We start from the raw sequence: 54522 nt of genomic DNA on the forward strand, positions 1-54522 counted from the left end.
GCTGATGACCGCGCTGATCTCACTCGTCTGGGTCGCGGCGGCGGTCTGGCTCAAGGTACGCAATCCGGTGCTGACGCTCGCCGTGGCAGGTATCGCGTATGCCGTGTTCGCCATCCTGCTGAACTGGTCGCTGCAGCCCTTCCTCGCCTCCGCCGAGACCATTCCGCTGCCGGGTCACCTGGCGATGCTGCTGTTCAACGCCGCCCAAGGCGCGATCCTGGGCCTGATCGCGCTCGGTATTCAGCGCCTCATCGCCCGGCGCAGGCGGGCCGTCCGGTGAGAACGCTCGGCGCGCTCGTCGCGGGCATGTTTGCGGGGCTGGTGGTGGGGGTGCTGCTGGCCGAGCCGGTGGTCCGGCTGGCCGGGCCCCCCACGGCTGACGTGTCGGTTCTGCTCGGATTTGCCCCTGCGGTGCTCGCGATCGCCGGGGCCGCGGCCGGGGTGCTGATCGAGCGCCGCACCCGGTGAAGCGGCTTACCCTGCTGGCATGAGACGCGATCGGCTCGTCGACGTTACGCTGGGCGCGGTCACGGCAGCTGTCGTGGCGGTCGCCGTGACCGCCAACCTGCGCGGCGGCGCCGTCCCGGCGACCGGTTACCTGTTCGCGGTGGGGTTCGGCGCGCTGATGCTGGTACGGCGGCCGTACCCGGTGTTGGCCCTCGTCGCCACAGGTGTCGGCTTGCTCGGCTATTACGCTCTCGCGTTCCCCCCGGTGGGGCTGGCGCTGCCGATCGGGGCGGCGCTCTACTCGGCCGGTGAGGCTGGTCGGCTGCGTGAGGCGATCGGGACGGCCGCCGTACTGCTCGCCGTCTCGTCGGCTGCCCGGTCGCTCGGCGGCGAGGACGCTCGCTACCTGTACGCGTTCGAGCTGCCCACCACGGTCGCGGTCATGGCTGCGGCGATTGTTCTCGGCGACGGGGTGCGGGCCCGCCGGCTGTGGCGCGCCGAGGTGGCGCAACGGTTGACCCGGGAAGCCGAGCGCCGGGTGGAGGCGGAGCGTGTCCACCTCGCCCGCGACCTGCACGATGTTCTCGCGCACACGGTGTCGGTGGTGTCGCTGCACGCCGACGTCGCCGACGAGGCACTGGCCGACGGGGACACCACGGCCGCTCGTACCGCCGTGACCCGGATCCGGTCGGCGAGCGGCACGGCGGCCCGCGAGCTTCGTGGCACGTTGACCGCGCTCCGCGGGTCGCCGGGTGTGGGGCTGGCGCGCCTCGGCGAGCTGACTGACGGCGTGTCCGTGCTGATCGAGGGCACGGCACGGCAGCTGCCCGCGGTGGCCGACGCGACCGCGTACCGGATCATTCAGGAGGCGTTGACCAACGCCCGCCGCCACGCGCCCCACGCGCCCGTGACCCTCGTCCTCAGCTACCGGCCCGCGGAACTGGTCGTGCGCGTGGCCAATCCGGCGTCGTCCACGGGCGCCGATGGTGGGGGGCACGGGCTGCGGGGGATGCGGGAGCGGGCGGCGCTGCTCGGCGGGCGGCTCACCGCCGGACGTGCGGAGGGCTCCTTCGTCGTCGAGGCGTTTCTGCCGGCGGAGGCTCAGCCATGAGGGCCGCGGTGCGGGTGCTGCTCGTCGATGACCAGGAGCTGGTCAGGGCCGGACTGCGCGCACTGCTCGAGCGCGACCCGGAGCTGACCGTGGTCGGCGAGGCCGCCGACGGCGATACGGCGGTCGCGGTCGCCGCCGCCGAGCGCCCGGACGTCGTGCTGATGGACCTGCACATGCCCGGCACCAGCGGAGTCGACGCGATCCGCAGGATCACCGCCGACCCGGACATGGCCGCCGTCCGCGTGGTCGCCCTCACCACCTACGGCACCGATGAGCACCTGTTCGCGGCCATCCGCGCGGGCGCGGCCGGCTTCCTGCTCAAGGACAGCCGCCCGGAAGAGCTACGCAGCGCTGTCCGTCTGGTCGCGGCGGGTGACGCCCTGCTGTCGCCCGCTGTCACCCGGCGCGTCATGGATGCAGCCGTCGGCGCGGCGCACCGCGGCGTGGACACGACCCGCCTGGCGGTCCTCAGTGACCGCGAACGCGACGTACTGGCCGAGATCGCCGTCGGCCTGGCCAACCTTGAGATCGCCGCGAAGCTGCACCTCAGCCACGCCACCGTACGCACGTACGTCAGTCGCCTGCTGACCAAGCTGGATGCCCGGGACCGCGCTCAACTCGTCGTCCTCGCGTACGAGACCGGCCTCGTCCGCCCGGGCCGGTAGCAGCAGGCGTCCCATGCCCGGTTGTTGCTCGCTGCGGCCGCCGAAAGCGGAGGGCCGCCGAAAGCGGAGGGACCGCCGCGAGCGCAGCGCAGCCTCACCGGGCCGACGCCCCCGGTCACTGCTCCAGCGCGGCCCTCACCAGGGCCAGCGCCTGGTCCGCCGGGACGCCCAGCGCCCGGGTCTGCGCCGCATACGCGGCGGCGGCCTGCTGGGCCAGGTGTGATGTGCCGGCCGCGCGGGAGGTGATCACGGTGCCGGCGCGGCCGCGGGTCTCCACGAGGCCGGCCTGTTCGAGTTCGCGATAGGCGCGGGCGACCGTGTTCGCGGCCAGGCCGAGGTCGGTGGCGAGCTGGCGCACGGGTGGCAGTTTCGTGCCGGCCGCCAGCTCCCCGGTCGCCGCGAGGTGCGCGATCCGCAGGCGGACCTGTTCGTACGGTGGGACCGGGGAGTCCGGGTCGATCGTGATGGTCATCAGAGCAGTTTGGGGGGTGTGTTGCCGACGGCGGTGATGGCCCGCCGCAGCGGGACGAGGGCGAGCAGCACGCCGCCGATCACGAAGAAGACCATGAGGGAGATGATGCCGGCACGGTAACTGCTGGTGAGTTGGAAGATCAGGCCGAAGAAGAGCGGGCCGAGCCAGCTGGTGCCCTTGTCACTGATCTCGTAGAAGCCGTAGTACTCGCCTTCCCGCCCGGCCGGGATGAGCTGCGAGAACAGGCTTCGTGACAGCGCCTGGCTGCCGCCCATGACCAGGCCGATGCCGGCGCCGAGCAGCATGAACGGCAGCGGTTCGCCCTCCGGCAGCCAGTAGGCGGCGGTCACCACGACCAGCCACAGCGCGAGGCTGATCAGGATCGTCTTGCGGGCGCCGATCCGGTTGGCCAGGGCGCCGAGGAGCAGCGCGCCGCCGAACGCGAGGAACTGCACGATGAGGATCGTGATGATCAGGACGGATTGTTCGAGTTTGAGTTCCTCGGTGCCGAACTGGCTGGCCAGGGCGATGACGGTCTGGATGCCGTCGTTGTAGATCAGGTAGGCGCCGAGGAAGAACAGCGTCAGCGGGTAGGCACGCATCGCCTTGATCGTGTGGCCGAGCTGTTTGAAACCGTCGGTGAGCACGTTCCCCTTCGCCGAGGACGCGCCCACGCCGGGGTGTTCCTTCAACCACAGCAGCGGTACGAGGGTGAACGCCGCCCACCAGATGCCCGCCGACACGATCGACCAGCGGGCGATGTCCAGGGTCCGCTGCGGGTTGCCCTCCTCGGACAGCATCGTGACGGCGACCAGGTTGAGCGCCAGCAGCACGCCGCCGCCGAGGTACCCGATCGCCCAGCCCCGGCTGGAGATCCGGTCGCGGTCGTCGGGGCCGGCCAGCTGTGGCAGGAACGAGTTGTAGACGACGATCGCGGCGCCGAACGCGATGTTGGCGATCAGGAACAGCAGGCCGCCGAGAAGGTATCGGTCGCCGGTCACGAACGCCATCGCGATGGTGGCGGCCGCGCCGGTGAACGCGGCCCCGGCGAGCAGCGGCTTCTTGCGCGGCGCGCGGTCGGCGATCGCCCCCATGACCGGCAGCACGAAGACGGTGAGAAGAACGGAGAGCGAGACCAGGTACGCGAAGTAGGAGCCCGCCGCGACCGGGATGCCCAGCGGGTGCACCGTGCCGTTGCACTCGTCGGCGTCGATGGCGCAGCCGGCCGCGAGTTCGGTGACGGTGGTCAGGAACGGTCCGAGGAAGACGGTGATGACCGTGGTGGAGAACGCCGAGTTGGCCCAGTCGTAGATGTACCACCCGGTGCGTTCCCGCCTACCCGCGGGAATGGCAGGGGTCTGTGTGCCGGTCACGTGCGCTCCCAGATGTTGATTTTGTGCGCGCACATGATGTCACCCGCGGACCGTTAACGGGAGACATGGATCACTGTTCATCTAGCGTCCACCAGCGGGCCAGGGCGCTGGTGGCCGGGTCGTCGCTGTCGGCCAGGGCGGCCCAGTCGGCGGGGCCGCTGGTGTGGGCGTAGGCGGCGAGCTCGTCCGGGGTGACCGGGTCGAGCGCCGGGGCGAAGCCGGTGTCGTCCGGCGTGCCCAGGGTGGCGGTGTCGATCCAGGGGAAGCCGTCGACGGGTTCGGGCAGCTCACCGACCTGCAGCGCGGGCGGGAAGAGGTCGTCGCCCAGGGGAAGCGGGTCGTCGGAGGTAATCGAGCCGAGAGCCGGGTCCCCGGCCCCGTCGAAGCCGGGAGCATCATGCAAAGAAGGATCATGCGGGGAAAGGTCGTGCAGGGACGGGTCATGCAGGCCGTGATCGGCGAGCGGCAGCGCCGCATCCGCATCGTGGAGATCGGCGTGCGGATCGTCGGGCGTCTCGTGCGGCAGGTCGTGGTGGTCGAAGTCGAAGTCGCCCCAGTGATCGGTCATCGTCTCGTCTCCCGGTCGTCGTCGATCGGTGCTGGTGTCAGTGCCCGTGCCCGCAGCAGCGCCTCGTCGGCCTGCCGTAACCGGGTCGCCGCCGCGTCGCGTTCCTGCTGCGCGGCGGCGCGTCGTCTCGCCCGCCCGGCCGCGTCCTCGGCCGCCGCGGCGTCGATCTCGGCGATCTGCGCGTCGATCTCGCGCAGCCGCCGTTCGATGGTGTCGTCGAGGGCCACCGACAGCGAGTACTGCAGGTCGGTGAACCGCTGGCTGATCTCGTCGGTGAGCGCGGCGCGCGCCTCGGCGAGCACGTCGCGCAGCCAGGTCTGCGCCTGGCGGCGGTCGTTGTGGACCTTGCGCCGGTACAGCACGTACCCACCGGCGGCCAGGCCCAGACCGATCCCGGCGAACGGCAGCAGCAGGCCGCCGGCGCCGCCGAGCGCCGCGATGCCCAGGGCCGCGCCCCGGCCGGCGACCAGGGCGATCCCGCCGGCCGAGAGGGCGATCAGCACGTTGTCGCCGGCCGCGCCGCGCGGCGGGACGGTGGTGACGGCGTGCCGCAGGCTGACCGTGGACAGGTCGGTGTCGACGAGGATCTGCTCGGCGATCCGCCGCGACGTGTCCTCCAGTCGCTCGGACACGTCGGCCGCGATCGCCTGCAACCGGGTGTCCACGTCGTCGGGCAGTCCGCCCGTACCCGATGTGTCGATCTTTTCGGAGAGTTCGTGCTGGATCTCGCCGATCCGGGTGCGCAAGTGCCCGACGGTGGCGACCCGGGCCCGCTGGATCTCGGTGGCCAGCCGCAGCGTGGCCTGCCGGGACTCGGTGCGTTTGCGGGCGGCCAGGGCGCCGCGTTCGGCGCGGGCCTCGGCCTGCCCGCCCGCGTCGGCGGTGGCGGCACGGACCCGGGCCTCGGCGTTGTCCTGCAGCCGGGCCAGGTCGCCGCGGGCGGCGCGCAGCACGTTGGCCAGCCGCAGCTGGTGGCCGCGCCCGGCGAGCTCGACGAGCGCGTGCTGCAGCGGCGTGATCCGCGATTCCTCGACCAGCTCCGGCAGGTCGTCCAGGGCCAGTTCGGCGAGCCGGGCGGAGACCGGGAACCAGGGCGCCGCGGCGAACCGGGGCGCGTGCGCCTGCAGCAGCTCCCGGTTGTCGGCGGCGATCGTGCGCCACTGCGGATACGCGTCGATCTTGGTGAGGGCGAAGACGACGGCGTCGACGCGTTCGGTGGCGGCGGCCAGGAAGTCCAGTTCGGGTTTCGACAGCGGCGCGGACGCGTCGGCGACGAACAGCAGCGCGGTGGCCCGCCGGACCGCGGCCAGGGCGATCGTGGCGTGCGCCGGGTCGAGGCCACCGGCGCCCGGGGTGTCGAGCAGGCTCAGGTAGCGCAGCAGCGGCGCCGGGTGGGTGACCTCGATGCGCCGGGCCCGGCGCTTGCCGGTGGCCCACTCGTTCAGGTCGTCGACCGGCACCTCGGCGCCGTCGGGCAGCCAGGCCCGCGCGGCGAACGTGTCACCGGGCACGAAGTCCAGGTACGCCGCGGTGGTGACGGCGGCGTCGACCGGGGACAGGCCGGGCACCCCGAGCAGCGCGTTGATCAGCGAGCTCTTGCCGCGTTTGGTCTCCCCGACGACGACCACGCTGGGCCGCACCAGGTGGGCGCGGCGCAGCTCGGCCAGGTCGGCGGCGGCGTCCGGGTCGGCGGTGCGCAGGTACGCGAGGGTGTCGCGGACCGCGGTGTCGAGCACGACGGTCAGGTCCTGCACGGCCGCACCTCACCGGTGACGCCCCGGGACGCGACGGCGCTCTGGGAGAGAAGGTGGAAGCCGCGGGAGGCGACGTGCGCCAGCCGGGCCTGGGCGGGCCCGGCGCCGTCGACCGCGTAGGCCCGCCAGCGCCCGGCGGCGGCGATCGCCGCGGTGGTCAGCTCCGCGTCGCCGGCGTCCGGCAGCCCGAGGACGAACCGCGGGTCGTCGGAGGTGGCGAGCCGGATCAGCTCCTGCTCCCAGGGCGCGGGCAGCGGCACGGCGCCGGTGGCGGCGCGCTGGGCGGCGTCGAGCAGCCGCAGCCGGTGGTAGGAGGGGTCGCGCAGCGCCGCTTCCAGGCCGTCGCGCAGGGCGGCCCGGTCGCGCGGGTCGGGGGTGAACCCGGCGAGCCGCTGCATCCGGGTCAGCGCCCAGCCGGCTTTGATCGCGTCGCAGCGCCACCGGAACGTCCGGTCCACGGTCTCCTGCAGCCGCGGGAACCCGGACGCGGCGAGCAGCCGGCGCACCAGCTCGCCGGTGCCCAGCCGCGGGTCGCCGGCCAGCTGCGCGCAGGCGAAGCCGATCCCGTACAGGTCGAGCCGGGTCAGCAGCCGTTCGCGCTGTTCGGCGCCGATCGGGGCGGGCCGGCCGCGGAACAGGTCGGCGGAGGTGAGCAGCACCCGCAGCGACGCGGGCGGCAGGGCGGCGAGCGCGGCGAGCGCGTCGCGGTCGGCGGCGGTCAGCCGGCCGGCCTCGGCGGTCTCGGCGAGCAGGGCGGCCACCGGCACCACATCAGAGACGGTACGGGCCAGCAGTCCCGCCTGCTGATCGGCGAGGGGCCCGGCAGTCGGCCACGGGTCGCCGGCGCCGCCGGTCAGGGTGTCGACCTTGCCGAGCACCCCGATCGCGTTGATCGGGCTGGTCGCCAGGCGCGCCGACGCGGCGTGGAAGGACTCCAGGGCCCGCCGGTCGTCGGCGCGGACCGCCTGGGTGAAGACGTAGACGACGGCCTCGGCGGCGGCGACCTCGCCGGCCGAGTCGGGGTCGATGCCGACCGCCTCCTCGGCGCGCTCGCTGCTGGCCACGTCGGTGGAGGACAGGCCGGGGGTGTCGACGACGGTCAGGTCGCGCAGCCGGTCGCTGGTCAGCGTGACGTCGACGTGCGCGACGCGGGCGGCGGGCACGCCGAGCCGCGACGGGACCATGCCGTCCTCGTCGAGCGGCAGGCTGTGCCGGGCGCCGTCGCGGGTGACCACGTCGATGCGGTCGGCCGGCCCGTACCGGAACCGGGTGACCACGCGGGTGCACTCGCCGGCGGCCGTGGGGGCGACGCGACGGCCGATCAGGGCGTTGACTAGTGTCGACTTTCCGGCTTTCAGGCGACCCGCGATGGCGACCCGTAACGGATCGTTAAGACGGTTTCCGATCTGTTGTAGCTGGCCACCAGCGCCGGAAGACATTTTCGTGACGATCTCGTTACAGAGAGTCGCGATGCCGGTGGTGAGGGGTCCGTTCACCACGACTCGTCAGCCGGCCGCACCGTCGGCGACAATGGGCCGAACGGGGTTGTCGTCGTCACGAAAGGGCCTTCCCGGTAGCTCGGCAGTACCAACAGCCTACGGACCCGCCCGGCCAGCCCGGGATCCCGAGTTCGTGCCAGTGATTTCGTGACAGTGATCTCGTGTCAGTGATGATGTGAAGCCGTTCAGCGATGTCGGCGTGGAGGGGAGCGCAGGTGGCGGACGAGCCCGAGATGGCCGCCCGTACCGTTCTGCGCCAGGGTCCGGCCCTGGTCGTGCTCACCGGCCCGCCCGGCTGCGGCCGCAGCACCCTGCTGCGCAGGATCGCCGCGGCGGTGCCCGGTCCGGCCCATGTCGGCGGCGGCCTTGCCATGCTCTCCACGGTCCCGGCGCTGGCCCTGTCCCGCGCGGTCCGCGCCCGCCTTCCCGGCGACGACGTGCACCTGCTCGCCGAAGCGGTTCGATCCCGCGTACGCGGCGGGCTGCTGGTCCTCGACGACGTGCACCACGCCGACGAGGCGACCCTGGCCGCCCTGCCGCATCTGGCCCGCACCTGCCGGGTCCTGGTGGCCCTGCGCACCCCGCACCGGGTGGCCGATTCCGCCCTGCGCGAGGCCGCGACCGCCTGGCTGCCGGTGCCACCGCTGGACCCCGGCGCCGCGCTCGCCCTGGCCCGCTCCACCGCCGGCGGCCTCGACGAGACCGCCCTGTCCGACGTGCTCGCCCGCGCCGGCGGCAACCCCCTGGCGATCATCGCGCTGGCCCGGCAGGCCGCCGCCGGTCGCGCGCCCGTCGGCGAGGACATCGACCAGGTAGCGTACGCGTTGGCGACCGCCCTCGCCGATCTGCCCCGTCCCGCCCGCACCTCCCTGGCCGCGCTCGGCCTGCTCGGCCGCCCGGCCCGCGCCGAACTGCTCGGCACCGGCGCCGCCGACCTGCTGGCCGCCGGCCTGGTCACCGCCGAGCCGGGCGGCTCGCTGACCCCGGTCTCGGCCTACGTGGCGGAGACCGCGGCCGGTCTGCTCGACGCCCCGGCCCGCGCCGACCTGCACGCCCGGCTCGCCGAGCTCACCCCACCGGCGGAGGCGGCCCGGCACCTGGCGGCGGCCGGTGACCCCGCCGGGGCGTACCGCACGGCGCTGGCCGCGGCAGACCGCGCCGCCGGCGGCGAACGCGCGTCGCTGCTGCTGTTCGCCTGCGGCCTGGACGTCCCCGCCGACCCGAGGGTGCGTCTCGCCGCCGCCGACGCGGCCCTGGCCGGCGGCCGCCCGCTGGACGCCGCCGAGGTGCTGCGCCCGCTCGCCCTGACCCCGCCGACGGCCACCACCCTCGCCCTGGAGGCGGCGGTGCTGCGCGGCGAGGCCCTGCTGCAGGCCGGCGACCCGGCGGCCGCCCGCGACGCGGTCCGCCCCGTCCCGGACACCGCGGCCGCCCCGGTCGTCGCCGCCCGCGACCGGGTGCTGCTGCTGGCCGGCCTGGCGCTGGAGCCGATGGCCGCCCTGGACCTGGCGGACAAGATAGCCGTGCGTCATCCGGCCCCCCTGCCGGGCGTCGCGGCGGCGCTGGCAGCCGTCCAGGCCACCCACCGCCTGCCCGGCTGGGAGCAGGCCCTGTCCGAGGCCGCGTTCGCCGAGGGCCCCCCTGCCGGACCGTCACCCGCGGGGACCACGTCCCGCTCTCCTCGCGGCCCGGCGCCGGCCGGTCCGGCCGGCGCCGGGGATCCGCTGATCACCCGCTGGAGCGCCTGGCTGCTCGTCGAGCACCTCGCCGCCGACGGCCGGCTGCTGGACTCCGCGAACGCCGCCACCCGGGCCGCCGCGTCAGCGGGGGAGGCGCTCGCCTACGGCTGGCAGACCCGCTTCCTCGCCGCCGCCGACTGGGCCCTCGCCCTGCACGGCCACCACCTGGCCCTTCCACCGGCCACACCGGCCGGCCTGGACAAACCGGACGCCGACGCGGCCGGCCCGCACTTCGGCGCCCTCCTGGCGACCGCCCCCGCAGCCGAGCCCACCGCCGCAGCCGCCATCGATCCCGCCGACGTCGACGCCCCGGAGCCCGCCGACGTCGACTGGGACGGCGCCGAAGGAGTGCTGCGCCGCGCCGCCAACCTCACCGACCGCGCCGTCCCCGCCGAAGCCCTCGGCTACGCCACCGCGGCCACCGCCCTGATCGAAGCCGACACCGGCCTGCTCGCCGCCGCCCGCGCCCGCCTCGACCGCGCCGGGTCCGGCCGTCCCGGCCTGCACCCCGCAGCCGCCTGGGTGGCGCGCGAGGCAGCCTGGCTGGACGGCCAGCCGGACCGAGCGGTCCACCTCCCCGGCACCCCTGCCGCGTCCGGCCTGCTCGCCGGCCTGCACGCGATCACCGGCCAGTGGGCGTCACTGGACCTGGGCGTCCCCGGTTCCACCGAGATCCCGGTCAACCTGCCGGCCCCGGCCCGCCGCACCCTCACCGCCTGGGCCCTGCGCAGCGGCTTCGACACCGCCGCCGACGGCTGGCGCCCGATCTCGCTGCGCGAGCAGATCCGCTGCCTGCTCGCCGCCGGCCTGACCGAACCCGGCCGCGACCGTGCCGTGGCCGCCCTGCTCGACGCCGAGCGGCTCGCCGACGGCGCCGGGCTGACCGTGCTCGCCGGCCGGGCCCGCCGCGGCCTGCGCCGTCACCAGGTCCACCGGGACACCCGCAGCCCGCGCTCGCACGGCCGGCTCACCCAGCGCGAGAGCGACGTGCTGCGCCTGGTGGCCGCGGGTGAGCCGACCCGCCGGATCGCCGGGCAGCTGGGCATCTCCGCCGAGACCGTCGACACCCACATCCGCGCGAGCATGCGCAAGCTCGGCGCCCGTACCCGCACCGAGGCCGCCGCCCTGGCCTTCGCCGCGCCGGCGGCGCGGACCGAACCCTTCGATACCAGCGAGGATGGCCGGTGACCGTGACCACACAGCCCGACGCTCCACGCCACGTAGTCGCCACCTCGGGGGAGGCCGACACGGTTCTGCGCCGCCTGGCCCGTGAGGGGTGGCAGGTCCGGTCCGGTTTCGCCCTGCCCGGCGCGTCCTGGGAGGTGGGCAGCAGCACCCAGCAGCTGGTCCTGCACGGCCGGATCGCCGACGACGACCTGGAGTCGGTGCGCCTCGCCGTGCTGGCGGCCGCCCACGGCGCCGGGGTGGTCGCGGTCGTCGACGCCGGTTCCGCGGCCGGCCGCGCCCTGGTCGACGACCTGACCCGGCTGGGCCCGGTCAACCGGGACACCGCCGTCACCGACGGCGCCGACGTGATCGCCAACCTCATCCCGGAGCAGCGGGCCCTGCTGGATCGCCTGGCGTCCGGTGACACGATCGCCGCCGCGGCGGCCGCCGAGTTCCTGTCGCTGCGCACCGCCAACCGGCGCATCGCCGAGGCCCGCCAGCTGTTCGGGGTGCGCACCACCCGGGAGGCGGTGCTCGCCTACCTGCGGCAGCGGCAGCGCCAGCCCGAGTAGGCCGGGCCTTTTACTTCACGCGGCCGAACAGGAAATACGCCACCGGGATGATCCCCGCCGAGTTCACCAGCGTCGCGGTGGCCCACACCCATTTCGGCCCGCGGATCTGCTCCGGCGGACGCCGTTTCAGGTCGACCGCCATCGCGACTTTCAGCGCGGTCTCGACCACCCCGACCACGACGATCGTGCGCCGCTGCGAGCTGCTCAGATCACTCCACCGCTGTGCCATGGCATCCTCCTCGCGCGTGTCCCCTCGAACCTACCCGCCGGGGCGCGCGGCCCCGGGCCCCAGCGGCGGACTCAAGCCCCGCCCGCCGCGGCGACTCGCCCGACAACCACCCGGCGTTCGAGAAGAAAACGACCTTTAAACAGTAATATGTCCGGATGCGCCGGAGCCTGATCCTCACCCTGCTCACCGCTCTCGCCGCCGGCTGCAGCAGCACCGGCGACACCACACCCACCCCCGCCACCCCGATCGCCCGCAGCTCCGCGCCCACCCCCGCACCGACCCTCGACAACGCCGGAACCGGCCCCGGCGGCGCCAACACCACCGCAGTCGCCGCCGCCGTCACCGCGTTCCTCGCCACGCTCGGCGTCACCCAGCGCGCCGCGATCGTCCACGACCTGCACGACGAGGGCCGCCGCGTCTGGTCCGACCACCCCGCCGGCGAGGCGCCCCGCCCCGGCATCGCGTTCACCGACCTCAGCGGCGCCCAGCGCGCCTGCGTCATGGTCGTGCTCGCCGAGGCGCTCAGCGACGCCGGCTACGCGAAGACCCTCACCGCCCTCACCGACGCGTCCGTCGCCGTCTACGGCACACCGTCACCGCACGACCCGTTCGCCGTCCAGGTCGGCGGCGCCCACCTGGCCCGCAACCTCACCTACCACGGCGACCAGGTCAGCATGACCCCGAGCCTGACCGGCAACGACCGCGGCACCGCCACCAAGGCCCAGGCCGTCCTCGCCGCCCTCACCGACCAGGAGAAGACCGCCGCCCAGCTCACCGCCGGCGTCCCCGACGACCTGGTGATGGGCCCCGGCCAGGACAGCGCCGGCTTCCCGCAGCCCGAAGGCCTGCTCGTCGCCGAACTCGGCGACACCGCCCGCACCGCCGTCACCGCCCTGATCAGCTCCTGGACCGGCGACCTCGACGAGACCGCCGGCCGCAAACTGCTCGCCGCCTACCAGGCCGAATACGACCGGACCCGCCTCAGCTGGACCGGCACCTACCTGCGCGTCGACGGCCCGCACGTCTGGATCGAGACACGCAACGACCTCACCCTGTTCCGCGACAAGACCAACGACTACGGCAGCAGCTGACGCCGGCTACGGCCGCGGCCGCACCCGCGACGTGTCCCGCGGCCGGCTCGTGTCCACCACCCGCGGCGTGCGCATCTCGTCCGCCCGCAACGGCGCCAGCGTCTCGTCGATCCCCGCCATGATCAGCCGGGTGGCGCGCATCGCCCGCGCGCCCGGCGTCCCGGTCACCGCCGACAGGTCGACCGGCGCGCCGAACCGCACGTGCACCACCGGCCGCCGCCACAGCGCCCGCAGCACCCCCCGGCCGAGACGCTTCGGCGCCTCGTACGGGATCACCGCATGCGTGCCCCACTGCGCCACCGGCAGCACCGCCGCCCCCGCGGCCTCCGCCATCCGCGCCACCCCGGTCTTGCCCCGCTCCGGCCACATCCACGGATCCAGGCCGATCCGCCCCTCCGGATAGACCAGCACCACCGACCCCTCACCGAGCGCCTTCGCCGCGTCGGTCAGCGCCTCCGCCGCCCGCGCCGTGCCCCGATCCACCCGGATGTGCCCGCACCGGCGCATCACCGCACCGACCAGCGGCGCCCGGAACACCCCGCCGGTCGCCATGATCCGCGGCGACAGACCGGCCCGGTGGCACGCCGCGACCAGCACCGCCGGGTCGAACGGGCTCACATGATTGGCGGCCAGGATCAGCGGCCCGCGCCGCAGCTGCTCCGGCACCTCGCCGGAGACCCGCAGCCGGCACAGCGGCGCCACCACGACGGGGGAGAGGGCCAGCAGGAACCGCCAGATCCGCGGCGCCCGCCAGGTTTCGTTCGCGTCCATGAGGCCGACATGATGACACGCCCCGTCCCCGGGTTGGCTATCCTGGTACCCGACGCCGCGAGACCGTGGCGATCCCGGACGAGTTGCGTGTCGTACCCGGCCTGACAAGACGACCGCCTCCGAGGTGATCCGTCATGGCCTGGCTCGTTCTGATCATTTCCGGTGTGCTGGAGACCGTCTGGGCGATCGCCCTGGAACGCTCCGCCGGATTCTCCAAACTCGTGCCCACCGCCGTCTTCGGCGTCGCCGCCGTGCTCAGCATGCTCGGCCTCGGTTACGCCCTGCGCACCATCCCGGTCGGCACCGGTTACGCCGTCTGGGTCGGCATCGGCGCCGTCGGCACCGCCCTGGTCGGCATGGTGGCGCTGGGGGAGCCGGCCAACCTCCCGCGGATCCTCTGCCTGGTCCTCGTGGTCGCGGGCGTGGCCGGGCTCAAATACTTCCACTAGGACGGCCCCGCCTCGCTCAGGTCAATTCGGCCAGCCGGGCCTCCACCTCGGCCAGCTCGGCGCGCAACCGCTCCGCCTGCGCCTGCGCCTCCGCCCGCTCCGCCGCCATGATCTGCTCGACGGCCTCCTGCACCCCCGGCACGTCGACCAGCGACACGATCTTCAACGCCTCCGCCGGGCGGATCACATAGGGACGGGCCAGCGCCTTCGCGCCCTGCTGGGCAGCCACGGTCCACTCGCCCTCCCCGTACGCCAACGTGACCGTGAGCGACGGACCCGGCTTGGCCTTCGCCGGTTTCGCCGCCGCCTTGCGCGGCGCCGGAGCCGGCGACTCGGCCTTGGCCGGAGCCTCCACCGGCGTCCGCGGCGCCGGCGCCGGCTTGTCGATCATGAACTCCGGACCCGGCGGCACCACCGGCGCCGGCTCCGGCGCCTTCTTCACCGGCGCCGTCGCACCCCGCGGCGCGATCCGCAGATCACTGGGGGAGAAGGGCAACTCGTCGCGCCCGAACTTCACCACCACGAACTCGTCCGACGCGGCCCGATCGGTCAGCGCCACCACCTGCCCGATCTGCCCGGCGATCTGCCCCGCCGCCTCGGTGAACTGCACCTTCGGTTTACGCCCGGCCGCCAGGGCAGTCTCGATGCCCGTCAGATCCTCCGCGCTCAGCGCCGCCATCCCCAACCACCTTCGTACGCCTGTATGAGAGCGGTCCCTTTCTACCAGCACCCACCGACAATCCCCGGCAACCACACCGCAGAGATCATTTAAAAGGGGAGCGGGCCGTCACGCAGTACTCCCGGCCCGCCGGATCCCGCAACGTCGTCCAATCCTCCGGCACCCGCCGCACCACCGACGCCCCCAGCGCCACATGCCGCGCCACCTCGGCGTCCACATCGTCACACGCCAGATCCACATGCACCCCCGCCACCGCGCCACCGGTCCGCTGCACCAGCAACCGCACCGGCATCCGCGCCGGCGGCTGCAGAAACGTGAACTCCGGCAGACTCGACGACCGCCGCTCCCACCCCGTCACCTGCGACCAGAACACCAGCTCCCGCGCATAGAACGCCGCCGGCACATCCAGACACAACTGATCCACCAGACTCGACTGCGGACCGTCCCACCGCCGCGGCAACGTCAGCTCCCGCTCGTACTCCCACGCCACCAGACAGAACGAGATCCCCGACGGCGACCGCATCACCACCAGACCCGGCTCCGCGAACACCTCCGCGGCCCCCAGCGCCACCAACTCCGCCGCCGACCGGACCGGATCATCCACATGCAGATCCAGATGCGCCCGCGCCGGCTCCTCACCCACCACCTGCAACCGCAGATACGCGTCACCCTTCTCCGGCACCAGCGTCACGAACGCCCCCCGCCGCGGCGACAACCCCATCCCCGTCACCGCCATCCAGAACCGCTCCGCCACCCCGGCCGTCTCCAGCGGCGTGTCCAGGAAACCCGTCACCCAGCGCACCATCATCACGCCACCCGCCCGGTCCGCACCGCGAACGCCACATCCGCACGCCCGCGATCCACCGTCACATCGACGCCGTCACCCTCGATCGCCGCCAGCACCGCCTCCAAGGCGAACAGATTCCCATGAACATCGGAGATCACCGCGATACGCATCCGATCATTCTGGTCAATCCGCACGACCAAAACCACGATCAAAACCACCAGGTCGCAGCGGGGCGGTGGGTACAGACCGCCGCTCCCGCCGAGGGCGCGGCGTTGCCCGCCGGCCGCTGGCGCGTCCGACCCGCGGGCCACACACCGCGCGACCTGCGTCAGTGGTCGCGCCCCTCTCCTCTCAGTCCCGCCCCGGCACGCCGCACACCGTCACCGCACCGCCCGATGCCGGAACACCCACCGCTGCTGATCCGAGCCGTTGCAGTCCCACAGCTGAACCTTCGCCCCGTTCTCCCAGATCCGCGTCCGATCCGCGTCCAGGCACTTGTTGTTGAACCCGTTGCGCAGCATCGCATTGTCCTGCCGCCACTGCTGATGAGCCGGCCCCCAGCAGTCCCACAGCTGAACCTTCGCCCCGTTCTCCCAGATCCGCGTCCGATCCGCATCCAGGCACTTCCCGTTGTACGCCGTCACCAGACTGCTGCCCGACCAGTACCACAACTGCTGCGCCGACCCGTTACAGTCCCACAACTGGACAATCGCACCATTGTTCTGAATATTGCCGAGATCAGCGTCCAAGCACTTGTTGTTGAATCCCACATGCACCGAATAAAACACCGGAGCCGCCTGCGCAGGCGGTCCCACCAGCATCGAACCCGCAGCAAAAAGACCGACAATCAACATCCGAAACACAGCTTCCCTCGATTCTTCCCATTCCGGCAGAGTCGACAAAAAGCGTAGATAGCCATTCCGGGCCGCGCTTTCTTATAGACACACGTCCCGCACCGCCGAGGGGGAGTGGCACCCCAGCCGAACCGCCCGCACCGTCGTTCACGCGCCACCCGCGCCATCTGCGCCGCCAGTGTCATCTGCGCCGCCAGCGCCGGCCGGCGGCAATGGCCGCCACCTACTAGCGGTTCGCCGGCCGCGCCGAATCTCGCCGCGTGAGCGGGGAGTCGATCGCGGCGCGAATAGGCAGCGGCAGCGAGCTCACGCACGTAAGCACGAGCCGCCGAGATCTAGGCAGTCGACGGTCGCCAGGCCGGGCACGAGTAACGCCTGCGCCGTGGAGTGACGAGCCCGCCCTCGCACCCATAATTTTCGGGTCGATAATCTACATTATGTCAACTTAGCCCCGGGAGCGGCCTCCTGAGTGGGCCTCCCCGCGCCCGTCAAACACGCAAAACCTTGCAATCGCATCTAGCTGCCCGGCGTACCCCCCGGCCGGATTGATCGCACCTCCGTAACCCGTCGCACGGTTCAGGACCTTCGCCGACGAAGCCAGGTGAAGCGGCCAGCGAGCGGACAAGCCTGCGGGCGGACAGGCCAGCGGGCGCCGACCGGTGTGTCCCGGACAGGCGGAGCCCGGGATGGAGCGCGGGCCATAGGCCATGGGGCGCGGGCCACAGGCTCATGAACCGCGCTCTCCTGAGCCGAGCCGCCTCACCCGCGCGCGATCGAGGCCGGCAGCAATGACCGCCCCCACCAGTGGTCCATTGGCGCCTGGCGGGACCCCTTTCCCGGTGGCAGTGCGGCGTAGAACCGCTGCGGGAGCGCTCACGGTTCGCGTCGGCACGTTCAGTTCTTTCACCCGCAGCACACCGGCCGAACTGCGCAAACAGGCATAAATCATGCATAATGGTCCTTATGCATGACACTGGAATCGGGACGTACATAGACGAATTCCTGGCGGCCCGAGCCACCCGGAAGCCCTCGGTGCACACGCTCAACGCGTACCGGCGGGATCTGATGCTGGTGTTGCAGCTGGCGGAGCCCGCCCCGCTCACCGTGAGTGACCTCTCCCCTCGCGTCCTGCGTTCCGCGTTCGCGCGCTTCGCCGCGGACCGCGCCCCCGCGTCGGTCTCCCGGGCCTGGTCGTCGTGGAACGCTTTCTTCACGTTCCTGGTGACCGAGGGCGTGGTGGCGGGCAATCCGATGTCGGCGGTGGACAAGCCGCGGACGGTGCCCCTCTCCCCCAAGCCGCTGCGCGGTGAGGACACGCCGGAGCTGTTGTTACGGACGGTGAGCACCGCGGATGAGCGTCAGCGGGATCCCTGGCCGGAGCGGGATGTTCTGGTGCTGGCGCTGGCGTTGTGTGCGGGTCTGCGGTTGTCGGAGATGCTGGCGCTGCGGGTGGGTTCGGTGAGCGGGCGTGACGGTGAGCGACGGCTTGAGGTGTCGGGCAAGAGTGGGCGGCCGCGGTCGGTGCCGATCGATTCCGGTCTGGACGCGGCGGTGGGGCGGTATCTGGAGGCGCGGCGGGCGCGGTTCGGGCGGGCGCAGCCGACGGCGCCGTTGCTGGTGGATCGGCGGGGTGTGGCGTTGCAGCGCGGTGGTCTGCAGTACCTGGTGCGGTCGTGTTACCGGCGGGCCGGTGTCGGGGATCGTGTGCCGCGGGGTGCGCAGTTGCACGCGTTGCGGCACACGTTCGCGACGCGGCTGGCGGAGGACGGCGCGAACGCGTCGGAGATCATGCGGTTGATGGGTCATGCGTCGCTGGCGACGTCGCAGAGTTACATCGAGGTGACGGCGGATCAGCAGCGGGCGGCGGTGCGTGCCAATCGGACGAACCGTGTGCTGCGGGAGTTGGCCTGACTTCGGTCTACGGCGAGAATGCGGGGCATGGAGGAACCTGAGGAGCGGTTGCTGCTGGGCCGAAGGTCGCTGTTCATGGGGGGTGCGGTTGTCGGTCTGCTGACGTTGACCGGGTGCCCCGGCGGGGACGGTGGCGATGATGACGACGACGATGACGGCGGGGAGGACGACGACTAAGGACAGTCGGGTCTATACCTAGGTAGCTGACGGCGCCACGGTTCGCGGGGGCACGCTGTGTCCCATGCGGATCGTGGCGTTGTTCGTGCTGGCGGCGTGGTGTGCCGAGTGTGCGTGGGGTGGGTTCACGGTGGTGGACTATCCGGTGGTTCTGCTGTTTCTGGGGCCGCTCTACGGTGGCGCGGCGCTGCTGATCCGGGAGGTGGCGCGGCGGCGGGGCGCGGGGTGGCTGCGGATCGTGCTGCTGGCGGCGGCGTTCGGGTTGTTCCAGGCGGCGCTGGTGGATCAGTCGTTGCTGGACCGGGCGGCGCTGGCGGGCACGCAGTTCGCGGAGTGGAACCGGGCGGCGGGCGCGACGGTGGTGTTCGGGGTCAGTGCCGAGCAGCTGCTGGATTTCGTGGGTGGTCATGTATGGCTGAGCATCGGTGCGCCGATCGCGCTGGTGGAGGCGTTCGTGGCGCCGGAGGTGCGGCATCGGCCGTGGCTGGGCCGGCGGGGTCTGGTGGTGGCCGGGGTGCTGTATGCCGCGGGTAGTGCGGTGATCTGGTCGGATTCGGGGCGGGTCGCGTCGGGTGCGCAGGCGGCGGTGGTTCTGGCCGTGTGCGGGCTGCTGGTGGTTGCCGCTCTCCCCCGCTGGCCGGTGCGAGACTCGCAGCTTGCTTCGCAGGGCCCTCGGCTCGCGGCGCGCAGCGCGCAGCCCGGGATGACGCCGGACCGGCACGCCGCCGCGGTGGCGCGGGGATGGCGGTCTGCGGTGTTCAGTCCGCTGGCGTTGGGTGCGGTGGTGCTGGGGGCGCATGTGGCGGGCTGGTTCTTCGGGTCGCAGTGGCTGGGTGTGGGATTGCGGTGGCTGATGCTGCTGGCGGTGGGGTCGCTGGTGTGGTGGCAGGCGCGCTCGCAGCGGCATGTCGTGGCGGTGCTGGGTGCGGGTGTGCTGGTGGCGGCGGGCGCGGCGTGGTTGGCGCCGCCGTATGAGGCGGCGGCGCCGTGGCTGATGGTGGTCAGTGACGTGGTGGTGTCGCTGACAGCGGTGACGCTGGTGACGGCGGCGTTCCGGCGCACCGATCCGGCTCCGCGTCGTGGCCGGGTGGCGGCCGGGGTCGCGCCATGAGTGACGCCGATCGGCGGTGTGGGCCCGCCCTGGTCGATCGCGCATTCGCCGGCTTGTCTGCCTGCTGCGGCCGTCGTCGATGGTTCCCCGAGTTTGTCGGCCGGAGGTGCCAGGGGCGGCGCGTAGGGTTTGAGGGTGAGGGGCTGCCCCCGCTCCTCGTGTGCGGTCGCGCAACGAGGCGAGGGGCGTCGTATGGCTGGTCGGTTTCGGGAGAAGGCGTCGGTGCCCGAGGCGCGGGTCGTGCGGTGGCGTTTTCCCTGCTTCGCGTTCTCGGCGGGTGTTCTGTCGCTGTGCGCCGGGGGTCTTCTCGGCGGTGTGCTGGCTTTCGGGGTGGCGGCTGCGATCGCGTGGAGGACGGGCAGGCGCGGTGCGCTGCGGTGGGCGTTGACGGCTCTCGCCGTGTTGTGCCTGGTCGGGCTGGCGGTTGTGGGCCTGGATGCCGGGTTCGGTGTGGGCACGCTGATCAGCGGTCTTCCCGCGCGCCGATCAGCGGTCTTCGGCACGCTGATCGGCGGTCTTCCGGCCCGGGATGGTTCGCAGCTGATGCCGGCCGGTCGTCGGGGGCGGGGCGGGCGCCGGCTGGGAAGGTGATCGTGCCGGAGGCGGCCCGGCTGTGGCGGGCGGGGCGCTCTCCCGGGTCGGCGCGGTGTCGTTTTCCGGTTATCTGGAAAGTGACATATTTAATGATCTCCATCGATGGTACTTTGACTCGAAACGGGGATAGCGCGCCTATGTCGACAGGCATTGGCGTGCGAAAGGATCTCCATTCGCGGCTCGACATTGATCGAATCGAGAAAGGAGCACCATGAACAACAAACTCAGCAGGCTCGTGGCTGTCGCCGGCGCGGCGCTCGTCGCGGCGCTGACCGTCCTGACGCCGGCGGCCGCCTCGGCGGACACGGCCTCGACGCTGGCCGCGGGATGCCGGGCGGCGCCGTACTCGGCGACGTTCAGTCCGTACTTCGAGACCGAGGCCTACGCTGACCTGGGCGTCTACCGGACGACGTCGCAGTGCACCGACATCAACATCAGGTCGACGAACAGTACCGGGTACAACGTCTGCGTGATCTTCACGCGGTACAACAGGTGCAACTACACGACCTATGTGCCGGCCGGCGGCCAGTGGGTGAACGCGGCGACGGACGTTCTCGACGGCACCACCTTCTACCTCCGGGTGTACAAAGGCGGCGCCAACTACGTCGTTCATGCCGGCGTGATGGATTTCTGATCGGCGGCTGATTTTCCCGTCGCATTGATTGTCCACGGAATACCATTCCTGCCGCGATCGTGAACGCATCATCCGACCGGCGCGTCCGTGCCCGGAATTCCCGGGGCCGGGCGCGCCGGCACGCCTGTCCGGTCAGCGGCTGGTGGCTTGGATCCGCACGTGGTTGCCGGCGGAGAGGGGATGGCGCGTGCGGGACAGCTCCGAGCGGCGTCCAGCCGGGTCGGCGAGCGCTGCCGGTCAGAGCCGGGATCGGCGTCAAGCGCGGGTCCGGTATCGGCCGGGGGCGGCGCCGAACTCGCGTTTGAAGGCGGTGGCGAACGCGAACTCCGAGGTGTATCCGACCTTGGCGGCGATCGCGTGCAGGGGGGCGCCGGACTCGCGCAGCAGCCGGGCCGCGGTGCTCATGCGCCACCACGTCAGGTAGCTCAGCGGCGGCTGTCCGATCAGGGCGGTGAAGCGTCGGGCGAACGGGGCCCGGGACAGTCCGCCCTCCGCGGCGAGCGCGGCGACGGTCCAGGGGTGGGCGGGGTCGCGGTGCATGGCGTGCAGGGCGGCGAGGGTGGCGGGGTCGTGGAGGGCGGCGATCCAGCCTGTCGTTCCCGCGGGGGGCTGTTCGTCGAACCAGGCGCGCAGCGCGTACAGCAGCATCACGTCGAGCAGGGCCGGCAGGGCGGCGTCCCCGCCGAGCCGGGGTCGTTGCAGTTCCGCGCCGAGCAGGTCGACGACGGCCCGCAGGTCGGCGTGGCGGCCCAGGTGAGCGGGCAGGTGGGCCAGGGCGGGCAGTTCGGCGAGCAGGGGGTGGGTGCGCGCGGGGTCCAGCTCGTAGGCGCCGCAGAGGGTGACGGCGCTCTCGCCGCCGGAGCCGGCCCCGTGGTTGATGTACGGGTCCATCGTGGTGATGTCCTCGGGTCCGCAGGCGGGACCGGTCGGCGGGCTCGTCGGGCTGTCCGCCAGGGCGTAGCCGGGTCCGCCGTGGCTGATCAGCACGTCCCCCGCGGCCAGTGGCGTGGGCTCGGCGCCGGTGGTGATCAGCCAGCAGGGCCCGCGCAGGACGACCTGCACGCCGACGGCGCCGGGCACCGGGGCGAACCGTTGATGCCACGGCGCCGGCCAGGCGACGCGCGCGGATCGCGGCCGGCCGGTGCGAAGGGCGGTGACGATGGCGCTGAGCACATCCACGGGGCCAGTCTTGCATCGAAGACGATGGCGTATGGGGGCGAGCCGCTGACGCATGGATCGTCCGCCCGGCCGCGTTTACGTTGCTGGTGTGAGAGCTGCACGCATTCATGAGTACGGCGATGCTTCCGTCATCCGTGTCGACGAGGTCGCGTGTCCCGCGCCGGGGCCGGGTCAGGTGCTGATCCGGGTGGCGGCGACGTCGTTCAACCCGTCCGAGGTGGGACTGCGGTCCGGGTTGCTGCGGTCGGCGCTTCCGGTCGATCTTCCGTACACGCTGGGCTGGGATGTCGCCGGCACGGTCGTGGCGGCCGGGGCGCACGCCGGCGTCCTCTCCCCCGGTGACCGGGTCGTCGGCCGGCTCGACGCGGGCGGGGCGGCCGCCGAGTTCGCCGTGGCCGACGTGGACTGCCTGGTCCGGGCGCCGTCCGCCGTCCCTCTGGCGCACGCCGGGGCGCTGCCGGTCGCGGGTCTGACGGCGTGGCAGGCGGTGGTCGAGCATGCCCGGGTCAGGCCGGGGCAGCGGGTTCTGGTCAACGGCGCCGGCGGGGGTGTCGGGGGCTTCGCCGTGCAGCTGGCCGCGCACGCGGGGGCGTCCGTGGTCGCCACGGCGAGTCCGCGTAGCGCCGGCGCGGTTCGCCGGCTGGGCGCGGACCGGGTCGTCGACTACACGGTGTCCGCGGTCGGCGAGGTGCTGGGCGAGCCCGTCGACGTGATCCTCAATCTCGTCCCGCTGAGCCCGGGGGCGTCCGCGGGTCTGCTGTCCGCGCTGCGGCCGGGCGGAACCGTCGTGTCGATCACGAATCCGGTCGAGCCGCCTGCCGGGGCACGGGTCTGGGCCATGACGTTCGTCGCGCGTAACGACGTCGGTCAGCTCCGGGCGCTGGTGGATCTGGTCGACGGGGGCGCTGTGCGGATCGACGTCGCCGGCTCGCGGCCGCTGGCCGACATCGCGTCGGTGCATCGCGACGCGGAGGCCGGCCGCACCCGCGGCAAGATCATCCTGGTCCCGTGAGGGGTCCCGTGACGGCGTGGGAGCGTCTCAGGCGAAGCGCTCGGTGGTGATCGGTAGCAGTCCGGTGCGGCGGGCGGCGCCGGTGAGCCGGTCCAGGGTGGCGGCGATCGCGGCGCCGGACTGCGCTGTCGGGTCCACGGTCACGTCGAGGGCCCAGGCCGGGCCGGGGCCGACGGGACGCAGGCTCCACCCGTACCCGGGGGAAGGAAGCCGGCGCGGGCCGGGCGGCGTGCCCACCGGGGCGAACAGGACGCGGTAGTGGCGTCGTCGCGGGTCGGGCGGGCCGAGCCGCAGGGGTGGGGAGGACGGCAGCGGGAGGTGGTCGCCGAACGCGGCGCGCAGGGTGTCGTCGTCGTAGCGGTAGTAGTCCAGCACGCAGCGAGGGTACGGGCATCACCCGTACCCTCGCTGTTTTCGCTCAGGCGAGGTTGAGCGCGACCTCGACGTTGCCGCGGGTGGCGTTGGAGTACGGGCAGACCTGGTGGGCGGCGTCGAGGATGCCGCGGGCGGTGGTCTCGTCGAGGCCGGGCAGCTCGGCCTCGATGGTGACGGTGAGGCCGAAGCCGCCGCTGGGTAGCGGGCCGATGCCGACGTCGACGGTGATCGCGGTGTCGGTGAGGGTGATCTTCTGCTTGCCGGCGACCATCTTGAGGGCGCTGTGGAAGCAGGCGGCGTAGCCGGCGGCGAAGAGCTGCTCGGGGTTGGTCAGGGCGCCGCCGGCGCCGCCCATCTCCTTCGGCACGGCGAGGTCGAATTCCAGGACGCCGTCGCTGGAGCGGACGTGGCCGTTGCGGCCGTCCCCGGTGGCGGTGGCGGACGCGGTGTAGAGGGCGCTCATGCGTGGTCCTTTCGTGGGGTGCGGGCTTTGTGGAGCAGCTGGTGCAGCTGGGTGAGCTCGTCGAGGGTGAGCTCGGTGGCGCAGACGAGCTGCTGGGTGAGGTCGCCGATCTCGTCGCGCAGCGCGAGGCCGGTGGCGGTGAGGTCGGCGATCACGATCCGCTCGTCGGTGGTGGCGCGCCGGCGGGTGAGCAGGCCCTGGGTCTCCAGACGTTTGAGCAGCGGCGACAGGGTGCCGCTGTCGAGGGCCAGGACGCGGCCGAGGTCGCGCACGGTGGTCGGGCCGTCGTGCCAGAGCACGCGCAGCACGAGGTATTGCGGGTAGGTCAGGTGGTGCGGGTCGAGCAGCGGGCGGTAGAGGGCGGTCATGCCTCGGCTGGCCGCGTAGAGCTGGAAGCAGATCATGTCGTCCAGTGCCGTGCTCGCCTTCATGCCCAGAACAGTAGTGCGCCATTTAGTTGTGCACAACCATTCCGTGGTGTGGCTAACATGCCGGGCATGCCGTCGATCCGCTTCGTGAAGCTCTCCCCCGCCGCCCTGCACGCCCTCGTCGCCGGCGACCTCGCCACGGCCGGCGCCGAGGCGGGCGTGGCGATGAGCCGCTACCTCGCCGACGAGCGCTGGCTGTGGGAGATCCGCCTGCAGGACATCGCGAAAGACCCCGAGGCCGCCGACTGGATCGCCCGGGCCGCGGTCGACGAGGACACCGGCACGGTCGTCGGTCACGGCGGCTTCCACGGTCCCCCGGACGCCGACGGGATCGTCGAGGTCGCCTACTCGGTCGACCCCGCCCACCGCCGCCGCGGCTACGCCCGGGCCATGCTCACCGCGCTGCTGGAACGCGCCGACGCGGACCCGCGGGTCACCGCCGTACGGGCCAGCATCCGTCCCGACAACGTGGGCTCGAAGGCCACCATCGCCGGCTTCGGCTTCTTCAAGATCGGCGAGCAGTGGGATCCGGAGGACGGCCTGGAGGACGTCTACCTGCGGTCGAAGCGCACGACCAGCGGCCGGTGATCCGACACCGGCGCGTGCGGGGTGCGCACCTGCACCACCCGGCCCAGCTCACCGGCGCCGCGCGGGTCGGCGAGGACGTGGTCGAGCTGGGTCTTCGGTGACGGGCTGGGGAACGTCGCCGCCCGGGCCAGGGGCCGCCAGCCGGTGAACGCCCGCACCGGCCCGGCCGGCATGTTGAGGTCGCCGAGCAGCACCCGCGGCGCGGGCAGGGCACGCAGCGCGCGCACGGCCGCGCGCAACTGCCGCACATTCCAGCCGGGCACGAACGACAGGTGCGTCGTCGCCACGGTCAGCGGCCCGTCCGGTGTCTCGACCACCGCGGCGAGCAGCACCCGGGGCTCGTCGCGCAGCAGCAGCAGGCCGCCGTCCGGCACGTACACCGGCGAGCGCATCGGCGCGGCCGGCAGCTGGGTGATCTGCCAGCGCTGCACCGGGTAGCGGCTGACCAGGGCGATCCCGTACTGCGGGTGGGCGATGTCGGCGCCGGAGTGCCACGGCTCCCAGCTCTGCCCGGGCGTGCCGACCACGGCCGCGGCGAACCGATGGGTCCGCGCGCCCAGCGCCGTGGCGGCCAGGGCGGTCAGGTCGATGTGGCCGCTGCGCGGCTGCGCCCGGTCCACCTCCTGCAGGCCCAGCACGTCGGCGTCGAGGTCGGCGATCGCGGAACTGATCCGATCGGCGTGTACGGTGCCGTCGGACAACGATCTGCCGTGCAGCAGGTTGAAGGTGGACAGGCGCACAACGCCGACCCTAGCCAACGGAGGGAAGCGATGTTCATCAAGGCGGTCTGTTGCGCCGCGACGATCTTCGTCGTGGGCGCGATGCTCGGCATCTGGCTGCAGAAGGCCCGCAAACGTTGATCGTCACACTGCTGATCGCGGCCGCCGCGGCCGGCTGGGTCGACGCGGTCGTCGGCGGCGGCGGCCTGCTGCTGCTGCCCGCCCTGCTCGTCGCCGCCCCGCAGCTGCCCCTGGCCACCGCGCTGGGCACCAACAAGCTCGCCGCGATCTGCGGCACCAGCACCGCCGCGCTCACCTACGCCCGCCGCACGAAGATCGACTGGACGGTGGCCGGGCCGTCCGCGGCCCTGGCGCTGCTCTGCGCCGGCTGCGGGGCCGCGCTGGCCGGAGCGGTCCCGGCGTCCGCGTACCGCCCGGTGGTGCTGCTGGTCCTCATCGCCGTCGCGGTGTTCGTGACGATCCGCCCGCAGATGGGCCTGCACGAGGACGCCACGAAGCGGACGACGATCCGGCGCGGCCTCGCCGTCGCGGTCGCCGGCGGGGTGATCGCCGCCTACGACGGTCTGATCGGCCCCGGCACCGGCACCTTCCTGGTCCTCGCGTTCACCACGCTGATCGGCGCCGACTTCGTCCACGGCTCCGCCATGGCCAAGATCGTCAACACCGCGACCAACCTCGGCGCGCTGATAGTCTTCGCCTACAACGGGCACGTCGCCTGGCTGCTCGGCGCCGGCATGGCTGTCTGCAACATCGCCGGCGCGGTCCTCGGCGCCCGGATGGCGCTGCGCAAGGGCGCCGGCTTCGTGCGGGTCATCCTGCTCGCCGTGGTCCTCGCCCTGATCGTCAAGCTCGGCTGGGACCAGTACAGACTGTCCGCATGAGTGACGACGACCTGATCAAGAAGATCGAATCGGATGAGCAGCGCCTCGTCTTCCGGGAGTTCGACGAGGACACCGCCTGGGAACTCGGCAGCCTGCTGGTCCGGCTGGCCCGCGAGAGCCGGCTGCCGGTCGCGATCGACATCCGCCGCGGCCAGCAGCAGCTGTTCCACGCCGCGCTGCCCGGCGCCACCGCCGAGAACGACTCCTGGATCGAGCGCAAGGTGCGCGTGGTGCAGCGCTTCGACGCGTCCAGCTATCTCGTCGGCCGCCGCCTGGCGGCCAAGGGCCAGACCCTCGGGGCCGAGCTGGGCGTGGACCCCGCGCTCTTCGCGGCGCACGGCGGCGCTTTCCCGGTACGGGTGACCGGCGCCGGCACGATCGGCGTCGTCACCGTGTCCGGGCTGCCGCAGGCCGACGACCACGCCCTGGTCGTCCGCGCGCTGGAGACCCTGATCTCCTGAGCTCGTTCATTGCGCCAGGCGCTGAATCTGCCGACGGCAGATCCGCCTGGCGATGAATCACCGGGGTCGGGCAGGCTCGGCGCATGCGGATTCTGGTGCTCGGCGGAAGTGGTTTCGCGGGACGGGCGGTCGCCGCCGAGGCGGTCGCCCGCGGCTGCGACGTGACGGTCCTCAACCGGGGCCGGCGCGACCCGGTGCCCGGCGTGCGGCAGCTGACCGGCGACCGGCTCACGGCGGACGGGCTGCGGGCGCTGGACGGCGGCCGCTGGGACGCAGTCGTCGACACCTGGTCGGCCGACGCCCGGGCGGTGGAACTCGCCGCGGCGGCCCTCGCCGGGCGGGCCGGGCACTACACGTACGTCTCCAGCCGCTCGGTCTACCACTACGACGAGAACCCGTCGCCGGCGTCGTCGTCTCCGGGGCTGACGGCCGGAGCGCCGGGTGGCGCTTCCTGGGCCGACGCGCCGGCGCTGACCGAGGACGCGCCGCTGGTGGCCGCCGACGATCCCGGTTACGCCGGTGACAAGCTCCGCGGCGAGCAGGCGGCCGAACACTTCGGCGGGCCGCTGCTGCTCGCCCGCGCCGGGCTGATCCTCGGCCCCCACGAGGACGTCGGCCGGCTGCCCTGGTGGCTGCGCCGCCTGCAGCGCGGCGGCCCCACTTTGGCGCCCGGACCCCGCGACCTGCCCCTGCAGTACATCGACGTCCGCGACCTGGCCGCCTTCGTCCTCGACGCCGCGGCCGCCGGCCGGACCGGGCCGTACACCGTCGTCAACGAATCCGGCCACACCACCATGGGCGAGCTGCTCGGCATCGCCAACGAGGTCACCGGCGGCCACGCCGACCTGCGCTGGACCGCCCCCGAGGCGATCCTGGACGCGGGCATCGAACCCTGGACCCAGCTGCCGATCTGGCTGCCCCCGGGCCCGCTGTACGCCTTCATGCACCGCGGCGACGTCTCCCGCGCGACGGCGGCGGGCCTGCGCTGCCGCCCGGTCCGCGACACGGTGGCCGACACCTGGTCGTGGCTGGCGGATCTGCCCGGCCCGGCCCCGCTGCGCACCGACCGGCCGCCGGTCGGCCTCTCCCCCGAAGCCGAGGCCACACTCCTGTAGCCCTCAAGCTCTTAGCCCACCGCCTCGGTGGCGCAACGGTGACGGCGGGGCGCCCTCCATGAACCCGACGAAGGCTCGCACCACTTCTTCGACGTCCGTCAACTCCGTGCGGAAGTGCTGATCGAGGACGCCATCTCGCCGTTCGAGCGCATACCAGCCTGCTCGCGCGCCGGCCTGTTCGCCGTAGCCGACCCTGACGTACCAGTCGTCGGCTCGGGTGAGGACCGCGTAGCAGTTGTCCGGGGACAGACGCACGAGGACTCTACGGATCAGGTCAGCGTCCGGGTCCTGGAATGGACGCCCTCGGGCAGAGGTCAGCTTGAAGCGCCACGACTCGCGAAACGGAGTGCGCAGTTGGTTCCACTGCGGGTCGTAGCAGTTCAGCCCGTGCTCTTTCGCCAGATGAGCAGCCCATTCCGACGTTTCTTCGCAGCGGCTCCACACCATCGGGAAGTACACCAGCGGGCCCCGTGCCTCATTGATCAGCGGGCCGGCGGACCAGGGACTGTCTTCTCCAGCTTCGGTGGTGAGATCGGGATACCTTGCGAGCAACGCCTGCACGTACGCGGCAACACGAGGGGTTGGCGTCACGGGCGCATCCGAGCCCATGTACTCGCCATATAGGCGCTGAAACTCTGCCCGCGCGGCGAAGTCGTTCGCGGGCCGGTCACCCTCTCAAACCGCAAGGTCATATGACACGCCGCGATCTTACGGAGCCGTCCACGGATCCCACTGGCCGTATCGACCGTTCGCGGTATTCGGCGGGTCGAGGCCCATAGTGGCGGCGATGAGTTTCGGGTCGAGGGTGTTGACGAGATCGCCCCGCGCAAGACGGCCCAACGCGTTCAGCGTGCGCTCGAGCGAACCGATGTCGTTCTCGATTGTCACCGGGCTGAACCCGCGAGCTCGGCACAAAGGACCAGTCCGCCTTGGCGGAACGAGAAGAAGCCAGGACGAGCACCCGTGCGATGCCCCGAGCGCGGGCCGTCACCCCTCCTGCCGCCGCAGGCTGATCCCCGTGTCGTCACCGTCTCGGCGCGGCACCGGCAGCGGCCGCTCGATCCGCCGGGTCAGACTCACCCCGGGTACGACCAGGTTGGCTCGCGCCGCCTGCTGAAAACGGTCCAGTGCGGCGGTGTAGACCGACAGCGCCTCCCGCCAGTCCTCCTTGGAGCAGTCATCGACGACGCCGCGCCCGAACCACTCCAGCTTCCAAACCGCGGTGTTCAACTCGTCGGCGGCCGCGATGCAGGTCTCGTCGGCGAGCATGACGACCCGTTCGTAGGCCGCGGTGCGCGCACTCTCGAAATCGTCCAGCGTCCTACGCCCAGCCTCCGGCTCCACCTCGGCCGCCAGGGTGTCCCAGCCACGGGCGCGGACGAGCTGGCCGCTCGTCCGCGCCATCCGAGTCACTGCGGACAGGTACTCGACGAACGCCTCGTATTTGCGGACGTCCCAGCGAATCACCATCTCGCGCTGGTTACGGGCACGTTCGAGGCGGGACGTGAACACGTACGAGATTGAGCCGCCCAGCAGCACACCGGCCAGCGTGAGTACCTGAGCCCACATCGGCACCTCCGTGGAGTGACCACGTCCGTACAGTGTGTGCGGTACCTCACCGGTCGGGCAAGTGCCGACCGCGCCCGTGCCGCTAACGTGTGCACATGGATCGTGGGCGGCTCCGCCTTCCGGTGCTGGCCTGTTTCGTCCTGCTCGGCATCGAGATGGGCATCTGGGGCAGCCGGATCCCGGAGGTACGGCTGCAGGCAGGCCTCAGCTACGGCACCCTCGGGGTGGCCCTGTTCGCCCTGCCGCTGGCCACCGTGCTGAGCCTGCCCTTCGTCAGCAATGCCGTGGTCCGGCACGGCAGCCGCACCGTGCTGCGCGTCGCCGTGCTGGCCGCTCCGATCGCGCTGATCCCGGTCGGCTTCGCCGGCGGCCTGGCCGCGCTGATCCCGGTGCTGCTGCTCTTCGGCTCAGCGCTGTGCCTGCTCAACATCGCCATGAACGCCCAGGCCGTGGAGGTGGAGAAGGCGTACCGGCGGCCGCTCATGTCGTCGTTCCACGCCGCCTTCAGCATTGGCGCGATCACCGGCGCCGGGATCGGCGGCGTCTTCGCGCAGTTGGAATGGTCCCCGACCGTCTCGTTCACCGCGACCGGCGTCGCCCTGTTCGTCATCGGCCTGACGCTCGCCCGGACGCTGGGTGGCCGCGAGCCCTCGGAACCTAACGACGGCGGCCCCGCCGAACCAGCGCGGTCCGCCATCCGCCGCCGTGACCTGCACCGCCTCGTGGTGCTGCTCGGGACGCTTGCGATGTTCAGCGCGGCCGCCGAGGGTGCGATGACCGACTGGTCGGCGGTGTACCTGCACGACGCCCTGGGCGTGGCGGCCGGCCCGGCGTCGTGGGGGTTGACCTGCTTCTCGGCGGCGGTCGCGGCCGGTCGGCTGACCGGTGACCGGCTGGCCGGCCGGTGGGGCTCGGTCCGGCTGATCCAGACCGGCGCGGCGGTGGCGGGCGTCGGGCTCGCCGCCGGGGTGCTCTCGGGTACCGCGCTCAGCGCGTACGTCGGACTGGTCTTGATGGGTTTGGGGGTTTCCTGTGTGGTGCCACAGATCGTGAGCGCCGCCGGGCACACTCCGGCGGGCCACCCGAGCCGCAACATCGCCGTGGTGACCGGGCTGAGCACGGTCGGCAGCCTGGCCGGCCCGGTGGCCATCGGCGCGGTCGCGGCGGCGGGCGGGCTCACCGTCGCGGTCACCGTGCCGGCCGCGCTGATGCTGGCGGTTGCGGCTGGCGGGGCGTTGATCGGCCACCGATCCGTGCAGCGACCGGTCAGCCTGTGATCCGTCAGCGGCAAAACCCGACGCATACCTGAGGCACAAAGCGGCAAGTTGATCACCGGGTACGCGGCCGTCGAAGGTCTAGAGCGGCCCCGAGCGGGCGGCGAGGATGCTGCCCACCGCTTTCACTCGCAGATCTAGGCAGACGAGGGTCGCCCCTTGCTGAGATCCGCCCGGAAGCCGAGCCGTGCGGGCGCGGGCGGGGACGGCGTCAGGCGGGTGACGTGATCCGGCGGGTGCCGGCGTCGTGGTCGAGGCGGGTGGCGAGCGTCCGCAGCACCCCGGCCGCGCCCTGGCGCAGCCGGCCCGGCTCCGGCTGCGGGATCACCGGGGCGTCCGGCAGGGCGGAGTGGCTCACCTGGGTGCGGGCTTCCGGCAGCATCGGCAGGATCAGGTCGATCATGGACTTCCCCTCACGGTGATGCGGGCTAAACTTATTTAGCCGGTAGCAAACCGCGCGCGCTACCCCCTAAACAGGTTTTGGTGGAATCAATGAGCTTCCCGGCGCTCTACGGCGGCAACACCTGCCTCGACTTCGCCAACACCGTCGACGCCCGTGGCGCCGACCCCCGCGAGGAGCACCTGCACGACTACGCCGACCTGGTGCGCTGGGCCGCGTACGCGAACCTGCTCGACGAACCCGCCACCCGCCACCTGCGCACCCTCGCCACCGCCCGGCCGCAGGCCGCCCAGGCGTCCTTCACGGCCGCGCTCACCCTCCGCGAGGCGATCTTCCGGGTCTTCGCGGGCCTGCACGCCGGCACGCCGCCGGCCCCGGCGGACCTCACCCTCATCCAGCAGGGGTACGCGACCGCGCTCTCCACCGCCCGCCTGGAACAGCGCGGCGACCAGTTCGTCTGGACCCTGCCCGCCGACCACCTGCACCGCGCCTGGTGGCCGGCCGCCGTCGCCGCCGCGAAACTGCTCACCACCGGCCCGGTCACCCGGGTCAAGGTGTGCGCGTCCACCGGCGGCTGCCGGGGCCTGTTCCTGGACACCAGCAAGAACAACAGCCGCCGCTGGTGCAGCATGGACGACTGCGGCACCGAAGCCAAGATCCGCCGCCAGGCCACCCGCCGGCGCCGCCCGCAGAGCGGCTAGCGCCCGCCGGCCAGTTCCTCCAGCTTCGCCGCGATCAGGTGCTTGAGCGGATCGTGCCGGATCCCGAGCGCGTGTTCCGGCGCTGCCCGGACCCGCGGGTCGTAGCGCCACACCGGGCCGCGGCGCCACGGCTGCGGCTCCCAGGCGTAGCGGGGGTGCAGGTGGGCGTGCAGGTGCGGCCACGAGTTGCCCAGGATCTCGTAGTTGAGCCGCTCGAACGCCGGGTCCTGCTCCCGCAGCACCGCGACCACGGCCTCGCCGAGCAGGCTCATGTCGGCCAGAAAGCCGAGGCGCTCGGGCGCGGGCAGGTCGGTCAGGTGGTCCGCCGTCCCGGCGTACAGCAGAAGGGTGTATCCGGGCAGGTGCTGGGTGTCGCCCAGAACCGCCCAGCCGGTGCGCAGCCGGGCGATCACCGCCGGGTTCTCCCCCCGCGCGGCCGCCCCGAGCCGGTCGTCACGCCAGTCCGGTCCCGTCACTGCCCCACCCACCACGCGACCACCGTAGTCGTCGACGTCCATCATCGCCTGAGGACCGGCGCGGGAAACCGGTGGCGCGAGCGGGGTGTGGCGGACAGACTCCGGCCCATGACGAGCAGCGACCTGTGGGACGAGGAAACGGCGCAGCGGTACGACGACGTGTCAGCCGAGATGTCGTCGCCCGCGGTGGTCGGCCCCGCCGTGGACGTCCTGGCCCGGCTCGCCGGCGTGGTGCTGGAGCGGCGCGTCGCCGATGGGAACGCGGCGCCGGTCACCTCCGACAGCGAGAGCCACGTGTCCGTCTGGCGCAAGCCGCGGTGACGGGCCCGGTCAGGCCCGCCCGATCAGCAGACGACAGCGTGCTGGCAGCGGTGCATCGACCGCGAGAGTTCAGCCATAGCGACGCACTAGTCTCGGCCCGTGGACGACAGTCTTCTTCGCCGGCTCCGGGCCGAACAGGCCCGGGCACTTCTCTACGACGCCGAGCCTCATCACGCGGTGATGCTGGCCTGCGACCTGCTGGTGGCCGGCGCCAACGGCGACGCCGTGGTGGCGCTCGCCGCGGAGTCGGCTCGGACGCTGCGGGCGCATGACGCGAACCGGCGCCTGGCGGCGGTCACCGCCGAACTCGGCCTCGCAGAACCAGACCTGGCCATTGCGGTGGAGTTGATCGCCGCCGACACCTGCGAGCGCGTCCTCGACCGCAGCATCCCCGCCGAGGTGGGAACCCACCGCCTATACGTGGTGGGACATGAGGGCAGCCCGCTGCACGACCTGCTCCCGGCGGTCGCCGCACTGGCCGGGCGCCTGGAAGACGAGCTCGGTGGACGCGCCGACAACGACCTGCAAACCCGAATCGACGCCCTGGCCCGGACCGTTCTGAACCGCCTGATGCCCGCGTGAGCAGCTCAAACGAGCCGTCGCTATGGACGATCGACAAGCTGACCGCACTGCGCCTCGGACGACGGTTGGTCACCGAGGTGGCCGCATCCGGACCAGGCAGACGAGCCTTCGTCGATATTCGCCCCGTCGCCACCACCGATGACCGGAACGCCAGCCGCGAGGGCTGGACCCGAGCTGATCGCGAGCGCACCTTCCAGTTGAAGCACTGGGACTACGACGCCGACCGGATCGACGGCTTCGACTACGACATCGGCGCAACCCTCGTGAAGGCCAACAGTGTCGTCGGTGAGAGCGCGCTCACCCAAGCTCTGCAGGCTTGGGGCCTTCGGCCAGAGCAATTCCTTCATCCGTGGCAAACCGCCGATCCGCAGTAGCCGCACGGCCGGTCGGCCCGGGACGAGCTGTGGTCGCCGCACAGGTGTTCAGACAACGTGAATACCTGATGTTTGCCGTTCCCGCTGCTCACCGGCCGTCACCAAGCGACTGGCGGATCGTCGACTCCGTGACGTTGTCTTTCGCGGGAAACGACGAGCGCCCCGGTCAGAGGGAGCGGGCGGCGTGGCGGCCCGCGTTGCGGCCGGAGAACAGGCAGCCGCCGAGGAACGTGCCCTCCAAGGCGTTGTAGCCGTGCACGCCGCCGCCGCCGAAACCGGCCACCTCGCCCGCCGCGTACAGGCCCGGCAGGGGCGCCCCGGCCAGGTCGAGGGCGCGCGAGTCCAGGTCGGTCTGGATGCCGCCGAGGGTCTTGCGGGTGAGGATGTGCAGCTTCACGCCGATCAGCGGGCCGGCCGCCGGGTCCAGGATGCGGTGCGGCGCCGACGTACGCCCGATCTTGTCGCCGAGGTAGCGGCGGGAGTTGTGGATGCCCTGGATCTGGGCGTCCTTGGTGACCTTGTTGGCGATCTGCGCGTCGCGGGCCTCGACCTGCGCGCGGATCGCGGCCGCGTCCAGCAGCGGCTGGTCGGTCAGCTTGTTCATGCCGGCGACGAGTTCCTCCAGGGTGGCCGCGACCACGAAGTCGGCGCCGTGCTGCTTGAACGCCTCCACCGGGGCCGGCGCGCCCTTGCCGAAGAGCCGCTCCTTCATGAACGCGCGCCGGTCGGCGGCGGTGACGTCCGGGTTCTGCTCGGAGCCGGAGAGCGCGAACTCCTTCTCGATCATCTTCTGGGAGAGGATGAACCAGGAGTGGTCGTACCCGGCGATCTCCGGGGTGGTGCGCAGGTGCCGCAGCGTGCCGAGGGTGTCGTAGCTGGGGAAGTACGGCGCGGGCAGGCGCCGGCCGAGCGCGTCGAACCACATCGGCGACGGCGCGGACAGGATCCGGATGCCGTGGCCGGGCCAGACCGGGTTCCAGTTCTGCACGCCCTCGGTGTAGTGCCACATCCGGTCCCGGTTGACCAGGCGGGCGCCGGCGGTCTCGGCGATGGCGAGCATCCGGCCGTCGACGTACGCCGGCACCCCGGTGATCATCGTGGTGGGCGGGGTGCCGAGGCGCTGCGGCCAGTACTCGCGGACCAGGTCGTGGTTGGCGCCGATCCCGCCGGTGGTGACGACGACCGCCTGGGCGCGCAGCTCGAAGTCGCCGGTGACGTCGCGGTTGGAGCTGACGCCGCGGGCCGCGTCGTCGGGGGCGAGGAGCACGCCGCGGACCCCGGTGACCACGCCGTTCTCCACGATCAGCGCGTCGACGCGGTGCCGGGACCGCAGCCGCAGCAGCCCGTTCTCGGCGGCGCGGACCGCGGACGCGGCGAACGGGGCGACCACGCCGGTGCCGGTGCCCCAGGTGATGTGGAAGCGCGGCACCGAGTTGCCGTGGCCGTTCGCGCGCAGGTCGCCGCGCTCGGCCCAGCCGGCGAACGGCAGCCAGCTCATCCCGAGCGAGGCGAGCCAGGCGCGTTTCTCGCCGGCGGCGAACTCGACGTACGCCCGGGCCCACTTCACGGCCTGGGAGTCCTCGTCGGCGAGGCGGTCGAAGCCGGCCGAGTTCTGCCAGTCGGCCCAGGCCAGCTCGACGCTGTCGGCGATCCGGGCGCGCCGCTGCTCGGGGCTGCCGACGAAGAACAGCCCGCCGAACGACCACCAGGCCTGCCCGCCGAGGTTCGCCGCGTTCTCCTGGTCGAGCAGCGCCACCTTCTTGCCGGCGGCGGTGAGCTCGTGCGCGGCGGCCAGCCCGGCCAGTCCGGCGCCCACCACGATCACGTCAGCGTCCACGGTTCCTCCCCCATTGCCACGGCCGGGGTGACGCCTGTCACGACCGGATACGAGAATTTATCGGATTTGACGCTGAGAGGAAATGGGCCAGCCCTGCGGGTAAACCCGAGTGTGTCGTCCCTCGCCCCGTGACGCCCCCCAACGACAGCGGCGGCCCCCATCCGGAGAATGAAACCGTGCCCGAACCCACCGCCGGACCCGCGCAGACCCGCACCGAGCTCGCCGCGCTGCGCCCCGACCTGGTGGCCGCCTACGACGCCGCCCTGCCCGGCGCGCAGGCCGCGATCATGCGCCGTCTCCGGCTCGCCCTCGACCGCGAGCCCTTGCCCGGCATAACCGATAAATCGGACAATTTTAGCCAGGCTACCGACCCGGTCGCGCTCGCCGAACACCTCTGGCCCGGCACCGGATTCGTCACCGAACTCGCCAACAGCGTCGCCAACCTCGCCCTCGCCCTCGCCAACGCCGCCCCCCGCAGCGACGGCACCGGCGAGGGACCCGACGCGCTCGGCCGGCTCGAACAATCCCTCGTCGACGGCCACCCCCTGCACCCCTGCTGCCGCACCCGCGCCGGCATGACCGTCGCCGACGTCCTCGCCTACGCCCCCGAGCACCGCCCGGTCATCCGGCTGCGCCGCCTGCGCGTGCCCGCCGACCGCTGGTACGGCACCGGCATGCCCATCCTCTACGCCCACCCCTGGCAGGCCCCCCGGCTGCAGGCCCGGTACCCGTGGCTGACCAGCGCCGGCGTCACCCGCCCGGTGCGCCCGCTGATGTCGCTGCGCACCGTCGCCCCGGTCAGCGGCGGCCCGCACATCAAGACCGCCGTCGACGTGCAGATGACCTCCGCCGTGCGCACCGTCTCCCCGGCCGCCGTCCACAACGGCCCGATCCTCTCCGCCATGCTCCAGAAGATCACCGCCGACCTGCCGATCGACATCCTCGCCGAGACCGCCGCCGGCGCCGTCATCACCGAACACGGACCCGACCGCCGCCTCGCCCACCTGATCCGCCAAGCCCCGACACTCGGCCCCGGCGAGACCGCCGTCCCCCTCGGCGTCCTCGCCACGTCACCAGCGCTGATCAGGCGCGCCGGTGACCCGTACCCGCTGATGGAAAGACTCGGCAGAGTGCTGTTCGCGCCGCTGGCGCGCGTGCTGGAACGCGGCGTCGCGCTCGAAGCCCACGGACAGAACACCCTGCTCGTGATGCGCGACGGCCAGCCGCAGCGGGTCCTCTACCGCGACCTCGGCGGCGTCCGCGTGCACACCGGCCGCATCGACGCCGGCGACCTGACCGGCGACCTGCCCACCGGCGACCTGCACGAACTACGCGCCAAACTCGCCGCGGCCGCCTTCGGCGCCGTCGCCACCCAGCTGATCGGCGCCGTCGACGCCGAACCCGACAAACTCTGGCAGACCCTCGCCGCCGCCATGCGCGCCGACCCGTCCGCCGACACCGAAGCCCTGCTCACCGAACCACTGCCGGTCAAGGCCACCACCGCGATGCGGCTCGCCGCCGACCCGCTCCACGACATCTGGACCTACCAGCAGAACCCGATGGCGGCGTGAAGGACACCCCATGATGATTCGCAGTGTCAGCACCGGACGACTCGCCGCCGCGGCCGCGCACACCGAGGCCGCCCTCGCCGTGCACGCCCCCCACCTCGTCGACGGCTTCCTGCGCAGCCTGCCGCAGGCCGCCGACACCGTCGGCCGCCGGCTGCGCGCCGCCCTGGTCCGCGAAGGCCTCACCCCGGCCGTCGCCGGCGGCCACACCTACGCCTTCGGCCGCGTCGAATACCCGGTCGCCGGCGTCAGCGACCCGGTCGACCTGCTCGCCGGCATCGACAACGGCCCGTTCGCCGCCGAGATCCGCAACGCGGTGATCAACCTGGCCGTCGCCCTGTCCCGCTTCACCGTCCAAGATCAAAATCACAATCCGGACCTCGACGCCGTACGCCTGGAACGCCTCGCCGTCGCCGGCCACAACCTGCACCCCACCGGCCGCACCCGGCTCGGCTGGGACGCCGGCGACGTCCTCGCCCACGACCTCGAAGCCGGCCACACCACCGTCGGCCTCGTCGCCGTCCGCGACGACCACCACCTCGGCGACGACCTCGGCGCCCACCTCGGCCTGCCCGCCGCCCCCGCCGGATACCGCACCCAGCCCGTCCACGCCTGGCAACTCGACCTCGTCCACCACCGCTACCGCGACCTGTTCACCGACGGCGTGCTACGCGACCTCGACGGCCGGCTCGACGCCGTGCCCACCGCCGCCCTGCGCACCCTCTACCTGCCCCAACTCGGCCGCTATCTCAAGGTGTCCCTCGACATCCAGGTCACCTCCACCCGCCGCAGCATCAGCGTCGCCAGCACCCGCAACGGCCCCGCCCTCTCCGACCTGCTGCACCGCCTCGTCGCCGACGACCCCGACGGCCACCGGCTACTGCTGCTCGCCGAGACCGGCGGCGCCGCCGTCCCCGCCGGCAGCGGACGCGACCTGTCCGCCATCGCCCGCGACGGCCTCACCGGACGACTCGGCACCGGCGAACACCCCGTACCCGGAGGCGCCCTCCCCGCCGTCGACCCCACCACCGGAACCACCGTCATCGCCGGACTCGTCACCGCCTCCGGCCTCACCCCGGCCGCCTGGCTCACCGCCTACACCCGGCTGCTGCTACCCCCGCTGCTGCGCCTCGCCACCCGCGGCGTCGCCCTCGAAGCCCACCTGCAGAACTGCCTGCCCACCTTCCTCGGCGGACACCCCCACCGCCTCGCCCTGCGCGACTTCGCCGGCCTGCGCCTGCACCCCGGCCGCCTCGCCGCCGCCGGCCACCACCTCGACCTCTGGCCCGGCTCCGTCATCAGCACCGACGACGAGGACGTGCTGCGCGCCAAACTCGGCTACACCGCCCTGCAGGCCCACCTCGGCGAACTCGTCATCCGCCTGCAGCAATCCCACGGCCTGCCCGAGGACCACGCCTGGCGCCTCGTCCGCGCCGTCGTCGACGACACCTACGACACCCTCGGCGGCCACCCCGACCACGCCTACTTCATCGCCCCCACCATCGCCCACAAAGCCCTCGTCCGGATGCGCCTCGCCACCGGCGGCGACATCTACCTCCCGGTCAGCAACCCCCTGCATGGCTGAGCTCCCCGCCCCCGTCACCGCCGCGCTGCGCCGCCTGCCGGCACCCGCCTGCGCCTACGTCTACGACACCGCGTCCCTGGTCACCCGCGCGAACCGGCTGCGAGCCGCCCTACCCCCCAACACCTCCTTCCTGTACGCCGTGAAAGCCAACGGACACCCCGGCGTCGTCACCGCCCTGGCCGGCGCGGCCGACGGCCTGGAAGTGGCCTCCGGCGGCGAACTCGCCCTCGCCGTGGCCGCCGGCGCCCGCCGCATCGTCGTCGGCGGACCCGCCAAGACCGACACCGAACTCGCCGCCGCCGTCCGCGCCGGAGCCCTCATCAACGTCGAGAGCGCCCACGAGATGCGCCGCATGGCCGGACTCGGCCTGACCGCCGACATCTGCGTGCGCGTCAACCGGGCCGGCACCGCCCTGCACGGCAGCCACGCCATGACCGGCGTACCCACCCCGTTCGGCGTCGACGAAGCCCAACTGCCCGGCCTGCTCGCCGACGTACCCGACGGGCTGCGCGTCATCGGCTTCCACCTGCACGCCGTCTCCAACAACCTCGACGGACCCGCGCACGCCGCCTTCCTGCGCGACGCCCTGGACTGGTCGGTCCGCATCGCCGCCCGCCACCAGGTCGGACTGCGCGTGGTCAACGCGGGCGGCGGATTCGGCGTCGACTACGAAACCCAGGCCTCCATGGACGTCACAGCCCTGTCGGATGTCTCCGTCCCCGCCGGCGTGGAACTCCTGCTCGAACCCGGCCGCTGGCTCACCGCCGACGCCGGCTGGTACGCCGCCGAAGTCCTCGACCTCAAAACCACCCACGGCCGCACCTTCGCCGTCCTGCGCGGCGGCACCCACCACTTCCGGCTCCCCGCCGCCTGGGGATACAGCCACCCCTTCACCGTCCTGCCCGTCGACGACTGGAACCGCACCTACCCCCGCCCCGCCGTCACCGACACCCCGATCGACGCCGTCGGCGAACTCTGCACCCCCCGCGACGTCCTCACCCGAGGCCAGCACGTCACCCGGCTCCGCGCCGGCGACCTGCTGGTCTTCGGCCGCGCCGGCGCCTACGGCTGGGACATCTCCCACCACGACTTCCTGCGCCACGACCCCCCGGAGTTCGTCATCCTCCCGAGCTGACCGGTTTCCGCCACACCGACACGTAGCTCTCGCTGTCCGAGGTGAACGGCGCCCCGGTCCAGCGACGACCGGAATCTCCTCCGCCGGCGCCTTGCGCCGCAGCTGGTCCACCATCGGCACCGGCCGGGTGGCGATCCCGGTCACCGCGACACCCCGCGCGGCGAGGGGGATCGCCACCCGGCCGGTGCCGATCGCGAACTCCAGCGCGTCGCCGGAACCGGCAAGCCGGGCGAGGAATTCGACGGCCGGCCCGAGCACCGCGGGCGCCGACATCTCGGCCGAGACCTCGTCATACCGCCGGGCCGTCTCCTCGTCCCACAGATCGCTGCTCGTCATGGGATCCGAGTCTGTGCCCCGCACTCCGCCGGCGCCACCGGATCACCGGCATCCCGCTCGCCGGCCCATCGAGGACAATCGCCGGCATGGATGTCCGATACGACGAGTTGCTCGATCCGCTGCGGCAGGCCTACGACGCCCGCGCCGCCTGGCGTGACCAGACCACCAAGCAACCGTGGAAACTCGCCGAACGCCAAGCCTTCCGCGACCACCTCGCCCCCGGCGCCCGGCTGCTCGAAGTCGGCGCCGGCACCGGGCAGGACAGCGCCTACTTCCAGCAGCACGGCCTCACCGTCGTCGCCGCCGACCTGTCACCGGCCATGGTCGAGCACTGCCGCGCCAAAGGCCTCGACGCCCACGTCATGGACTTCCTGCACCTCGACGTCCCGCCCGCCTCGTTCGACGCCGTCTACGCGATGAACTGCCTGCTGCACGTCCCCAACCACGACCTGCCCGCCGTGCTCACCTCCCTGCGATCCGTCCTGCGCCCCGGCGGCCTCTTCTTCGTCGGCGTCTACGGCGGCGCCCAGAGCACCGAAGGACCCCTCGCCGACGACCAGCACGACCCGCCCCGGTTCTTCTCCATGCGCACCGACGCGCAGCTGCTCGGCTTCGCCGGGGCCGCAGGGTTCGACGTGGTCGACTTCCACCCGGTCGACGCCGGTAATGGATTCCGGTTCCAGTCGCTGACCCTGCGGCGCCCGGCCCCCGGTTCCTAGTCGCGCAGGTGACGGTCGAAGAACCGGGCCGCGTCGTCACCTGCGTGCTGCGGGACCCCGGTGTGCCCGCCCATGTTGGCGTGCAGCGTCTTCTCCGCCGACCCCAAAGCGTCGAACAGGTCCAGGGCCATCTGCCGGTCGTTGTTCTCGTCGTCCCACTGCAGCAGCACCAGCAGCGGAATCGTCACCCGCCGGGCCTCCTCGACGATCGACCGCGGCACGTAACTACCGGCGAACAACACCGCCGCCGCGATCCGCGGCTCGACCAGCGCCAGCCGCACCCCGATCGAGATGATCCCGCCCGAGTAGCCGACCGGACCGCCGATGCCGGGGACGCCGAGCAGCGCGTCCAGCGCGGCCCGCCACTCCGGGACCGCCGCCTCGACCAGCGGCAGAACCAGCCGGTCGACCACGTCGTCGCTGACCGGCTCACCCGCGGCGAGGGCCCGCCGCAGGTCGGCGCGGGCCTGCTCGGCGACGGCCGACCGCGGCCGTGCCCCGCCGCCCGGCAACTCGATCGTCGCCGTGGCGTACCCGGCCGCCGCGGCGTGCCGGCCCCGGGCCTGCAGACGCGGATACATCCGGGTCAGATCGCCGGGATGACCGGCCAGGATCAGCGGCGCCGTCCCGGCCGCCTCGGGCGTCCACAGGAAGCCCGGGATGTCGCCCAGGGTGAAGGCGCGCTCGACAACACCACCGTCGTCGAGACGCCGCTCAGAACTGAATTCCATGGTCGTGCCTTTCGGGAGTGCTCGCGAAACGGCGCTCCCGGACGACCTATCGCCCGGCCGTGACCCCGCAGGGAGGCACCCATGTCGATACAGCGTTCACGGGTACCACCTCCTCGGTCTCTCGCACGGCCTCGGAAACCTAGCACAGGGTCGGTCGGCGAAGCCGTCCTTATCGGTTCCGGGTGCGGCTTGCCGCACTGCACCTAAAGCATCCTAGGATTCTAGGTTGAAGGGGAAGCCGAGACCAGCAGGATGCGGTCCTGGCGGACGATCAGGATCCGGCCGTCAGCGGCGACCGCCATGGCCTCGTGACCTGCCACGTGACCGAAATCGTCCAGGGCCTGCCGGGTGCACCGAACCTCGTCACAGCGCCACAGGACCTGCCGCCAATACACGTCCGCCGACTCCGGGCCGGGCTGCTCCCCCACCGTGACGTGCAGGCCCGGCCGGGCGGTCTCCTCCGCCGCCGTCACATAGACCGTCGACCCGGCGGCCACCACCGCGCCCGACCTCGGCGACAGCCGGCTGCCCGGCACGTCCAGCGGGCGCTCGCCGACCCGCACCTGACCCGGCTCGTAGGAGACGGCAGGACCCCGCAGCGTCACCGGCGACGCCCACGCCGACACGGCGGTGCTGATGAAACTGGCCGCCCCGCGCGAACCGCAACCCTGGCTGTCGCAGGACAAAGACACCAAAGCACTTCCGGTACGGATCGTCGCCAGCGGCCGGCCGTCCACCCCCACGGACAGCCGCACCCGGGGCACCGCCGGGTACAAGTCGTCACCGGCCAGCCGCTCGACGGTTCCGGCCTCGTACCGTCGGGGTTTCTCGCAGTTGCCCGCCGGGCAGCGCAGGAACGTGATCCGGTAGGCCTTCTCCCCCGGATGCGCCAGCACGAACCACACCGCCCGATCCGGTGCGACCGCCGCACCCAGGTCCGGCCAGTCGAACGCCTCCCGCGCCGAGGCCCGCACCGGCACCCACGCCTCCGGGCAGCCGTCCCGGGTGCACCGCGCGTAGTGGATGAACGGCCCGCCGTCATCGCGCCCGCCGCTCACCACCGTCGTGCCATCCGTGCCGATTCCCGCCGCGCCGTTCTCGTCGACCACGGTGGGGCCGCCGTTCTGGTCGGTGTAGCGATCACAGACGTCGTCGTCACAGAACCGCGCGCCGGTCCACGTCGCGATCACCGGATGCCCCCCGGCCGGCCAGGCGACCGCGGCGACACTGCTGGTCGTGTCGCCGTGCGAGCGCACCGCCGGCACGTGGAACGGGTTCACCGCGGCGGCCACGGCCGGAGCCAGCAGCCCGAGGACGGCGGCGGCCGCGCCGGCCCACGGAAGCAGCCCGGCGGGTGGACCGGACAATGCGGCCAGCCGGGCATCGACGTCCGCAAGATCCGCCGACCCATCGGCAGCCTGGCCCTCGTCAAGAGGCCCGGCAATCGGCTCGGAAGACCGCGCGGCCCCCGACGACCCGTCAACACCAGAATACCGCTTGGACCGCGCGGCCCCCGACAACCGATCACCGTCGGGAACGACCGCGCCACCCGACCGCGACAGCAGATAGACCTGCGCCAGAATGCCGCCCTGCACGGCGACCACCACCGTCGCACCCACCGCCCCCAGCACGGCGAACACGACCGGCGGAAGCACCGGGACCATCCCGGCGAAGACCAGCGGGACGGCCACCCCACCCAGCACGAACGCCCCTGCGGTGACGGTCACGCGCCCTCGGGTGAGCGCCCACGCCGACCCGCCGAGACGGTACGCCAGTAGCCCCACCAGCATCCGCGCCCCGATCACCGCGCCCGCCAGCAACACCGCGAGGACCAGCACCAGGCCGGTGCGCCCACCGGTGATCCCGGCGACCCACCGGACGCCCAGCATCGTCGCCCCCGGTCACCGCCGCCACGCCGAGCGCGAACACCGGGAACGAACGCAACGCGGACGGCAGCGCACGGGACGGGCGTACCGCGTACCCCCGCAATTCGTGACCAGCGCCGCGGCAGCGAGAGCGACCACCCAGAAGGCCGCGATGGTGACGAGGCGCCACGCGCCGGGCTCCGGGAGGCGCAGGACGCCGTTGATGATCACCGCGCCGGAGCCGCCGATCAGGACGTCGAGGGCGGCGAGGGTGAGCAGCGCGACGGCCAGGACGGGCAGCAGCACGGCGGCCAGCTGACGCCGGGAGGCCCAGGCCAGCAGGTAGCCGGAGGCCGCGTTGCCAAGGAGCGAGAGAAGCACCGCGCGAGGGGTAGCCGAGGTGATCAAGGCTGGTCGGCGGAGCCGTCCTCCAGGGGTGTGCCGCACTGCCCCTAGAGCATCCTAGGATTCTAGGAATCAGCTACGGGGCGACGGCTCAGCGAACGAAAGCCGAGATCAGCGAACCGGGGCCGACACCGAGGCCATCGGCTCCCGCCGCTGCGCCGACATTAGCAACCCCGCCGTCACGAGCACCAGCGGCACCACCGGCGCAGCGGACCCGCTCCACTCCACCGCCACCCCCATGTGCTCCCCGAGATCATGCATCCACTGCCACGACTGCACCGCGTTCGAGATCGAGCTGTACACGAGAACCGTGACCAGCAACCCCCCGACGGCCGCCCGCCCGCCCAGCCACGTCCCGGAGAACAGCGCCGCACACCCCGCCGTGACAAGTACCGCCACGACCACGTCGTGCCCGAACTGGTTCCGCGCCCAGTGCTCCCCCGAACCAGGCATCAGAAGCACCTCCACCACCAGATCCAGACCGAGAAGGATCAGCCCGGCACGGGGCAGCCGACGCCCCGCCACCGCCGGGCTCATCCCCAGCGCCACCAGCCCGGCAAGCCCGCTGACCAGCGTGAAGACCACCCAGCCGACCATCGCCCCGAGCAGGGCGATCGCCGTGGTGGCGATGAAAAGCAGAGTCCACATGTGCATAGTCCCCGGGTGTCACACAGCGATGGCCGGCTCGGATGAGCCGGCCATCGGAGAAGAGAACGGCGTCAGGAGGTGGCGGCCGGGACCGGCAGCTCGCCGGACTCCAGGTACGGCTGGACCGAGGCCGGCCCCTGCAGCTGCTGGGGGTCGAGTTTCGTGGCACCCTCCGGAGCGGCGATCTCCGCACCCGTCGTGACCTCGAGCCGCAGCGCCACCCGCCCGGTCGCCCCGTCGGCGAACTGCAGCAGGTTGATCTCCGCGGCGGTCAGCTTGCCGTCCACGATCCACAGGTCCAGCGCGATCGGCTTGTCCGCCGGCGCGTCGGTGCCCAGCTCCGGCGCCAGGTCCTTGTCGACGGCGGTGACCAGCCGCTGCAGCTCCGCGTACGCCTTCGTGGTCGACGTCGTGGCGACCAGGTGCGTATCGTCGTTCTCGTCGCGGACCAGATCGGCGCCTTCCAGCAGGTTCGTGGCGCTGGTGCTGAACTCGGTCAGCGCCTTCTCCTCCTCCAGGTCCGGCGCCTCGACGCCGGCGCCCGCCTCGGCCAGGTCGCCGAGCGCGGCGCTGTCCACCGACACCCACCCGCCGTCGAAGAACGCGTCCAGCCCGGCGGGTCCACCGGCGGTCTGCCCGCTGAGCGCCTTGACCTCGTCGGCGGAGGCGCCGAACTTGGCGGCCAGGTCGGCGATCGGCGCCCGGAGGAACACGGTCTTGTCGACGTAGCGGACCTCGGTGCCGGTGACGCCGTCGACGGTGGCGCTGATCGACGCGCGGTCGTCCTCGGTGCCTTCGCCCGCCTTGTCGTAGGCGATCGTGACCGACGAGTTGAACAGCTGCCGCAGGATCTTCTCGTCAGCGCCGGCGCCGGCGCCGGAGTCGGTCAGCGCGGCGGCGGCGATCAGATCGTCCGCACTTCCGTTGATTTTGATGGTGAAGCCGGCCCGCTGCGCCTCGCCGAGCTGCTTCGCCGCGTCGCGCAGCTCCAGCTTCGGTTCGAGGGCCTGGATCTGCTGCCCGGCACAGCCGGCGAACATGGTGAGGGTGGTGACACCGGCGAGGACGCCGGCCAGAAGACGCGTGACGCGCAAGGAGAACTCCCCGTTGATCTGAATGCCCCGCACACTGTAGAGGCACCGATCAATCGCCAAGCAACCCCTTATCGCGTACGGCGACTCACCGGGTCAGCACGGCCCGCCACCGGGAGTGCAACGGCGAACCCGGAGCGGCCGTCCGCTCCACCGAGACGATCGTCAGACCGTCCCCGGCGAACGCGTCGACCTCGTCCCGGCTCAGCGGCCACGGCGGCCCGTCCGCGTCGCCGGTGACCGCCGCCGCCGCGAGCACCAGCAAGGTACCCCCGGGCGCCACGAACGTGCCCACCGCCGGAATCGCCGCGGCCCGGATCGAGGCGGGCAGGGCCTGCACGTTGTTGCTCTCCAGCACCAGGTCGAAGGCGCGGCGCCACTCCCCCGGCGGGTCCAGCAGGTCGGCCACCACGTAGTCGACGGCCGTGTCCGGGTGCCGGGACCGGGCCAGCTCGATGGCCGTCGGGGAGATGTCGAAAGCGGTCGTCGCGTACCCCGCGGCCGCGATGTGCTCGGCGTCGCGCCCCGGCCCGCAGCCCACCACCAGCGCGCGCCGTCCCTCACCCGGCGGCAGGGGGTAGGCGCGCAGGTGGGCGCTGGCCTCGGGCACGTCCCACGGCACCGCGGCCCCGCCGGCGCCCGCCTCGGCGTAGAGCGGCTCGAACCACCCGGTCGGATCCCCGTCCCGCAGATAGCCGGCCGCCAGCCGCCGCACGTCACCGCTCACCGTGTGCCCCCAGCACGCCGGAACGCGCACTCACCGTGTGCCCAGGTCACGCCCAGATGCCCGCTCACCGTGTGCCCTCACCCCGCCGGGACCCGCACTCACCGTGGGCGCGCGTCACCGCGGCACCACCCGGCGCAGCTCCCGCAGCGCCTGCCGCCGCACGTCACCGGTCAGCGTGTCGACATAGAGCCGCCCGTCCAGATGATCCGTCTCATGCTGCAGGGCCCGCGCCAGGAACCCCTCCCCGTGGATCACCAGGGGCTCCCCGTTGAGGTCGAAACCGGTCGCCGTCACCCGCATCGCCCGGGTCGTCTCGAACCCGAGGCCGGGCAGCGACAGGCAGCCCTCCTCCTCGGTCTGGGTCCCGTCGAAGTCGCTGAGCACCGGGTTGACCATGTGCCCCACCACGCCGCCCACGTTGTAGGAGAAGACCCGCAGGCTGACCCCGATCTGCGGACCGGCGACACCGGCCCGGCCGGGCTCGCGGACCGAGTCCTCCAGGTCGCGGACCAGCGCGCGCAGCTCTGCGTCGAAGCTGGTGACCGGGTCGGCGGGCGTGCGCAGGACCGGGTCACCGAAGATGCGGATAGGCCGAACTGTCATGTCTCAAAGCTTAGTCGGTCGTTACGCGACGATGGCCGGGCGATCGCCGCCGAGGATCTGCCGCAGCTTGATCAGAGAGCGGCGGGTCTGGCTCTTGACGACGTTGACCGGCACGCCGAGCTCCTCGGCGACCTGTTCCACGCTGTGGTCGGCGAAGTAGCGCAGCGCCACGATGGTGCGGTCCCGGGCCGGCAACCGCGACATCGCGCCGAGCAGATCCAGCCGCAGATCCGGGTTGATCTCGTAGGCGGGTTCCCGGAACGAGCCGGACGCCGTCTCGGTGGAGCTGCGGCGGCGCCGGTGGTCCAGGTAGACCCGGAGGAGGATCTTCTGGGCGTACGCCGGGAGGTTGTCGCTGTAGCTGGCCCGGTCCCAGCTCTGGAAGAGCTTGGTGAGCGTGGTCTGCGCCAGGTCCTGGGCGAGATGCCAGTCGCGGCAGAGCTGGTAGGCGCTGCTGTGCAACCGGGTCAGGAACCTCCGCGCGAACCGCTCGAAATCGGCGCGCCGGGTGGCCGCCGGTGGGATCACCCGGATCCGGATCGCGGGCCGCACGGCCGTCCTGACTTGTGGCCTCTCGAGCAGCTCAAGCATGCTGTCGCCTCTTCCTGCCCCCACGGAAGGACACCCAACGTGTCGCAGTGGATCTTGTCGGTAATGCGCGAAGGTGAAACTACGCGCTCGGCCCCCTCCGTAGGGGGCAGACGCCGACAGTGGCACGTAACCGGTAGAGACGGCTCGGAGCCGGCTATGAGGGGCCTATGAGGCGAGCGCCGCGCGCAGCGGACCCGCCTTCGCGGCCGCCTCGTCGACCTCGGCGATCGGGTCGCTGTCGGCCGTGATGCCGCCGCCGGCCCAGGCGTGCACCCGGCTGCCGTCCACCGCGACGGTCCGGATGCTCAGCCCCAGGTCCAGGTGGTCGTGTCCGATCCAGCCCACCGCGCCCATGCTCACGCCCCGGCCCACCGGCTCCAGCGCGGCGATCCGGGACAACGCGGCGAGCTTGGGCGCCCCGGTCACGCTGCCTCCCGGGCAGACGGCACGCAGCAGGTCGGCGAGGCCGACCTCGCCGGCGAGGGGCGCACTGACGACCGATTCCGCCTGCCACAACCCACACCATTGCCGTACGGCGAAAAGCTCGTCCACGGCAACCGGCCCAGTCCCCGGCAGACGGGCCAGGTCGTTGCGCTCCAGGTCGACGATCATCACGTGCTCGGCCCGCTCCTTGGCCGAGCCGAGCAGCTCCCGCAGCCCCTGCGGGGTGGCCGGGCGCGTCCCCTTGATCGGCCGGGTGATCACCCGCCCGTCCCGGACCTCCACGAGGGTCTCCGGCGACGCCGTCGCGAGGGCCCAGCCGTCGCCGGTGAGCACCCCGCCGTACCGGGCGCCGGGCAGTGCCGCGACCCGCCGCAGCGCCGGACCGGGGTCCCCGGTGTACGCCGCCGACGCGTGTCCGACGACGTTGACCTGGTAGACGTCGCCGCGCCCGATCGCCTCCCGGACCGCGGTGACCGCCCGGGCGTGCTCGTCCCGGCTCCAGCTCTCCCGCCACTCGCCGAGCCGCCACGACCCGAGCCGCCACGACCCGGGCTGCCACGACCCGGGCTGCCACGACCCGGGCTGCTCGGCCCCGGGCCCCGGCTGCCACGGCCCGAGCTGCCGCGAGTCGAACCACCAACCGTCTGACCGATCCGCCCCGCCGCCCGATTTCTCCTGACTTTTCGAGTTATGTTGGTAGACGACCGCATAAACATCCGGAACATCGGGCACCGGAGAGGGTGCCCCGAGCTCCCCACCGACCATCACGCATCCGGCGTCAGCGGACACGTAGAGTGCTGCTCCGCAAATGGTGCCATCGCCGATCGTCTTGTTTTTGTCAGCCGTTCGGCCAAGGTTTCGCACCGGCAGTCCGTTGCCGGCCAGGAAGTCGGACAGAAGCTCGGCGGGGTCACCGGGATCACCTCGATGCCACCGGAACACACGTAACGCATGGTGACGGGCTTGGCAGGCGGCCGGCGCCGCCGGAGGAGCCCCGGAAGGAGTCGACGGACAGTGGTCGACATGCCCCGTCCCGTGGAGCATCGAAGGCGCGAACTCACCGCGAATCGGCGTCACCGGGTTGAACCGCCGTCGTTCCATGTGAGGTAACGTCCGACACCGACTTTGTGAACCTTCACACAGCCCCCAATCGGAGAACGAGCAAGATGTGCCAGCACCGAGTTCCCTGTCCTTCTGCCGACGCGACCGATCGTGAGGCCGCCAAGGTCATCGTGACCTTCTGCGAGCAGGGCTGGAGCCTGCTCTGCAACGGGGTCATCATCTTCGAGGACACCGGCGAGCTACTGCCGGACGGCACGCTGATCGAGCCGCACCGCGGCCCGGCCGTGCACGCCCTCGCCGCCTGAGATTTCCCTGAAAGTCGACTACGCACCGTAGCGTAGTCACCCCGAAGACGGCGCAGGCCGCGATCCCCGGATGGGTACCGCGACCTGCGCAGGATCAGACGCCCGATCCGGCCCGGATCGGACGCCCTCTCATCGACCTTCCCCCGCCTCCGGCGAGCCGGTCCTCGCTCGCCTTCGGCGCGTCAGTCCTCGAACGCCTCCGGCGACGGGCACGAGCAGACCAGGTTCCGGTCGCCGTACGCCCCGTCGATCCGGCGCACCGGCGGCCAGTACTTCGCCGTCCGGTCCACGCCCTCGGGGAAACCTGCCACCGACCGCGGGTAAGGGTGCGCCCACTCGTCCGCCGAGACCGCCGACGCGGTGTGCGGCGCGTTGGCGAGCGGGTTGTCGTCCTTCGGCCACACGCCCGCCGCGACCTGGTCGATCTCGCCCTTGATCGCGATCATGGCGGCGATGAACCGGTCGAGCTCGGTGAGGTCCTCGCTCTCGGTCGGCTCCACCATCAGCGTGCCGGCCACCGGGAACGACATCGTCGGCGCGTGGAAGCCGTAGTCGATCAGCCGCTTCGCCACGTCGTCCACGCTCACGCCGGTGGCCTTGGTGATCGGCCGCAGGTCGAGGATGCACTCGTGCGCGACCAGGCCGTTGTTGCCGGCGTAGAGCACCGGGTAGTGCTCGCGCAGCCGCACCGCCGTGTAGTTCGCGGCGAGCACCGCCGACGCGGTCGCCGCGGCCAGCCCGTCCGGGCCCATCATCCGCACGTACGCCCAGGAGATCGGCAGGATGCCGGCCGAGCCGTGCGCCGCCGCCGACACCGCGTGGTGGTCGCCCTCTTCGAGGGGGTTGCCGGGCAGGAACGCGGCGAGGTGCTGCCGGACCGCGACCGGGCCGACACCGGGGCCGCCGCCGCCGTGCGGGATGCAGAACGTCTTGTGCAGGTTGAGGTGCGACACGTCGGCGCCGAACTTGCCCGGCTTGGCGAAGCCGACCAGCGCGTTGAGGTTCGCGCCGTCGACGTAGACCTGGCCGCCGGCGTCGTGCACCTTCGCGCAGAGTTCCGCGATCGAGGTCTCGTAGACGCCGTGGGTCGACGGGTAGGTCACCATGATCGCCGAGAGGCTGTCGCGGTGCTTCTCGATCTTGGCGTCCAGGTCGGCCAGGTCGACGTTGCCGTCCGCGTCGCAGGCCACCACGACCACCCGCATGCCGGCCATCACCGCGGAGGCCGCGTTCGTGCCGTGGGCGCTGGACGGGATCAGGCAGACGTCGCGGTGCGTCTCGCCGCGCGAGCGGTGGTAGCCGCGGATCGCGAGCAGGCCGGCCAGCTCACCCTGCGAGCCGGCGTTCGGCTGCACGCTGACGGCGTCGTAACCGGTGATCTCGGCGAGCCAGCCCTCCAGCTGGGCGACCAGGTCCTCGTACCCCTGGATCTGGTTCGCCGGGGCGAAGGGGTGGATGTTGGCGAACTCCGGCCAGGTGATCGCCTCCATCTCGGTGGTGGCGTTCAGCTTCATCGTGCAGGAGCCGAGCGGGATCATGCCCCGGTCCAGGGCGTAGTCCCGGTCCGAGAGCTTGCGCAGGTAGCGCAGCATCGAGGTCTCGGAGTGGTGGGTGTTGAAGACCGGGTGGGTCAGGTACTCGGTGGTGCGCTCCGGCCAGCCGCCGGACACCCCCCAGATCATCGCGAGCTCGGCGCCGAACGCGGCCACCACGGTCGCCACGTGCTCGTCCGTGGTCGTCTCGTCGCAGGAGACCGACACCCGGTCCGCGTCGACCAGGCGCAGGTCCACACCGCGTCGCGCCGCCTCGGCCACGATCGCCTCGGCCCGGCCCGGCACCACCGCGGTGACCGTGTCGAAGTAGGTGTCGTTCTGCACCTCGATGCCGGCCTCCCGCAGGCTGCCGGCGATCCGGGAAGCGTGCGCGTGCACCCCGTCGGCGATCTCCCGAAGGCCCTGCGGGCCGTGGTAGACCGCGTACATGCTGGCCATCACGGCGAGCAGCACCTGCGCGGTGCAGATGTTGCTGGTCGCCTTCTCCCGGCGGATGTGCTGCTCCCGGGTCTGCAGCGCGAGACGGTAGGCGGGCGCGCCGTCGGCGTCCTTCGACACGCCGACCAGGCGGCCGGGCAGCGAACGCTCCAGGCCGGCGCGCACGGCCAGGTATCCGGCGTGCGGGCCACCGAAGCCGAGCGGCACGCCGAACCGCTGTGTCGTGCCGGCGGCGATGTCCACGCCGATCTCGCCGGGTGCCCGCAGCACGGTCAGCGCGAGCAGATCCGCCGCGACCGTGACCAGGGCGCCCCGCTCGTGCGCGAGCTCCACCAGCGCGGCGTGGTCGCGGACCTCACCGGACGCCCCCGGGTACTGCAGGTGCAGGCCGAAGAACTCGTCCGGCAGCGTCTCCGGCTCCTCCGGGTCGATCAGCACGACCTCGATGCCGAGCGGTTCGGCCCGGGTCCGCACGATGCTCAGCGTCTGGGGGAACGTGTCCGCGTCCACCGCGTACACGTTGCTCTTGACCTTGGAAGCGCGGCGGGCCAGCGTCATCGCCTCGGCGACCGCCGTGGCCTCGTCGAGCATGCTCGCGTTCGCGGTGGTCAGCCCGGTCAGGTCGGTGACCATGGTCTGGAAGTTCAGCAGCGCCTCGAGCCGGCCCTGGCTGATCTCCGGCTGGTACGGGGTGTACGCCGTGTACCACGCCGGGTTCTCCAACACGTTCCGCTTGATCACCGCGGGCGTGTGCGTGCCGTAGTAGCCGAGGCCGATCATCGGGGTGGCGACCGTGTTGCGGTCCGCGATCGCGCGCAGCTCGGCGATCGCCTCCTGCTCGGAGATCCCGGCCGGCAGGTCCAGGTCGCCGTGGAACCGGATCGACTCCGGGATCGCGGCGTCCATCAGGTCGTCGAGCGAGTTGTATCCGACCGCCTTGAGCATGTGGGTCTGCTCGTCCGAACCCGGACCGATGTGGCGGGGAACGAAGGGTGACGTCATGGGCGACTCCAGGCTCTGAAGAAGGTCGACACGCAACCTCCCCCTCTGTCATACCCAGACGGGTATTTCAGAGCGCCTGCCCACGCGGTCCTTCTGCCTGAGAGTTTTCCGGGGAGGGTTTGCCCCTTCGGCGCCGTCACGAGGACGGTCTCTTCCGCACAGGTGTTGCCGGCACGACCAACCTACCAGCGCACACCCGGTTGGATCACAGTCCTAGGGTGTGGTCTGTGACGTACACCCCTGATTCCGCCCGCTACGACACGATGACCTACCGGCGTGCCGGTCGCAGCGGCCTGAAGCTCCCCGCCCTCTCCCTCGGCCTGTGGCACAACTTCGGCGACACCCGCCCGCTCGACACCCAGCGCGCCATCGTCCGCCGCGCCTTCGACCTCGGGGTCACCCACTTCGACCTGGCGAACAACTACGGCCCGCCGCCGGGCAGCGCGGAGTCGAACTTCGGCCGGCTGCTGGGGACGGACCTCAAGGCGTACCGTGATGAATTGATCATCTCGACGAAGGCCGGCTACACGATGTGGGACGGGCCCTACGGCGACTGGGGATCACGGAAGTACCTGGTGTCGTCGCTGGACCAGTCGCTGACCCGGCTCGGCCTGGACTACGTCGACATCTTCTACCACCACCGGCCCGACCCGGAGACGCCGCTGCACGAGACGGCGTCGGCGCTGGACGCGATCGTCCGGTCCGGCAAGGCCCTCTACGTCGGGATCTCCAACTACAAGTCGGCGCAGGCCGCGGAGATCGCCCAGATCCTGCGTGACCTCGGCACCCCGCTGCTGATCCACCAGCCGTCCTACTCGATCCTGAACCGCTGGATCGAGCACGACCGCCTGCTCGACACCCTCTCCGACGCCGGCGCCGGCTGCATCGCGTTCAGCCCGCTGCAGCAGGGCCTGCTCACCGACCGGTACCTCACCGGCATCCCGGACGACTCCCGGATCCGGACCAGCGTCTTCCTCAACGAGAGCGCCCTCGACCCGAAGACCATGGGCCGCCTGCACGCGCTCAACGACATCGCCAAGCGCCGCGGCCAGTCCCTCGCCCAGCTGGCGCTCTCCTGGGCGCTGCGCGACCCGCGGATGACCAGCCTGATCATCGGCGCGTCGAGCGTCGGCCAGCTGGAGAACAACATCGCCGCGCTGAGCGGACCGGAGCTCACCGCCGCCGAGCTCGACGAGATCGACGCGACGGTCATCGACCTCTGATGTTCCCGCTCGCGCTGTCGGTCGTGGTCGGATCGCGCGCCTACGGACTGTCCGTGGACGGATCCGACCACGACCGGCGGGGCGTCTTCGTGGCGCCCACCCGTTCCTTCTGGCGTCTGGACAAACCGCCGACGCATTTCGACGGCCCCCTCGACGAACAGTTCAACTGGGAGTTCGAGCGATTCTGCGTGCTCGCCGCACAGGCCAATCCGACGGTCCTGGAAGTGCTCTGGTCCCCCATCGTCGAAACGGTAGATCCGGACGGCACGGCTCTGATCAGCGCGCGGCAGGCGTTTCTGTCCCGGCGCGTATTCGCCACCTACGGCAATTACGCCCGCGACCAGCTCGCCAAGGTGGAGGCGCGGCGTGCCCGCACCGGCGAGACCAATCACAAACAGGCGATGCACATGATTCGCCTGCTGATCGCCGGAGCGCACGTGCTGCGTACCGGCGAGGTGCTCGTCGACATGAGCCCGCTGCGCGACCGGCTGCTCGCCGTCCGGCGCGGCGAGGCCGGCTGGGACGAGATCCGCGCCTGGTCGTCCGCCCTGCTCGCCGAGCTGGAAGAGGCAGCCGCGTCGACGCCGCTGCCGGACGAGCCGGATCGCACGGCGATCGACCGGCTGCTCTCCGGCGTTCGCGAGCGCAACCTCTGACCCCGTACCCCGGAAAGGGCCGGGAATGACCACCACCGAGCCGCAGCGAACACACCGCCTAAAGCATCCTAGGAACCTAGGTGCTTGCCTTTCCCGTGACGCCTCGGTTTAGGCTGACGTCATGTCCGTCAGCACAGTCCCGGTGATGCACCTGGCCCGCCCCCATCGGCCGGTCGTCGTCGCCGGGATGCTGAGCGAATTGCGCGGCCCCACCGCCGGCCTCGTCGAGTTGCCCTTGCGCCTCTGGTGGAATCCGCATCGCGCATTCGACCTCAGCCAGCCCACGATGCTGTTGTGGATGTATGAGAACGTGCTCCGCGAAGCAATCCGCATCGACGAGATTCAGGCCTATATCGACGGCCCGACCCTGATCCGCGTCTGGCCCGATCTCAATCTGCCCCGCGG

The 54522-nt window shown here is 72.2% G+C and carries 63 protein-coding genes and 2 riboswitches (2 of these 65 cut by a window edge); of the genes, 31 read left to right on the forward strand and 32 right to left on the reverse strand.

What is annotated here, in order from left to right:
- The 4 genes in view from AMIS_RS20375 to AMIS_RS20385 are tightly spaced (at most 19 nt apart) and all read left to right on the forward strand, a layout consistent with a single transcriptional unit that may run on beyond the window.
- Positions 1–280, forward strand: partial view of a hypothetical protein gene (locus tag AMIS_RS20375; RefSeq protein ID WP_014444256.1) — the 3' portion only. The gene continues 110 nt to the left of window position 1, outside the view; 280 of the gene's 390 nt are visible here — the last part of the coding sequence; its start codon lies off the left edge, out of view; the stop codon is at positions 278–280.
- A complete protein-coding gene (locus tag AMIS_RS41785; protein WP_014444257.1) occupies positions 277–468 on the forward strand; it encodes a DUF5957 family protein in 192 nt (63 codons plus the stop codon). The genes AMIS_RS20375 and AMIS_RS41785 overlap by 4 nt, the downstream gene beginning before the upstream one ends.
- Positions 469–487: 19 nt before the next feature.
- Positions 488–1558 carry a sensor histidine kinase gene (locus AMIS_RS20380; protein WP_014444258.1) on the forward strand — a complete coding sequence of 357 codons (1071 nt, stop codon included), beginning with the start codon at positions 488–490 and terminating at the stop codon, positions 1556–1558.
- The gene (locus AMIS_RS20385) at positions 1555–2223 is read left to right on the forward strand and encodes a response regulator (RefSeq protein ID WP_014444259.1); all 669 of its coding nucleotides are present in this window, start codon (positions 1555–1557) and stop codon (positions 2221–2223) included. The genes AMIS_RS20380 and AMIS_RS20385 overlap by 4 nt, the downstream gene beginning before the upstream one ends.
- A 115-nt stretch (positions 2224–2338) precedes the next feature.
- Here the strand turns inward: AMIS_RS20385 and AMIS_RS20390 are convergent, their stop codons facing one another.
- From AMIS_RS20390 to AMIS_RS20410, 5 genes are all read right to left on the reverse strand, one after another.
- A complete protein-coding gene (locus AMIS_RS20390; RefSeq protein WP_014444260.1) occupies positions 2339–2695 on the reverse strand; it encodes a GntR family transcriptional regulator in 357 nt (118 codons plus the stop codon).
- Complete coding sequence (locus AMIS_RS20395) at positions 2695–4068, reverse strand: MFS transporter (protein WP_014444261.1); 1374 nt, start codon at positions 4066–4068, stop codon at positions 2695–2697. The genes AMIS_RS20390 and AMIS_RS20395 overlap by 1 nt, the downstream gene beginning before the upstream one ends.
- 70 nt (positions 4069–4138) lie before the next feature.
- Complete coding sequence (locus AMIS_RS20400; protein ID WP_014444262.1) at positions 4139–4636, reverse strand: hypothetical protein; 498 nt, start codon at positions 4634–4636, stop codon at positions 4139–4141.
- Positions 4633–6390 (reverse strand): dynamin family protein, encoded by a 1758-nt coding sequence (locus AMIS_RS20405; RefSeq protein ID WP_014444263.1) that lies wholly within the window; start codon positions 6388–6390, stop codon positions 4633–4635. Before AMIS_RS20405 ends, AMIS_RS20400 begins: the two co-directional genes overlap by 4 nt.
- Positions 6378–7829, reverse strand: a complete 1452-nt coding sequence (locus AMIS_RS20410; RefSeq protein ID WP_231859358.1) for a dynamin family protein — start codon at positions 7827–7829, stop codon at positions 6378–6380. Before AMIS_RS20410 ends, AMIS_RS20405 begins: the two co-directional genes overlap by 13 nt.
- Positions 7830–8104: 275 nt before the next feature.
- On the opposite strand from AMIS_RS20410, the gene AMIS_RS20415 reads away from it, so the two are divergent.
- Together AMIS_RS20415 and AMIS_RS20420 are read left to right on the forward strand one after the other, a co-directional pair.
- Positions 8105–10816, forward strand: coding sequence for a LuxR C-terminal-related transcriptional regulator (locus AMIS_RS20415; RefSeq protein WP_231859359.1), 2712 nt, complete (start codon positions 8105–8107; stop codon positions 10814–10816).
- 2 nt (positions 10817–10818) lie between these two features.
- On the forward strand, positions 10819–11367 hold the full coding sequence (locus AMIS_RS20420) for a hypothetical protein (protein WP_041831072.1): 549 nt from the start codon (positions 10819–10821) through the stop codon (positions 11365–11367).
- Positions 11368–11377: 10 nt separating this feature from the next.
- Here the strand turns inward: AMIS_RS20420 and AMIS_RS20425 are convergent, their stop codons facing one another.
- Positions 11378–11596, reverse strand: coding sequence for a hypothetical protein (locus AMIS_RS20425; protein WP_014444267.1), 219 nt, complete (start codon positions 11594–11596; stop codon positions 11378–11380).
- Positions 11597–11751: 155 nt separating this feature from the next.
- Here AMIS_RS20425 and AMIS_RS20430 point away from each other — a divergent pair, with 155 nt between their 5' ends.
- The gene (locus tag AMIS_RS20430; protein ID WP_014444268.1) at positions 11752–12687 is read left to right on the forward strand and encodes a DUF3500 domain-containing protein; all 936 of its coding nucleotides are present in this window, start codon (positions 11752–11754) and stop codon (positions 12685–12687) included.
- A gap of 6 nt (positions 12688–12693) precedes the next feature.
- Here AMIS_RS20430 and AMIS_RS20435 read toward each other — a convergent pair whose 3' ends face one another.
- Complete coding sequence (locus tag AMIS_RS20435; protein WP_014444269.1) at positions 12694–13458, reverse strand: lysophospholipid acyltransferase family protein; 765 nt, start codon at positions 13456–13458, stop codon at positions 12694–12696.
- A gap of 49 nt (positions 13459–13507) precedes the next feature.
- A riboswitch (guanidine-III (ykkC-III) riboswitch) is annotated at positions 13508–13578 on the forward strand.
- A gap of 14 nt (positions 13579–13592) precedes the next feature.
- On the opposite strand from AMIS_RS20435, the gene AMIS_RS20440 reads away from it, so the two are divergent.
- Positions 13593–13907, forward strand: a complete 315-nt coding sequence (locus AMIS_RS20440; RefSeq protein ID WP_014444270.1) for a DMT family transporter — start codon at positions 13593–13595, stop codon at positions 13905–13907.
- Positions 13908–13923: 16 nt separating this feature from the next.
- Here AMIS_RS20440 and AMIS_RS20445 read toward each other — a convergent pair whose 3' ends face one another.
- The 4 genes from AMIS_RS20445 to AMIS_RS41790 form a co-directional block, all read right to left on the reverse strand.
- Positions 13924–14586 (reverse strand): hypothetical protein, encoded by a 663-nt coding sequence (locus AMIS_RS20445; protein WP_014444271.1) that lies wholly within the window; start codon positions 14584–14586, stop codon positions 13924–13926.
- Between the two features lie 85 nt (positions 14587–14671).
- Positions 14672–15394, reverse strand: coding sequence for a VOC family protein (locus tag AMIS_RS20450; RefSeq protein WP_014444272.1), 723 nt, complete (start codon positions 15392–15394; stop codon positions 14672–14674).
- Positions 15394–15543, reverse strand: coding sequence for a metallophosphoesterase (locus tag AMIS_RS42790; protein ID WP_197538048.1), 150 nt, complete (start codon positions 15541–15543; stop codon positions 15394–15396). Before AMIS_RS42790 ends, AMIS_RS20450 begins: the two co-directional genes overlap by 1 nt.
- 210 nt (positions 15544–15753) lie before the next feature.
- Positions 15754–16227, reverse strand: a complete 474-nt coding sequence (locus AMIS_RS41790; protein WP_014444274.1) for an RICIN domain-containing protein — start codon at positions 16225–16227, stop codon at positions 15754–15756.
- A gap of 954 nt (positions 16228–17181) precedes the next feature.
- Between AMIS_RS41790 and AMIS_RS20460 the strand changes: the two genes are divergently transcribed.
- The 5 genes from AMIS_RS20460 (at position 17182) to AMIS_RS20475 (ending at position 20654) form a co-directional block, all read left to right on the forward strand.
- The gene (locus AMIS_RS20460) at positions 17182–18138 is read left to right on the forward strand and encodes a tyrosine-type recombinase/integrase (RefSeq protein ID WP_014444275.1); all 957 of its coding nucleotides are present in this window, start codon (positions 17182–17184) and stop codon (positions 18136–18138) included.
- Between the two features lie 27 nt (positions 18139–18165).
- A complete protein-coding gene (locus AMIS_RS42795) occupies positions 18166–18315 on the forward strand; it encodes a hypothetical protein (RefSeq protein ID WP_157434950.1) in 150 nt (49 codons plus the stop codon).
- Positions 18316–18379: 64 nt separating this feature from the next.
- A complete protein-coding gene (locus AMIS_RS20465) occupies positions 18380–19426 on the forward strand; it encodes a hypothetical protein (protein ID WP_014444276.1) in 1047 nt (348 codons plus the stop codon).
- Between the two features lie 192 nt (positions 19427–19618).
- On the forward strand, positions 19619–20017 hold the full coding sequence (locus AMIS_RS20470; protein ID WP_014444277.1) for a hypothetical protein: 399 nt from the start codon (positions 19619–19621) through the stop codon (positions 20015–20017).
- Between the two features lie 214 nt (positions 20018–20231).
- On the forward strand, positions 20232–20654 hold the full coding sequence (locus AMIS_RS20475) for a hypothetical protein (RefSeq protein WP_014444278.1): 423 nt from the start codon (positions 20232–20234) through the stop codon (positions 20652–20654).
- Between the two features lie 255 nt (positions 20655–20909).
- On the opposite strand, the gene AMIS_RS20480 is transcribed toward AMIS_RS20475, so the two are convergent.
- Entirely contained in the window at positions 20910–21833 is a 924-nt protein-coding gene (locus tag AMIS_RS20480) for an AraC family transcriptional regulator (RefSeq protein WP_014444279.1), read from the reverse strand.
- A gap of 88 nt (positions 21834–21921) precedes the next feature.
- On the opposite strand from AMIS_RS20480, the gene AMIS_RS20485 reads away from it, so the two are divergent.
- Positions 21922–22845: an NADP-dependent oxidoreductase gene (locus AMIS_RS20485; protein ID WP_041829936.1), complete on the forward strand. Its 924-nt coding sequence runs from the start codon at positions 21922–21924 to the stop codon at positions 22843–22845.
- Between the two features lie 27 nt (positions 22846–22872).
- Here the strand turns inward: AMIS_RS20485 and AMIS_RS20490 are convergent, their stop codons facing one another.
- From AMIS_RS20490 to AMIS_RS20500, 3 genes are read right to left on the reverse strand one after another with little or no spacing between them, the layout of a single operon-like run.
- Entirely contained in the window at positions 22873–23220 is a 348-nt protein-coding gene (locus tag AMIS_RS20490) for a hypothetical protein (protein ID WP_014444281.1), read from the reverse strand.
- A 43-nt stretch (positions 23221–23263) separates the two neighbouring features.
- Positions 23264–23683, reverse strand: coding sequence for an organic hydroperoxide resistance protein (locus tag AMIS_RS20495; protein WP_014444282.1), 420 nt, complete (start codon positions 23681–23683; stop codon positions 23264–23266).
- Positions 23680–24114, reverse strand: coding sequence for a MarR family winged helix-turn-helix transcriptional regulator (locus AMIS_RS20500; protein WP_014444283.1), 435 nt, complete (start codon positions 24112–24114; stop codon positions 23680–23682). Before AMIS_RS20500 ends, AMIS_RS20495 begins: the two co-directional genes overlap by 4 nt.
- A 66-nt stretch (positions 24115–24180) precedes the next feature.
- On the opposite strand from AMIS_RS20500, the gene AMIS_RS20505 reads away from it, so the two are divergent.
- Entirely contained in the window at positions 24181–24699 is a 519-nt protein-coding gene (locus AMIS_RS20505; RefSeq protein WP_157434952.1) for a GNAT family N-acetyltransferase, read from the forward strand.
- Here AMIS_RS20505 and AMIS_RS20510 read toward each other — a convergent pair.
- Positions 24663–25439: an endonuclease/exonuclease/phosphatase family protein gene (locus tag AMIS_RS20510; RefSeq protein ID WP_014444285.1), complete on the reverse strand. Its 777-nt coding sequence runs from the start codon at positions 25437–25439 to the stop codon at positions 24663–24665. The two genes, AMIS_RS20505 and AMIS_RS20510, sit on opposite strands and share 37 nt — an antisense overlap.
- Before the next feature lie 116 nt (positions 25440–25555).
- On the opposite strand from AMIS_RS20510, the gene AMIS_RS20515 reads away from it, so the two are divergent.
- From AMIS_RS20515 to AMIS_RS20525, 3 genes are all read left to right on the forward strand, one after another.
- On the forward strand, positions 25556–26320 hold the full coding sequence (locus AMIS_RS20515; protein ID WP_014444286.1) for a sulfite exporter TauE/SafE family protein: 765 nt from the start codon (positions 25556–25558) through the stop codon (positions 26318–26320).
- Positions 26317–26781: a heme-degrading domain-containing protein gene (locus AMIS_RS20520; RefSeq protein ID WP_014444287.1), complete on the forward strand. Its 465-nt coding sequence runs from the start codon at positions 26317–26319 to the stop codon at positions 26779–26781. Before AMIS_RS20515 ends, AMIS_RS20520 begins: the two co-directional genes overlap by 4 nt.
- An 83-nt stretch (positions 26782–26864) precedes the next feature.
- Entirely contained in the window at positions 26865–27896 is a 1032-nt protein-coding gene (locus AMIS_RS20525) for an NAD-dependent epimerase/dehydratase family protein (RefSeq protein ID WP_014444288.1), read from the forward strand.
- A gap of 3 nt (positions 27897–27899) precedes the next feature.
- Here the strand turns inward: AMIS_RS20525 and AMIS_RS43715 are convergent, their stop codons facing one another.
- The 3 genes from AMIS_RS43715 to AMIS_RS20545 all read right to left on the reverse strand — a co-directional run bounded on the left by AMIS_RS43715 (position 27900) and on the right by AMIS_RS20545 (position 29465).
- Positions 27900–28505 carry a hypothetical protein gene (locus tag AMIS_RS43715; RefSeq protein ID WP_014444289.1) on the reverse strand — a complete coding sequence of 202 codons (606 nt, stop codon included), beginning with the start codon at positions 28503–28505 and terminating at the stop codon, positions 27900–27902.
- A gap of 99 nt (positions 28506–28604) precedes the next feature.
- Entirely contained in the window at positions 28605–28784 is a 180-nt protein-coding gene (locus AMIS_RS20540) for a hypothetical protein (RefSeq protein ID WP_041829937.1), read from the reverse strand.
- A gap of 99 nt (positions 28785–28883) precedes the next feature.
- Positions 28884–29465 carry a hypothetical protein gene (locus tag AMIS_RS20545; protein ID WP_014444291.1) on the reverse strand — a complete coding sequence of 194 codons (582 nt, stop codon included), beginning with the start codon at positions 29463–29465 and terminating at the stop codon, positions 28884–28886.
- A gap of 95 nt (positions 29466–29560) precedes the next feature.
- Between AMIS_RS20545 and AMIS_RS20550 the strand changes: the two genes are divergently transcribed.
- Positions 29561–30742 (forward strand): MFS transporter, encoded by a 1182-nt coding sequence (locus tag AMIS_RS20550; protein WP_014444292.1) that lies wholly within the window; start codon positions 29561–29563, stop codon positions 30740–30742.
- Positions 30743–30950: 208 nt separating this feature from the next.
- On the opposite strand, the gene AMIS_RS20555 is transcribed toward AMIS_RS20550, so the two are convergent.
- A complete protein-coding gene (locus AMIS_RS20555; RefSeq protein ID WP_014444293.1) occupies positions 30951–31142 on the reverse strand; it encodes a hypothetical protein in 192 nt (63 codons plus the stop codon).
- 89 nt (positions 31143–31231) lie between these two features.
- Here AMIS_RS20555 and AMIS_RS20560 point away from each other — a divergent pair, with 89 nt between their 5' ends.
- On the forward strand, positions 31232–31840 hold the full coding sequence (locus AMIS_RS20560) for a CGNR zinc finger domain-containing protein (protein ID WP_014444294.1): 609 nt from the start codon (positions 31232–31234) through the stop codon (positions 31838–31840).
- Here the strand turns inward: AMIS_RS20560 and AMIS_RS20565 are convergent.
- The gene (locus AMIS_RS20565) at positions 31837–32361 is read right to left on the reverse strand and encodes an HIT family protein (RefSeq protein ID WP_014444295.1); all 525 of its coding nucleotides are present in this window, start codon (positions 32359–32361) and stop codon (positions 31837–31839) included. The genes AMIS_RS20560 and AMIS_RS20565 overlap by 4 nt on opposite strands.
- Before the next feature lie 63 nt (positions 32362–32424).
- On the opposite strand from AMIS_RS20565, the gene AMIS_RS20570 reads away from it, so the two are divergent.
- The 3 genes from AMIS_RS20570 (at position 32425) to AMIS_RS20580 (ending at position 33593) form a co-directional block, all read left to right on the forward strand.
- Positions 32425–32637 (forward strand): hypothetical protein, encoded by a 213-nt coding sequence (locus AMIS_RS20570; RefSeq protein ID WP_014444296.1) that lies wholly within the window; start codon positions 32425–32427, stop codon positions 32635–32637.
- Positions 32638–32736: 99 nt separating this feature from the next.
- A complete protein-coding gene (locus AMIS_RS20575) occupies positions 32737–33219 on the forward strand; it encodes a hypothetical protein (RefSeq protein WP_014444297.1) in 483 nt (160 codons plus the stop codon).
- Entirely contained in the window at positions 33216–33593 is a 378-nt protein-coding gene (locus tag AMIS_RS20580) for a hypothetical protein (RefSeq protein ID WP_014444298.1), read from the forward strand. The genes AMIS_RS20575 and AMIS_RS20580 overlap by 4 nt, the downstream gene beginning before the upstream one ends.
- 166 nt (positions 33594–33759) lie before the next feature.
- On the opposite strand, the gene AMIS_RS20585 is transcribed toward AMIS_RS20580, so the two are convergent.
- Positions 33760–35430, reverse strand: a complete 1671-nt coding sequence (locus tag AMIS_RS20585; RefSeq protein WP_014444299.1) for an FAD-binding dehydrogenase — start codon at positions 35428–35430, stop codon at positions 33760–33762.
- A gap of 176 nt (positions 35431–35606) precedes the next feature.
- Between AMIS_RS20585 and AMIS_RS20590 the strand changes: the two genes are divergently transcribed.
- The 4 genes from AMIS_RS20590 (at position 35607) to AMIS_RS20605 (ending at position 40773) form a co-directional block, all read left to right on the forward strand.
- Positions 35607–37001: an IucA/IucC family protein gene (locus AMIS_RS20590; protein ID WP_014444300.1), complete on the forward strand. Its 1395-nt coding sequence runs from the start codon at positions 35607–35609 to the stop codon at positions 36999–37001.
- 10 nt (positions 37002–37011) lie between these two features.
- The gene (locus AMIS_RS20595; protein ID WP_014444301.1) at positions 37012–38583 is read left to right on the forward strand and encodes an IucA/IucC family protein; all 1572 of its coding nucleotides are present in this window, start codon (positions 37012–37014) and stop codon (positions 38581–38583) included.
- Complete coding sequence (locus AMIS_RS20600; protein ID WP_014444302.1) at positions 38576–39718, forward strand: type III PLP-dependent enzyme domain-containing protein; 1143 nt, start codon at positions 38576–38578, stop codon at positions 39716–39718. Before AMIS_RS20595 ends, AMIS_RS20600 begins: the two co-directional genes overlap by 8 nt.
- A 413-nt stretch (positions 39719–40131) precedes the next feature.
- Positions 40132–40773: a class I SAM-dependent methyltransferase gene (locus tag AMIS_RS20605; protein WP_172666684.1), complete on the forward strand. Its 642-nt coding sequence runs from the start codon at positions 40132–40134 to the stop codon at positions 40771–40773.
- Here AMIS_RS20605 and AMIS_RS20610 read toward each other — a convergent pair.
- The 9 genes from AMIS_RS20610 to AMIS_RS20650 all read right to left on the reverse strand — a co-directional run bounded on the left by AMIS_RS20610 (position 40770) and on the right by AMIS_RS20650 (position 48667).
- On the reverse strand, positions 40770–41504 hold the full coding sequence (locus tag AMIS_RS20610; RefSeq protein ID WP_014444304.1) for a dienelactone hydrolase family protein: 735 nt from the start codon (positions 41502–41504) through the stop codon (positions 40770–40772). The two genes, AMIS_RS20605 and AMIS_RS20610, sit on opposite strands and share 4 nt — an antisense overlap.
- Before the next feature lie 221 nt (positions 41505–41725).
- Entirely contained in the window at positions 41726–43393 is a 1668-nt protein-coding gene (locus AMIS_RS20615) for a hypothetical protein (RefSeq protein WP_014444305.1), read from the reverse strand.
- Positions 43394–43405: 12 nt separating this feature from the next.
- A complete protein-coding gene (locus tag AMIS_RS20620; RefSeq protein WP_014444306.1) occupies positions 43406–43750 on the reverse strand; it encodes a hypothetical protein in 345 nt (114 codons plus the stop codon).
- 135 nt (positions 43751–43885) lie between these two features.
- Positions 43886–44422, reverse strand: coding sequence for a hypothetical protein (locus tag AMIS_RS20625; RefSeq protein WP_157434954.1), 537 nt, complete (start codon positions 44420–44422; stop codon positions 43886–43888).
- 71 nt (positions 44423–44493) lie between these two features.
- Positions 44494–45516 carry a hypothetical protein gene (locus tag AMIS_RS20630; protein WP_157434955.1) on the reverse strand — a complete coding sequence of 341 codons (1023 nt, stop codon included), beginning with the start codon at positions 45514–45516 and terminating at the stop codon, positions 44494–44496.
- 85 nt (positions 45517–45601) lie between these two features.
- Positions 45602–46240, reverse strand: a complete 639-nt coding sequence (locus AMIS_RS20635; protein ID WP_014444309.1) for a class I SAM-dependent methyltransferase — start codon at positions 46238–46240, stop codon at positions 45602–45604.
- 114 nt (positions 46241–46354) lie between these two features.
- Positions 46355–46843, reverse strand: coding sequence for a peptide deformylase (locus tag AMIS_RS20640; RefSeq protein ID WP_014444310.1), 489 nt, complete (start codon positions 46841–46843; stop codon positions 46355–46357).
- Between the two features lie 21 nt (positions 46844–46864).
- Positions 46865–47434, reverse strand: a complete 570-nt coding sequence (locus tag AMIS_RS20645) for a sigma-70 family RNA polymerase sigma factor (protein WP_157434956.1) — start codon at positions 47432–47434, stop codon at positions 46865–46867.
- A 165-nt stretch (positions 47435–47599) separates the two neighbouring features.
- Entirely contained in the window at positions 47600–48667 is a 1068-nt protein-coding gene (locus tag AMIS_RS20650; RefSeq protein ID WP_407921864.1) for a chorismate-binding protein, read from the reverse strand.
- 377 nt (positions 48668–49044) lie between these two features.
- Here AMIS_RS20650 and AMIS_RS20655 point away from each other — a divergent pair, with 377 nt between their 5' ends.
- Entirely contained in the window at positions 49045–49245 is a 201-nt protein-coding gene (locus AMIS_RS20655; RefSeq protein ID WP_014444313.1) for a DUF5999 family protein, read from the forward strand.
- 182 nt (positions 49246–49427) lie between these two features.
- Here AMIS_RS20655 and gcvP read toward each other — a convergent pair whose 3' ends face one another.
- A complete protein-coding gene (gene gcvP, locus AMIS_RS20660) occupies positions 49428–52238 on the reverse strand; it encodes an aminomethyl-transferring glycine dehydrogenase (protein WP_014444314.1) in 2811 nt (936 codons plus the stop codon).
- A gap of 75 nt (positions 52239–52313) precedes the next feature.
- Positions 52314–52405: riboswitch (glycine riboswitch) on the reverse strand.
- 60 nt (positions 52406–52465) lie between these two features.
- On the opposite strand from gcvP, the gene mgrA reads away from it, so the two are divergent.
- The 3 genes from mgrA to AMIS_RS20675 form a co-directional block, all read left to right on the forward strand.
- Positions 52466–53461: an L-glyceraldehyde 3-phosphate reductase gene (mgrA, locus tag AMIS_RS20665; protein WP_014444315.1), complete on the forward strand. Its 996-nt coding sequence runs from the start codon at positions 52466–52468 to the stop codon at positions 53459–53461.
- Positions 53461–54117 carry a nucleotidyltransferase domain-containing protein gene (locus AMIS_RS20670; protein WP_014444316.1) on the forward strand — a complete coding sequence of 219 codons (657 nt, stop codon included), beginning with the start codon at positions 53461–53463 and terminating at the stop codon, positions 54115–54117. The genes mgrA and AMIS_RS20670 overlap by 1 nt, the downstream gene beginning before the upstream one ends.
- A 121-nt stretch (positions 54118–54238) precedes the next feature.
- On the forward strand, positions 54239–54522 hold the 5' portion of the coding sequence (locus AMIS_RS20675; RefSeq protein WP_014444317.1) for a hypothetical protein. Its footprint extends 61 nt past the window's final position; only the first 284 of its 345 coding nucleotides appear in the window; its start codon is at positions 54239–54241; its stop codon lies beyond the right edge, outside the window.

Origin of the sequence: Actinoplanes missouriensis 431 (assembly GCF_000284295.1) — a bacterium.
GTDB classification, from domain to species: domain Bacteria; phylum Actinomycetota; class Actinomycetes; order Mycobacteriales; family Micromonosporaceae; genus Actinoplanes; species Actinoplanes missouriensis.

Coding starts and splice junctions, on each gene's coding strand:
- AMIS_RS20380 (WP_014444258.1), top strand. CDS start 488: ATGAGACGCGATCGGCTCGTCGACGTTACGCTGGGCGCGGTCACGGCA.
- AMIS_RS20385 (WP_014444259.1), top strand. CDS start 1,555: ATGAGGGCCGCGGTGCGGGTGCTGCTCGTCGATGACCAGGAGCTGGTC.
- AMIS_RS20390 (WP_014444260.1), bottom strand. CDS start 2,695: ATGACCATCACGATCGACCCGGACTCCCCGGTCCCACCGTACGAACAG.
- AMIS_RS20400 (WP_014444262.1), bottom strand. CDS start 4,636: ATGACCGATCACTGGGGCGACTTCGACTTCGACCACCACGACCTGCCG.
- AMIS_RS20410 (WP_231859358.1), bottom strand. CDS start 7,829: ATGTCTTCCGGCGCTGGTGGCCAGCTACAACAGATCGGAAACCGTCTT.
- AMIS_RS20425 (WP_014444267.1), bottom strand. CDS start 11,596: ATGGCACAGCGGTGGAGTGATCTGAGCAGCTCGCAGCGGCGCACGATC.
- AMIS_RS20430 (WP_014444268.1), top strand. CDS start 11,752: ATGCGCCGGAGCCTGATCCTCACCCTGCTCACCGCTCTCGCCGCCGGC.
- AMIS_RS20435 (WP_014444269.1), bottom strand. CDS start 13,458: ATGGACGCGAACGAAACCTGGCGGGCGCCGCGGATCTGGCGGTTCCTG.
- AMIS_RS20440 (WP_014444270.1), top strand. CDS start 13,593: ATGGCCTGGCTCGTTCTGATCATTTCCGGTGTGCTGGAGACCGTCTGG.
- AMIS_RS20445 (WP_014444271.1), bottom strand. CDS start 14,586: ATGGCGGCGCTGAGCGCGGAGGATCTGACGGGCATCGAGACTGCCCTG.
- AMIS_RS20450 (WP_014444272.1), bottom strand. CDS start 15,394: ATGATGGTGCGCTGGGTGACGGGTTTCCTGGACACGCCGCTGGAGACG.
- AMIS_RS42790 (WP_197538048.1), bottom strand. CDS start 15,543: ATGCGTATCGCGGTGATCTCCGATGTTCATGGGAATCTGTTCGCCTTG.
- AMIS_RS41790 (WP_014444274.1), bottom strand. CDS start 16,227: ATGTTGATTGTCGGTCTTTTTGCTGCGGGTTCGATGCTGGTGGGACCG.
- AMIS_RS20460 (WP_014444275.1), top strand. CDS start 17,182: ATGGTCCTTATGCATGACACTGGAATCGGGACGTACATAGACGAATTC.
- AMIS_RS42795 (WP_157434950.1), top strand. CDS start 18,166: ATGGAGGAACCTGAGGAGCGGTTGCTGCTGGGCCGAAGGTCGCTGTTC.
- AMIS_RS20465 (WP_014444276.1), top strand. CDS start 18,380: ATGCGGATCGTGGCGTTGTTCGTGCTGGCGGCGTGGTGTGCCGAGTGT.
- AMIS_RS20470 (WP_014444277.1), top strand. CDS start 19,619: ATGGCTGGTCGGTTTCGGGAGAAGGCGTCGGTGCCCGAGGCGCGGGTC.
- AMIS_RS20475 (WP_014444278.1), top strand. CDS start 20,232: ATGAACAACAAACTCAGCAGGCTCGTGGCTGTCGCCGGCGCGGCGCTC.
- AMIS_RS20495 (WP_014444282.1), bottom strand. CDS start 23,683: ATGAGCGCCCTCTACACCGCGTCCGCCACCGCCACCGGGGACGGCCGC.
- AMIS_RS20500 (WP_014444283.1), bottom strand. CDS start 24,114: ATGAAGGCGAGCACGGCACTGGACGACATGATCTGCTTCCAGCTCTAC.
- AMIS_RS20505 (WP_157434952.1), top strand. CDS start 24,181: ATGCCGTCGATCCGCTTCGTGAAGCTCTCCCCCGCCGCCCTGCACGCC.
- AMIS_RS20520 (WP_014444287.1), top strand. CDS start 26,317: ATGAGTGACGACGACCTGATCAAGAAGATCGAATCGGATGAGCAGCGC.
- AMIS_RS20525 (WP_014444288.1), top strand. CDS start 26,865: ATGCGGATTCTGGTGCTCGGCGGAAGTGGTTTCGCGGGACGGGCGGTC.
- AMIS_RS43715 (WP_014444289.1), bottom strand. CDS start 28,505: ATGGGCTCGGATGCGCCCGTGACGCCAACCCCTCGTGTTGCCGCGTAC.
- AMIS_RS20545 (WP_014444291.1), bottom strand. CDS start 29,465: ATGTGGGCTCAGGTACTCACGCTGGCCGGTGTGCTGCTGGGCGGCTCA.
- AMIS_RS20550 (WP_014444292.1), top strand. CDS start 29,561: ATGGATCGTGGGCGGCTCCGCCTTCCGGTGCTGGCCTGTTTCGTCCTG.
- AMIS_RS20555 (WP_014444293.1), bottom strand. CDS start 31,142: ATGATCGACCTGATCCTGCCGATGCTGCCGGAAGCCCGCACCCAGGTG.
- AMIS_RS20560 (WP_014444294.1), top strand. CDS start 31,232: ATGAGCTTCCCGGCGCTCTACGGCGGCAACACCTGCCTCGACTTCGCC.
- AMIS_RS20565 (WP_014444295.1), bottom strand. CDS start 32,361: ATGATGGACGTCGACGACTACGGTGGTCGCGTGGTGGGTGGGGCAGTG.
- AMIS_RS20570 (WP_014444296.1), top strand. CDS start 32,425: ATGACGAGCAGCGACCTGTGGGACGAGGAAACGGCGCAGCGGTACGAC.
- AMIS_RS20595 (WP_014444301.1), top strand. CDS start 37,012: ATGATGATTCGCAGTGTCAGCACCGGACGACTCGCCGCCGCGGCCGCG.
- AMIS_RS20600 (WP_014444302.1), top strand. CDS start 38,576: ATGGCTGAGCTCCCCGCCCCCGTCACCGCCGCGCTGCGCCGCCTGCCG.
- AMIS_RS20610 (WP_014444304.1), bottom strand. CDS start 41,504: ATGGAATTCAGTTCTGAGCGGCGTCTCGACGACGGTGGTGTTGTCGAG.
- AMIS_RS20615 (WP_014444305.1), bottom strand. CDS start 43,393: ATGCTGGGCGTCCGGTGGGTCGCCGGGATCACCGGTGGGCGCACCGGC.
- AMIS_RS20625 (WP_157434954.1), bottom strand. CDS start 44,422: ATGTGGACTCTGCTTTTCATCGCCACCACGGCGATCGCCCTGCTCGGG.
- AMIS_RS20640 (WP_014444310.1), bottom strand. CDS start 46,843: ATGACAGTTCGGCCTATCCGCATCTTCGGTGACCCGGTCCTGCGCACG.
- AMIS_RS20645 (WP_157434956.1), bottom strand. CDS start 47,434: ATGCTTGAGCTGCTCGAGAGGCCACAAGTCAGGACGGCCGTGCGGCCC.
- AMIS_RS20655 (WP_014444313.1), top strand. CDS start 49,045: ATGTGCCAGCACCGAGTTCCCTGTCCTTCTGCCGACGCGACCGATCGT.
- gcvP (WP_014444314.1), bottom strand. CDS start 52,238: ATGACGTCACCCTTCGTTCCCCGCCACATCGGTCCGGGTTCGGACGAG.
- AMIS_RS20670 (WP_014444316.1), top strand. CDS start 53,461: ATGTTCCCGCTCGCGCTGTCGGTCGTGGTCGGATCGCGCGCCTACGGA.